The 57,671-nt window shown below is 58.6% G+C and carries 49 protein-coding genes (2 of these 49 only partly in view); 10 read left to right on the forward strand and 39 right to left on the reverse strand.

Annotated elements, in window-relative coordinates:
- Positions 1 to 540 carry the 3' portion of a dienelactone hydrolase family protein gene (locus AOC04_RS04505; protein ID WP_060691341.1) on the forward strand. The gene continues 189 nt to the left of window position 1, outside the view, so the window shows 540 of its 729 coding nt (coding positions 190-729); the start codon falls outside the window, past its left edge; the stop codon is at positions 538 to 540.
- Positions 541 to 799: 259 nt separating this feature from the next.
- Here AOC04_RS04505 and trhP read toward each other — a convergent pair whose 3' ends face one another.
- The 9 genes from trhP to AOC04_RS04550 form a co-directional block, all read right to left on the reverse strand.
- Entirely contained in the window at positions 800 to 2,140 is a 1,341-nt protein-coding gene (gene trhP / locus AOC04_RS04510; protein WP_060691342.1) for a prephenate-dependent tRNA uridine(34) hydroxylase TrhP, read from the reverse strand.
- A 77-nt stretch (positions 2,141 to 2,217) separates the two neighbouring features.
- A complete protein-coding gene (locus AOC04_RS04515) occupies positions 2,218 to 3,087 on the reverse strand; it encodes an aldose 1-epimerase (protein ID WP_060691343.1) in 870 nt (289 codons plus the stop codon).
- A 22-nt stretch (positions 3,088 to 3,109) separates the two neighbouring features.
- The gene (locus AOC04_RS04520) at positions 3,110 to 4,021 is read right to left on the reverse strand and encodes an EamA family transporter (protein WP_060691344.1); all 912 of its coding nucleotides are present in this window, start codon (positions 4,019 to 4,021) and stop codon (positions 3,110 to 3,112) included.
- Between the two features lie 98 nt (positions 4,022 to 4,119).
- Positions 4,120 to 5,400: a TRAP transporter large permease gene (locus AOC04_RS04525; protein WP_060691345.1), complete on the reverse strand. Its 1,281-nt coding sequence runs from the start codon at positions 5,398 to 5,400 to the stop codon at positions 4,120 to 4,122.
- On the reverse strand, positions 5,401 to 5,928 hold the full coding sequence (locus tag AOC04_RS04530; RefSeq protein WP_060691346.1) for a TRAP transporter small permease: 528 nt from the start codon (positions 5,926 to 5,928) through the stop codon (positions 5,401 to 5,403). It abuts the gene before it with no gap.
- A 61-nt stretch (positions 5,929 to 5,989) separates the two neighbouring features.
- Entirely contained in the window at positions 5,990 to 6,973 is a 984-nt protein-coding gene (locus tag AOC04_RS04535; protein ID WP_060691347.1) for a TRAP transporter substrate-binding protein, read from the reverse strand.
- A gap of 62 nt (positions 6,974 to 7,035) precedes the next feature.
- Positions 7,036 to 7,923: a glucurono-1,5-lactonase gene (locus AOC04_RS04540; RefSeq protein ID WP_060691348.1), complete on the reverse strand. Its 888-nt coding sequence runs from the start codon at positions 7,921 to 7,923 to the stop codon at positions 7,036 to 7,038.
- Positions 7,924 to 7,969: 46 nt separating this feature from the next.
- Entirely contained in the window at positions 7,970 to 8,797 is an 828-nt protein-coding gene (locus AOC04_RS04545; protein WP_060691349.1) for an NAD-dependent epimerase/dehydratase family protein, read from the reverse strand.
- 249 nt (positions 8,798 to 9,046) lie between these two features.
- Entirely contained in the window at positions 9,047 to 10,300 is a 1,254-nt protein-coding gene (locus tag AOC04_RS04550) for an OprD family porin (protein ID WP_060691350.1), read from the reverse strand.
- Between the two features lie 708 nt (positions 10,301 to 11,008).
- Between AOC04_RS04550 and AOC04_RS04555 the strand changes: the two genes are divergently transcribed.
- Positions 11,009 to 12,091, forward strand: a complete 1,083-nt coding sequence (locus tag AOC04_RS04555) for an AI-2E family transporter (protein WP_060691351.1) — start codon at positions 11,009 to 11,011, stop codon at positions 12,089 to 12,091.
- On the opposite strand, the gene AOC04_RS04560 is transcribed toward AOC04_RS04555, so the two are convergent.
- The 24 genes from AOC04_RS04560 to AOC04_RS04675 form a co-directional block, all read right to left on the reverse strand.
- On the reverse strand, positions 12,088 to 14,205 hold the full coding sequence (locus tag AOC04_RS04560) for a TonB-dependent receptor family protein (RefSeq protein ID WP_060691352.1): 2,118 nt from the start codon (positions 14,203 to 14,205) through the stop codon (positions 12,088 to 12,090). The two genes, AOC04_RS04555 and AOC04_RS04560, sit on opposite strands and share 4 nt — an antisense overlap.
- 219 nt (positions 14,206 to 14,424) lie before the next feature.
- The gene (nuoN, locus tag AOC04_RS04565; protein ID WP_060691353.1) at positions 14,425 to 15,894 is read right to left on the reverse strand and encodes an NADH-quinone oxidoreductase subunit NuoN; all 1,470 of its coding nucleotides are present in this window, start codon (positions 15,892 to 15,894) and stop codon (positions 14,425 to 14,427) included.
- A gap of 7 nt (positions 15,895 to 15,901) precedes the next feature.
- Entirely contained in the window at positions 15,902 to 17,434 is a 1,533-nt protein-coding gene (gene nuoM / locus AOC04_RS04570) for an NADH-quinone oxidoreductase subunit M (RefSeq protein ID WP_060691354.1), read from the reverse strand.
- Between the two features lie 38 nt (positions 17,435 to 17,472).
- Positions 17,473 to 19,326, reverse strand: coding sequence for an NADH-quinone oxidoreductase subunit L (gene nuoL, locus AOC04_RS04575; protein WP_060691355.1), 1,854 nt, complete (start codon positions 19,324 to 19,326; stop codon positions 17,473 to 17,475).
- Positions 19,323 to 19,631 carry an NADH-quinone oxidoreductase subunit NuoK gene (gene nuoK, locus AOC04_RS04580; RefSeq protein WP_003446970.1) on the reverse strand — a complete coding sequence of 103 codons (309 nt, stop codon included), beginning with the start codon at positions 19,629 to 19,631 and terminating at the stop codon, positions 19,323 to 19,325. Before nuoK ends, nuoL begins: the two co-directional genes overlap by 4 nt.
- Before the next feature lies 1 nt (position 19,632).
- On the reverse strand, positions 19,633 to 20,136 hold the full coding sequence (gene nuoJ, locus AOC04_RS04585; protein ID WP_060691356.1) for an NADH-quinone oxidoreductase subunit J: 504 nt from the start codon (positions 20,134 to 20,136) through the stop codon (positions 19,633 to 19,635).
- 9 nt (positions 20,137 to 20,145) lie between these two features.
- On the reverse strand, positions 20,146 to 20,694 hold the full coding sequence (gene nuoI / locus AOC04_RS04590) for an NADH-quinone oxidoreductase subunit NuoI (protein WP_003446975.1): 549 nt from the start codon (positions 20,692 to 20,694) through the stop codon (positions 20,146 to 20,148).
- Positions 20,695 to 20,706: 12 nt separating this feature from the next.
- On the reverse strand, positions 20,707 to 21,714 hold the full coding sequence (nuoH, locus tag AOC04_RS04595; protein ID WP_060691357.1) for an NADH-quinone oxidoreductase subunit NuoH: 1,008 nt from the start codon (positions 21,712 to 21,714) through the stop codon (positions 20,707 to 20,709).
- Positions 21,711 to 24,425: an NADH-quinone oxidoreductase subunit NuoG gene (gene nuoG / locus AOC04_RS04600; RefSeq protein ID WP_060691358.1), complete on the reverse strand. Its 2,715-nt coding sequence runs from the start codon at positions 24,423 to 24,425 to the stop codon at positions 21,711 to 21,713. Before nuoG ends, nuoH begins: the two co-directional genes overlap by 4 nt.
- Positions 24,426 to 24,557: 132 nt before the next feature.
- A complete protein-coding gene (gene nuoF / locus AOC04_RS04605) occupies positions 24,558 to 25,913 on the reverse strand; it encodes an NADH-quinone oxidoreductase subunit NuoF (protein ID WP_060691359.1) in 1,356 nt (451 codons plus the stop codon).
- Entirely contained in the window at positions 25,910 to 26,407 is a 498-nt protein-coding gene (nuoE, locus tag AOC04_RS04610) for an NADH-quinone oxidoreductase subunit NuoE (RefSeq protein ID WP_010656198.1), read from the reverse strand. Before nuoE ends, nuoF begins: the two co-directional genes overlap by 4 nt.
- A gap of 2 nt (positions 26,408 to 26,409) precedes the next feature.
- Entirely contained in the window at positions 26,410 to 28,194 is a 1,785-nt protein-coding gene (gene nuoC / locus AOC04_RS04615) for an NADH-quinone oxidoreductase subunit C/D (RefSeq protein ID WP_003446985.1), read from the reverse strand.
- Between the two features lie 72 nt (positions 28,195 to 28,266).
- Positions 28,267 to 28,941, reverse strand: coding sequence for a NuoB/complex I 20 kDa subunit family protein (locus AOC04_RS04620; RefSeq protein ID WP_060691360.1), 675 nt, complete (start codon positions 28,939 to 28,941; stop codon positions 28,267 to 28,269).
- 10 nt (positions 28,942 to 28,951) lie between these two features.
- Positions 28,952 to 29,365, reverse strand: a complete 414-nt coding sequence (locus tag AOC04_RS04625; protein WP_003446990.1) for an NADH-quinone oxidoreductase subunit A — start codon at positions 29,363 to 29,365, stop codon at positions 28,952 to 28,954.
- Between the two features lie 630 nt (positions 29,366 to 29,995).
- The gene (gene aceA, locus AOC04_RS04630) at positions 29,996 to 31,321 is read right to left on the reverse strand and encodes an isocitrate lyase (RefSeq protein WP_060691361.1); all 1,326 of its coding nucleotides are present in this window, start codon (positions 31,319 to 31,321) and stop codon (positions 29,996 to 29,998) included.
- Positions 31,322 to 31,569: 248 nt separating this feature from the next.
- A complete protein-coding gene (locus tag AOC04_RS04635; RefSeq protein ID WP_060691362.1) occupies positions 31,570 to 32,298 on the reverse strand; it encodes a secretin N-terminal domain-containing protein in 729 nt (242 codons plus the stop codon).
- Positions 32,299 to 32,447: 149 nt separating this feature from the next.
- Positions 32,448 to 32,870, reverse strand: a complete 423-nt coding sequence (locus tag AOC04_RS04640; protein ID WP_060691363.1) for a GNAT family N-acetyltransferase — start codon at positions 32,868 to 32,870, stop codon at positions 32,448 to 32,450.
- Complete coding sequence (locus AOC04_RS04645) at positions 32,863 to 34,029, reverse strand: ribosomal protein uL16 3-hydroxylase (protein WP_060691364.1); 1,167 nt, start codon at positions 34,027 to 34,029, stop codon at positions 32,863 to 32,865. Before AOC04_RS04645 ends, AOC04_RS04640 begins: the two co-directional genes overlap by 8 nt.
- Positions 34,030 to 34,112: 83 nt before the next feature.
- Positions 34,113 to 35,483, reverse strand: coding sequence for an adenylosuccinate lyase (gene purB, locus AOC04_RS04650; RefSeq protein WP_060691365.1), 1,371 nt, complete (start codon positions 35,481 to 35,483; stop codon positions 34,113 to 34,115).
- Positions 35,484 to 35,611: 128 nt separating this feature from the next.
- Positions 35,612 to 36,235 carry a high frequency lysogenization protein HflD gene (gene hflD, locus AOC04_RS04655; protein WP_060691366.1) on the reverse strand — a complete coding sequence of 208 codons (624 nt, stop codon included), beginning with the start codon at positions 36,233 to 36,235 and terminating at the stop codon, positions 35,612 to 35,614.
- Positions 36,232 to 37,365: a tRNA 2-thiouridine(34) synthase MnmA gene (gene mnmA, locus AOC04_RS04660; RefSeq protein WP_060691367.1), complete on the reverse strand. Its 1,134-nt coding sequence runs from the start codon at positions 37,363 to 37,365 to the stop codon at positions 36,232 to 36,234. Before mnmA ends, hflD begins: the two co-directional genes overlap by 4 nt.
- A gap of 59 nt (positions 37,366 to 37,424) precedes the next feature.
- Entirely contained in the window at positions 37,425 to 37,871 is a 447-nt protein-coding gene (locus tag AOC04_RS04665) for an NUDIX hydrolase (protein WP_060691368.1), read from the reverse strand.
- 234 nt (positions 37,872 to 38,105) lie between these two features.
- On the reverse strand, positions 38,106 to 40,328 hold the full coding sequence (locus AOC04_RS04670; protein WP_060691369.1) for an NADP-dependent isocitrate dehydrogenase: 2,223 nt from the start codon (positions 40,326 to 40,328) through the stop codon (positions 38,106 to 38,108).
- A gap of 474 nt (positions 40,329 to 40,802) precedes the next feature.
- On the reverse strand, positions 40,803 to 41,081 hold the full coding sequence (locus AOC04_RS04675) for a cold shock domain-containing protein (protein ID WP_060691370.1): 279 nt from the start codon (positions 41,079 to 41,081) through the stop codon (positions 40,803 to 40,805).
- Between the two features lie 225 nt (positions 41,082 to 41,306).
- On the opposite strand from AOC04_RS04675, the gene clpS reads away from it, so the two are divergent.
- On the forward strand, positions 41,307 to 41,669 hold the full coding sequence (clpS, locus tag AOC04_RS04680; protein ID WP_003447027.1) for an ATP-dependent Clp protease adapter ClpS: 363 nt from the start codon (positions 41,307 to 41,309) through the stop codon (positions 41,667 to 41,669).
- Between the two features lie 29 nt (positions 41,670 to 41,698).
- The gene (clpA, locus tag AOC04_RS04685; protein WP_060691371.1) at positions 41,699 to 43,969 is read left to right on the forward strand and encodes an ATP-dependent Clp protease ATP-binding subunit ClpA; all 2,271 of its coding nucleotides are present in this window, start codon (positions 41,699 to 41,701) and stop codon (positions 43,967 to 43,969) included.
- A gap of 159 nt (positions 43,970 to 44,128) precedes the next feature.
- Here the strand turns inward: clpA and infA are convergent, their stop codons facing one another.
- The 3 genes from infA to aat all read right to left on the reverse strand — a co-directional run bounded on the left by infA (position 44,129) and on the right by aat (position 45,996).
- Positions 44,129 to 44,347: a translation initiation factor IF-1 gene (gene infA / locus AOC04_RS04690; RefSeq protein ID WP_002553999.1), complete on the reverse strand. Its 219-nt coding sequence runs from the start codon at positions 44,345 to 44,347 to the stop codon at positions 44,129 to 44,131.
- A 98-nt stretch (positions 44,348 to 44,445) separates the two neighbouring features.
- Positions 44,446 to 45,153 carry an arginyltransferase gene (locus AOC04_RS04695; protein ID WP_060691372.1) on the reverse strand — a complete coding sequence of 236 codons (708 nt, stop codon included), beginning with the start codon at positions 45,151 to 45,153 and terminating at the stop codon, positions 44,446 to 44,448.
- A 162-nt stretch (positions 45,154 to 45,315) separates the two neighbouring features.
- The gene (gene aat, locus AOC04_RS04700; protein WP_060691373.1) at positions 45,316 to 45,996 is read right to left on the reverse strand and encodes a leucyl/phenylalanyl-tRNA--protein transferase; all 681 of its coding nucleotides are present in this window, start codon (positions 45,994 to 45,996) and stop codon (positions 45,316 to 45,318) included.
- A gap of 373 nt (positions 45,997 to 46,369) precedes the next feature.
- On the opposite strand from aat, the gene ftsK reads away from it, so the two are divergent.
- Genes ftsK through cysG form a run of 6 tightly spaced genes read left to right on the forward strand, consistent with a single transcriptional unit; the run spans position 46,370 to position 53,908 of the window.
- Complete coding sequence (ftsK, locus tag AOC04_RS04705; protein WP_397457208.1) at positions 46,370 to 48,814, forward strand: DNA translocase FtsK; 2,445 nt, start codon at positions 46,370 to 46,372, stop codon at positions 48,812 to 48,814.
- Between the two features lie 51 nt (positions 48,815 to 48,865).
- A complete protein-coding gene (lolA, locus tag AOC04_RS04710; RefSeq protein WP_060691375.1) occupies positions 48,866 to 49,489 on the forward strand; it encodes an outer membrane lipoprotein periplasmic chaperone LolA in 624 nt (207 codons plus the stop codon).
- A 30-nt stretch (positions 49,490 to 49,519) separates the two neighbouring features.
- Positions 49,520 to 50,845, forward strand: coding sequence for a replication-associated recombination protein A (locus AOC04_RS04715; protein ID WP_060691376.1), 1,326 nt, complete (start codon positions 49,520 to 49,522; stop codon positions 50,843 to 50,845).
- Positions 50,842 to 51,216, forward strand: a complete 375-nt coding sequence (gene crcB, locus AOC04_RS04720) for a fluoride efflux transporter CrcB (RefSeq protein WP_060691377.1) — start codon at positions 50,842 to 50,844, stop codon at positions 51,214 to 51,216. The genes AOC04_RS04715 and crcB overlap by 4 nt, the downstream gene beginning before the upstream one ends.
- A 16-nt stretch (positions 51,217 to 51,232) precedes the next feature.
- A complete protein-coding gene (gene serS / locus AOC04_RS04725; protein ID WP_060691378.1) occupies positions 51,233 to 52,513 on the forward strand; it encodes a serine--tRNA ligase in 1,281 nt (426 codons plus the stop codon).
- On the forward strand, positions 52,514 to 53,908 hold the full coding sequence (gene cysG, locus AOC04_RS04730; protein ID WP_060691379.1) for a siroheme synthase CysG: 1,395 nt from the start codon (positions 52,514 to 52,516) through the stop codon (positions 53,906 to 53,908).
- Between the two features lie 88 nt (positions 53,909 to 53,996).
- Here the strand turns inward: cysG and AOC04_RS04735 are convergent, their stop codons facing one another.
- The 3 genes from AOC04_RS04735 to AOC04_RS04745 all read right to left on the reverse strand — a co-directional run.
- Positions 53,997 to 55,184, reverse strand: coding sequence for an osmoprotectant NAGGN system M42 family peptidase (locus AOC04_RS04735; protein WP_060691380.1), 1,188 nt, complete (start codon positions 55,182 to 55,184; stop codon positions 53,997 to 53,999).
- A gap of 73 nt (positions 55,185 to 55,257) precedes the next feature.
- Complete coding sequence (gene ngg / locus AOC04_RS04740) at positions 55,258 to 57,003, reverse strand: N-acetylglutaminylglutamine synthetase (protein WP_060691381.1); 1,746 nt, start codon at positions 57,001 to 57,003, stop codon at positions 55,258 to 55,260.
- 3 nt (positions 57,004 to 57,006) lie between these two features.
- Positions 57,007 to 57,671, reverse strand: partial view of an N-acetylglutaminylglutamine amidotransferase gene (locus AOC04_RS04745; RefSeq protein ID WP_060691382.1) — the 3' end only. Its footprint extends 1,108 nt past the window's final position; the window shows 665 of its 1,773 coding nt (coding positions 1,109-1,773); its start codon lies beyond the right edge, outside the window; it ends in the stop codon at positions 57,007 to 57,009.

The following is a 57,671-nucleotide window of genomic DNA, read 5'->3' on the forward strand; positions in this document are numbered from 1 at the left end:
ATCGCCGACCTGTACGGCCAGGCCATTCGCCCGGCCAACGGTGACGAGGCGGGTGCTGCGATGATGCCGCTCAAGAACGACCGCGCCCTGTTGCGCAAGCGTATGTGGGCGGCCTATGACGTGCTGAAAAACCAGGGCCTGGCCGTGGTCGACAGCAGCAAGCTGGCGACGTTTGGCTTCTGTTTCGGTGGCTGCTGCTCGCTGGAACTGGCGCGTGGTGGTGCACCGTTGAAAGCTGCCATTTCCTTCCACGGATCCCTTGATACACCGAATCCGATCGATGCCAAGAGCATCACCGGATCAGTGCTGGTGCTGCATGGCGCGTCCGACCCGCTGGTGCCCCATGAACAATTGCCGGCTTTCGAAGCCGAGATGAACGCGGCCGGCATCGACTGGCAACTGACCAGCTATGGCGGCGCCGTGCACTCCTTCACAGACCCCCATGCCAACGTGCCGGGCAAAATGATGTACGACGCCAAAACCGCGCATCGGGCCTTCACCGCCATGCACAACCTGCTGGATGAAGTATTCAGGGACTGACACCACACTGTGTGTGCTGCCTTGATGGTGCGTTAACATTGTGGGAGCCAGCTTGCTGGCGATGGCTTCGGCTCAATCCTGCAGATACAGCCGGTTGCCTGCATCGCTGGCAAGCCAGCTCCCATAAGGGTGTATGTGTCAGGTCCTGGCCCTGTGGGAGCCAGCTTGCTGGCGATGGTTTCGGTTCAATCCTGCAGATACAGCCGGTTGCCTGCATCGCTGGCAAGCCAGCCCCCACAAGTTTGTAAGTCAGGTGGGGCTATGCCGTGCGCTCGATGGTTTCGCTTACTGTCAAATCCCGCATCAGCAGCGCGTAGTTCAGATCCACCTGGTCCGGTATTGGCAAGTACACGGTGTGGCCGTCCCCCGGCGCTACCTGAACCGGTAGCCCGGCGCTGTTGTGCAACCGGTCAAGATCAAAGTGATAGTTGCCACGGGGCGTCATCAACTCCAGATGATCACCCAAGGCAAAGCGGTTTTTGACTTTAACTTCAGCCAGCCCGTTGCGCCGCTCGCCGGTCATCTCCCCCACAAACTGCTGACGATGGGACAGCGAGCTGCCATGCAGGTAGTTCTGGTACTCGTCGTGCACATGGCGGCGCAAAAAGCCTTCGGTGTAACCGCGCTGCGCCAGTGACTCCAGATCGGTCATCAGGCTGTGGTCAAAATCACGGCCCGCCACCGCATCATCAATCGCCTTGCGATACACCTGGGTCGCCCGCGCGCAGTAAAAATGCGATTTGGTGCGGCCTTCGATCTTCAGCGAATGCACCCCCATGGCGGCCAGGCGCGCAACGTGTTGCACCGCCCGCAAATCCTTGGAGTTCATGATGTAGGTGCCGTGTTCGTCTTCGAAGGCCGACATCGGCTCATCCGGGCGACTGGCTTCGTGCAACACGAACACTTCATCCCTGGGCGCCCCCACCCCGAGCGTTGGCTCAACGATATTGACCACATTGCCCAGCTCGTTTTCCGTTGCCGGGGTTGCCGCGTACTTCCAGCGACAGGCATTGGTGCAACTGCCCTGATTGGCGTCACGCTTGTTCATATAGCCCGACAGCAGGCACCTGCCGGAGTAGGCCATGCACAGTGCGCCATGTACGAAAATTTCCAGCTCCATGGCGGGTACTTTTTGGCGGATTTCCTCGATTTCTTCCAGTGACAGTTCCCGCGACAGAATGATCCGGCTCAAACCCTGCAGTTGCCAGAATTCGACACTGGCCCAGTTCACGGTATTGGCTTGTACCGACAAATGAATCGGCATCTGCGGGAAGTGTTGGCGTACCAGCATGATCAAGCCCGGGTCGGACATGATCAGCGCATCCGGGCCCATGGCAATCACCGGCTCAAGGTCTTTGAGAAAGGTGCGTAGCTTGGCATTGTGCGGGGCGATGTTGACCACCACGTAAAAGCGCTTGCCCTGAGCCTGGGCCTCGGCGATACCGATGGCCAGGTTGTCGTGGTCGAATTCGTTGTTGCGCACCCGCAGGCTATAACGTGGCTGGCCGGCGTACACCGCGTCGGCGCCATAGGCGAAGGCATAGCGCATGTTTTTCAGGGTGCCGGCAGGGGCGAGGAGTTCGGGCGGTGCAAGTGGCATGGTCAGATCATTCGCAAAAAGGCGCGATGGTAGACGAGCCCACAGCCCGAACTATTGATCTGGATCTACAAAGCGCATCACAGCGGCCGGTAACTCATGCTCAAAGCCAGCCCGGCCGATTGCCCCCGGTGCAACAGCTTCAGTCCCGGGCGGCCTGGCAGGTGGTGGGCGTTGACCGGATGACTGACCGGTTCGAAGCAAAAGAAATCCTCTGCTTCAGGGCAATACACCAGGCAATACGGGGCCCCCGTGGCCCGGCACTCCAGCTCGTAGCCCAGGTCCGGCTGGCTGATCAGCCCATGGCCATCCCAGCCGGTAAAACAGTTGTCGAGTCGTGTCTCAGGCAGGCGGGCAAGCTGATTGAAATCCCGGTCCGCCGCCAAAGCGGCAAGGTGCGTGGTCAGCCCGTTGCTATCGCACAGCCAGACTTGTGCAGTGCGGGCCTGCAAGCGGGTGCGGGGCGTGCGGGGCAAATAGGGATGCAGCCCCAGGCCATGCCAGGCGGCGCGTTCGTCCTGATGGGTCACGCTCAGCTCGATGCGCAGTTGACCTTCACTCAGGCGGTAATGCAGCTGTGCGCGGTAGGCGAAGGGCACAGTGCTCTCGAGTTGCACGCAGGCATGCTGCGCCGTGTGCTCAATCACGCGCCAGGGTTGTTGCCAGCCGCTGCCGTGGATGGGCAAGGCTTCGGTGGGGCTGTTGGGCTGCAGCACAAACCAGTGCTGCGGGCCGTCAAAGCCGCCCGCACCGATGCGGTTCGACCAGGGCACCAGCGGATAGCACGCCAGGCGTCCCGGCAAGCCGCTGTTCAATGCCGTGTCGGCACTGGGGCGCAACAGCGGCTGGCCACTGGCGATGACGCTCCAGTTGACAATGCTGGCCCCGATCATCGGCGCCAGTGTCAGCCGGGTCAGGCGGTCTTCAAGGATCAACGTTTCGGGCTGCATGGCCGCTACCTCAACTGAGCAATCACGCGGCACGCCGCCACGTCAGCATCACAATACCGGCGACTACGATCAAGCCACCGATCACCTGACTGCTGCTGAGCAACTGGTCCAGAATCAGCCAGCCAAACAGCAGGCTGGCCACCGGTTCAACGTTCATGACCGGGGCATTGCGGGCCATGTCCAGGCGGGTCAGGCAAATAAACAGCAGGCAGAACCCTAGTCCATAAAGTGCCACCAGGCAGGCGAGGGCGGTCCAGCCGGTTGACGAACCGGGCAGAGAAACGCCTCCCGGCAATACACCGCTGACTCCGGCGACTGCCGCGACGCTGAATACAATCAGCATCGTCAGCATGCTGCGCACCGTACCGCGAACGCTCGACAGCTTGTGGTCAGTGATCCACAGCGCGCAGGCAAAGACAGAAGCTGCGGCGAACCCGAAGGCAATGCCTTCCAGCCATTGTGTTTCGGTTGTGCCTTGATTCGACAGGCGCTCGGGGACGTCCAGGGCAAATGCCAGCCCGAACATGATCACGCCCATCAATACCGCTGCCCGCCGGGTCGGGGCCGAACCGCCCAGGGCCCAGGTCAGCAGCACCAGCAGGATCGGCGCCACGTTGGCGATCAACAATGCCAGGGCCACGGGGATTCGGGCCACGGCTGAATAGATAAAGAAGCTTTGCGCCGCGATCAGTACCCCCAACAGCAATTGCCAGCGCCAGTGGGCGGGGGTTAACCGGGGGCGTTCACGTTGCCACAGCACCAGGCTGGTCAACACCAGCAGGGTCACGCCGGCGCGGCACAGAATCGCCAGCAACAGACCGGTGTCGTGGTCAAAGGCAATCCGCGCGGCGATGTGGTTGCCGGCAAATGCGCAGGCCAGCAAGACCAGCAGCAACACCGCGACATGACGGGGAAACAAAGCAGGAGCAGACATGAGCAACCAGCCTCCTTGGCTGGAAATTAAACCGAGAATCTGTAGGAGCGAGCTTTTAAACAGCTCGCGAGCAAGCGCGCTCCTACAGCGGGGGAGGGTTACAGCACCATGCTTGGCAGCCACAACGAGATAGCCGGAACGTATGTCACCAGCATCAGCACCAGCAGCAGCGCGGCATAGAACGGCAGCAGGGCTTTGACGGTGTTTTCGATCGTGACCTTGCCCACGGCGGCACCGACGAACAGGACCGCACCCACCGGTGGCGTAATCAGCCCGATCCCCAGATTCACCAGCATGATCATGCCGAAGTGCACCGGGTCGACACCGATCCCGATAATCACCGGCAACAGAATCGGGGTCAGGATCAGAATCAGCGGCGCCATGTCCATCACCGTGCCCAACAGCAGCAACATGACGTTGATGCACATCAGAATCACGTAGCGGTTATCCGACAGCGTCAGGAACGCTGTGGTGATCTTCATCGGGATCTCCATCAGCGTCAGGATGTAGCCGAAGCTGGCAGCGAAACCGATCAGGATCATCACGATGGAAATAGTGCGCACCGCCCGGTGCATCAGCTTGGGCAGGTCACGCCATTTGTAGTCGCGATAAATGAACATGGTGACGAAGAACGACCAGAGCACGGCGATGGCCGCCGACTCGGTGGCGGTGAAAATGCCCGACAGAATGCCGCCGAGGATGATGACCATGGCCATCAGGCCCCAGAGCGCATCGCCGGCAATTTTCAGCGCCTGGCGCAGCGGAATCACTTCACCCTTGGGGTAGTTGCGCTTGCGCGCGAAAATCATGCACAGGCCCATCATGACGGCGCTGAGCAGCAGCCCCGGAAAGATCCCGGCCATAAACAGCGAGGCAATCGACACCGTGCCACCCGCGGCCAGCGAGTACAGCACTGAGTTGTGACTCGGTGGTGTGAGCAAGGCCTGTACCGAACCGCTGACGGTGACCGCCGTGGAGAACTCACGGGGGTAACCGGCACGTTCCATTTCCGGAATCAGCACTGAGCCCACCGAGGCGGTGTCGGCCACCGAAGAGCCGGAAATCGCCCCGAAGAAGGTCGAAGCCACGATATTGACCAGGGACAGGCCGCCGCGCACGAACCCTACCAGCACCCCGGCGAACGCCACCAGCCTGCGCGACATGCCGCCTTCGGCCATGATCGCACCCGCCAGAACGAAGAACGGAATCGCCAGCAGGGAGAATTTGTTCACGCCGCCGGCAACCTGAATCATCAGTGCATCAAACGGAATATCGATCCACCACGCACCAATCAGCGCCGAAAGGCCCAGGGCGTAAGCCACCGGCATACCGATGAGAATCAGTGCAATGAAGCTGCCCAACAATACAAAAGCATCCATTTAGACGGCCTCTTCGCTGGCTTCTACAATGTCGAACCGCACGGCACGGCGGTGGCTCTGGTCACCCAGAAAGAGTTTTTCCAGGACAAAAACCAGGGTCACCAGACCGCCAATGGGGATCGGCAAATAGGAAATTCCGACCCGCAAGGACGGCATCTCGCCCAGGAACTGATTCCAGGTAGTGGCGCACAGCTTGAAGCCCTTGACGGCCATGAACAGACAAACCACCACCATCAGAACCTGCACCAGCAAGGCCGCCTGTTTGCGCACCATTGGCGGCATCCGCTCGACCGCCATCGACACCGCCATGTGTGCGCCGGCGCGGTAACTGGCGGCCGCGCCGAAGAAGGTAAAAACCACCATCAGCAAGATGGCGACCGGCTCTGGCCAGCTGGAGCCTGAGCCCAGTACGTAGCGGGCAAAAATGCCCCAGGGAATGATCAGGGTCATGGTCAGCACCGACAAGCCGGCGATCCCGATACAGACCCGATACAGCATGTCGTTCAAGCGCAGTACGGTATTTTTCATGGGGCTCACCACTGCGGCGCTGACGGGGCAGGCCCCGTCAGCGCGGCATTATCGGACAGGCTTATTGGACCGCTTCAATACGCGAGATCAGGTCTTTGTAGTCCGCCCCGTATTTGTCACGAACGGGCTGAGTGGCGTCGTAAAAGGCTTTTTTCTGTTCCGGGCTGAGGGTGATGAACTCCACGCCGGATGCCTTGAGCTTTGTTTCAGCGTCGGAAGATTTTTTGTCCCACAGAATGCGCTCTTCCATTTGTGCTTCACGGGCGACCTTCTGCACCAGCGCCTGTTGCTCGGGGCTGAGCTTGAGCCAGGTGGTTTTGGCAATCACGATCGGCTCGGGCAGGATCAGGTGATCAGTCCAGGTGAAGTACTTGGCGTTCTGGTAGTGGTTATGTTCGAGGAAGGTCGGGGTGTTGTTTTCTGCACCGTCGATCACGCCGGTCTGCAGGGCGCTGAAGATCTCGCCGGTGGCCATGGCAATGCCGTTGCCGCCCATATCGTTGATGGTGTCGATAAATACCGGGTTGCCCTGGACCCGGATTTTCATGCCCTTGAGGTCTGCGATCTGGCGCACAGGTTTTTTGGTATAGAGGTTGCGGGTGCCGCCATCCATCCACGCCAGGGCGACCATGTTGAAGTCGGAGTGGGTGATCTTGTCGAGCATCTCCTGGCCGATTTCACCGTCGATGATTTTGCGCATGTGTGCCTGGTCGCGGAACACAAAGGGCAGGTTGAAGGCATTGGTCTCGGGCACCACCGGCCCGAGGATGCCGAGGCTGACGCGGGTCATCTGCACCGCGCCGGACTGCAACTGCTCGACCACTTCTTTCTCGGAACCCAGTACGCCGCCGGCAAACATTTTGAAGCTGATATCGCCGTTACTTTGATCCTGGAGCTTCTTGCCCATGTCCTGTTCGGCCACTACCGGCGGATAGCCCGCCGGGTGGACTTCGGCGAATTTGATTTTGATTTCGGCCTGGGCCACGCCTGAGAGGCAGAAAGCCAGCGGCAGAGCAGCAATGAGCAAGGTGCGTTTGAAATCCATGGGTCACTCCAAATATTGTTTTTTTTATATCAAGGTGTCGGATCAGCAATGTCGGTAAACCGTCAGTTGTTGAAGGCGGGCTCAACCAGGCCCTTGATCCCCGGCCTGAGGGCGAACACGCCGCCCGCCAGGGGTTGGTCGCTGATATCGCCCGCCGGACGAATCGAGGTGACGAACAGGGTGTCCATGTCTGCACCTCCGAAGGCGCACATGGCAGGCTTTTTCACCGGTACGGCTAGGGACCGGTCGAGTTTGCCTGCAGGGGTAAAACGGTGGATCAGGCCGGCATCATTGCCGCAGATCCAGTAGCAGCCATCGGCATCGACGGCGGCGCCATCGGGGCGTCCCGGATACGCTTGCATGTCCACGAACAGGCGGCGGTTGTACGGGGTGGCGCTGTCGATGGCGTAATCGAAGGCCCAGATTTTTTGCACGTCGGGATGTGAGTCCGAGAGGTACATGGTTTTGCCGTCGGGGCTGAAAGCCAGGCCATTGGGGACGATAAAACCATCAAGCTGCGCCTTGAGCGGTTCGGCCTGGCCTGCGTTATAGCGGTACATCGCCCCGCACTGCGCGCCTGCTGCCATGTCCAGCAGCATGGTTCCGGCCCAGAAACGCCCCTGGCGGTCACAGCGGCCATCGTTAAAGCGCATGCCTGGCCGGGCATGTTCAACCCTGGCCAGCAGGCGGCTATCGAGGCTGCCGTCGGCCCGGGGCTTGAGGGTGAACAGGCCGCTCTCCATGCCTGCAATCCAGCTGCCGTCGCCGCTGCGGGCGATGCAGGCAAGCATCTGCGGGGCTTCCCAGCTCTGGCTCTGACCATCGTTCAGGCTCCAGCGGTGCAAGCGTGCGGCCGGAATATCCACCCAGTACAGCGCTTGTTCTGCTGCGCTCCAGACCGGGCTTTCGCCTGTGGCGTTGCGTGCGTCGAGAATCAGTTCGGCAGTCATGCGGCTATCCCTGTCGGTCATGTTCTTATCAGGTGCGGGCGTGTACTTATTCGTCGCCGAACGGACCGGCAGCGACGAAGGCGCCGCCCTGGTAAATCATGCTCGGGTCATTGGCAGCCGGCATTGGCTGGGCTTGAACCTTGTCGCGAAACACGTCGGAACTGTCCTTGGGCGCAAACCCCAGATGGGCCGCATAGCGGTTGTCCCACCACAGGTTCGGATTGTTTGACGCGCCGTAGACCACGGTGTGGCCGACATCCGGTGTGTACAGAGAGCGTTCGAGCAACTGGGTGAGATCGGCAAAACTCAGCCAGGTGCTCAGCATCCGGCGGTTTTGCGGTTCGGGGAATGATGAGCCGATGCGGATGCTGACGGTTTCTATGCCGTAGCGATCGAAGTAGAACGTGGCCATGTCTTCGCCATAGGACTTGGACAGGCCGTAATAGCCATCGGGGCGGCGCGGGGAGCGGGCATCGAGGGTCTGGTCCTGCTTGTAAAAACCGATCACATGGTTGGAACTGGCGAAAATCACGCGTTTGACGCCGTGGCGTCGGGCCGCTTCATAAATATGGAAAACCCCGGAGATATTGGGCCCGAGGATTTCTTCGAACGGGCGCTCAACCGAGACTCCGCCGAAATGCAGGATGGCATCTACGCCTTCAACCAGTTGGTGAACAGCGTGTTTGTCGGTGAGATCGCACAGCTGTATTTCTTCGCTGGCGTCGACAGCGGGTGCCATCAGGGCGATATCAGACAGTCGTAAAACCCTGGCATACGGCTTCAGGCTTTCACGCAGTACCTTCCCCAGACCGCCGGCCGCGCCGGTAAGAAGAAGGCGATTGAAGGGATTTTGGACAGTGTGCGAGGTTGCCATCAAGAGACCCTTTTTTATTATTGGTGTCATCTGTTGTCGTATGACATGGTCCGGATTATTCGCAGCCCTTGAGGGTGTTGTCAATCCAATGAGTGTCAAAACATGATGGAGCGCTATCACTTTGGCATCATGACAGCGGAATTGGGGGAGCTGGCTGCCAGCGATTCAGGCAATGCTGATGGTGTGTGCTGGCCCGCAGACCCATCGCGGGCAAGCCCGCTCCCACAGGGGGCGGGCTTGCATGGCGCGTTACAGCAGCGACAACGGGTAGCTGATGAAGATACGGTTTTCATCGAACTCGTGACTGCTGTAGTCGCGACGCATGGTCGAGTTGCGCCAGCGCATGTTGAGGTCTTTGAAGGTGCCGCTTTGAACGGTGTAGGCCAGTTCCGATTCGCGGCCCCATTCCTTGCCGTCAGTGATGGTGCCGGTGTGGATGTTATCGCCGCTCAGGTAGCGGTTCATCATCATCAGGCCGGGGACGCCGAACACTGCGAAATCAAGGTCGTGACGCACCTGCCAGGAGCGCTCCTTGGCCAGGTCGTAGCTGGAGTTGTAACTGTCGTTGGCCAGGGTGCCGCCGCTGGTGCCATTGACACGCAGCCAGCCGTCATCACCGCTGACTTTCTGCAGGCCCAGATACAAGGTGTTGCCTTTGTATTTGGCCGAGAGCAGGGCGTAAGCGGTTTTGTTGTCCAGGTTGCCGGCCAGCTTGTTGCCGTCTTCCTTGCCCCGGAAATAGCCGAGGTTGGCGCCCAGGGTCACCTCACCAATGGGTTGGGTGTGCAGGACGTTAAGGAATTGCTGCTGGTAAATGTCTTCCAGTTGCGCGTACCACAGGCCGACCTGGGTGCGCTTTTCGTTGAAGCTGTAATCGCCGCCTGCAAAGTTGAAGCGGTCGGAGGTGAACGCGCCTTTTCCGTTAAGCGACATCTCTTCCATGCTCGCATCGTTGCGCGGGCTGTTGGCGCGGAACTGGCCGCCATACAGGTTCAGGCCGGTGAACTCTTTGGAGGTGATCTGGCCGCCACGGAAGGTTTGCGGCAGAGAGCGTCCATCGTCCGAGCGCAAAATAGGCAGTACCGGCATCCACTCACCGATTTTCAGTTCGGTGTTGGAGATCCTGGCTTTGGCTGCAACGCCCAGGCGGCCGAAGTTGTCGGCCGGTTCGCCATCGCTATGGGTAGGCAGCAACTGTGTGCCCACTGTGCCTTTGCCGCCATCGAGTTTCTGCGAGTACAGGCCCAGGACATCAACCCCAAAACCGACGGTACCCTGGGTAAACCCGGATTTGACGTCGAGGATGAAGTTTTGCGTCCACTCTTCAGCCTTGCTTTGCGGGTAGTCAGGGTTGGTGTAATTGCGGTTGATGTAGGCATTTCGCAGGGTGAGGGTGGCTTTGGTGTCATCGACAAAGCCTTCGGCCATGCCTGTCAGCGGTAATGCCAGGCCCATGCTGCCAAGTCCGACCAAAACCAGTGACCGGGTGTGTTGATGTTTCATTATTGTTGCGCTCCCATTTTCTTAGACATAGCAGATCCCGGTGACCGTCAGAAGAGCAGTCAGTGATTCAAAGGACATGCGGGGGGCCCTGAAGTCAGGGCGGCGACTCAAGTCGCTGATGCGAAAGAGTCATTTGCTTGCGCGCTAGCCTTCAGCAAATTCTGTAGGTGATCGTTGCGTGGAGGACCGCGAAAGAAATACAACCAGTACGCGACCGGCGCGAATTAACGGCGCGGCAGAGCGGGGAGCTGACACGAGGGTGCTCATACGAAAGATTCCTTGATTATTCTTATTTTTGTTATCTGTTGTCGTACAACGTCTATCTGATTATTTACAGCTTGTGGCAAATTTGTCAATGCAGGTCCAGCCAAACAATTAAAAGTACAGAAGCAGGCGTTTAGAGCCGTGCGGGCAATACGCTCGGCAGGAGACCGTATTATCCGACGGCGCATGATACAGATCTGACTCCCTTGAATCTGAGAAAAATGCGCCCGGTATCTTGCGCGGCGGGCGGCGCGATAACCCGCTCGCTGGCCATGGCGCTTGAAACTCTGTAGGAGCGAGCTTTTTCAAGACGTCACGCACAGCTCGCGAGCAAGCTCTTACCGACATACCGTCTTTATCCCGTAATGGGCGCCCGCGCCTGTATATTTGCCGTCTAAACTGCGGCTACCCACTGCACTCGCGCCTTACTGACACGGATGGCACATGAACGAAACCAGTCTTCAACGTAAAACCCTGCTCTTGCTGCTGGCCCTGGTCACCATCGCGTTCATCTGGATTCTGCTGCCGTTTTATGGGGCGATTTTCTGGGCTGTGGCCTTGGGCATACTGTTTGCTCCCTTGCAGCGCAAGTTCGTGCTCAAGTTGAGTGGACGCCGAAATCTCGCAACGTTTTCCACACTGGGTGTGTGCACGGTTATCGCGATTTTGCCGGTGATCATTACTACCGTGTTGCTGGTGCAAGAAGTGGCCATGCTCTACAAGGATGTCGAGAGCGGCAAAATCAATGTCGCCAGGTACGTCATGCAGTTCAAGGACATCCTGCCCCCAACGGTCCAGGACTGGCTCGACCGGTTAGGGGTTGGCAATATCGATGGCCTGAGCGAGAAAATCTCCAAAGGCGCCCTGGAAGGGAGTCAGTTTTTTGCCACTCAGGTGTTCAGTTTCGGCCAGAGCACTTTTGAGCTGGTGGTGAGCTTTTTCATCATGCTCTACCTGTTGTATTTCTTTATCCGTGACGGTCAGCAAATGGTGCGCATGATCCGCAATGCGGTACCGATGGCCGAGCAGCACAAGCGTTTGTTGCAGATCAAGTTACGCCGTGTGGTCAGGGCCTCGGTCAAGGGCAACCTGGCGGTGGCCGTGACCCAGGGGGCCCTGGGCGGGTTGATCTTCTGGTTGCTCGGGATCCACAGCTCGCTGTTCTGGGCCGTACTGATGATGTTCCTGTCACTGCTGCCGGCGGTAGGCGCAGGCATTGTCTGGGCACCGGTGGCGATCTACTTCCTGGTCACGGGGATGATCTGGGAAGGGGTGGTGCTGGCGCTATACGGGGTGTTCGTGATCGGGATGGTGGACAACGTGCTGCGCCCGATCATGGTCGGCAAGGACACCAAAATGCCGGACTTCCTGATTTTGATTTCGACCCTGGGCGGCATGGCGATCTTCGGCCTCAATGGCTTTGTGATCGGGCCATTGATTGCCGCCCTGTTCTTGTCCAGCTGGGGCCTGTTCAGTGGCACCCACCGCAAAGTGCGACTGCCTGCCGATATCCCTCGCAACGATTAACGAAAATTCCAGGAAACCCCGACGTAGGCGCCCATGCCTTCGCCGGGCGTGGAGCGCGCTGCATCCAGCCCTTTGTCGTCATAGCCCGCAGTTACAGTGGCGGCATAGCGCTCGCCGGTCAAGTTGCGCAGGTCGAGCCAGGTTTGCCAGTCCTGCTTGGGTGAGGCATAGCCCAGGGTTGCACCCCAGAGCATGTAGGAGGATGCGTAGTAGGAGTTGGCATAATCCACCGCCATGCGTGAGGCCACCTGGGTGTTCAGCCCGGCATAGAAGCCCTGAGGGTGGTCGTAGCGTATTTCAGCCTGATAGTAGTGCTGCGGGATACCCGGTAGCCGGTTGTCACCAAAACGCCGGTCATCGCGAAAGTGGAAGTCGCTGAAGGTGTAAGCCTGACGCAGCGAGACTTTGCCCACCGCCTGGCGTTCCCACAGCAGGCTGTTGAGCCCGGCCTCGAAGCCCTGGTGCACCGTCGGGCTGGCGTTGGCCTCGCCGACAATGGCCACTTGGCCTGCGGTCGCTGCCCGGGTCTCGACACTCAGCAGTTCATGGCGGATTGCCGAGTAGTACCAGGCCAAATCCCATTGCCCGAGACAGGACTCGCCCCGGGTACCCAGCTCAAGGGTGGTGGCCGTCTGGTTGTTCAGCGCTACCGGCGTGCTTTGCTGACCGGTAGCCGGGCCGCTGCCGGCCGGGAAGCGATAAGGCGAACCCCAGATCATCGACCAGGGGTGAGGCGGCTCCACTGAACGGCTGAGGTTGCCGTAGACCTGCAGGTTCGGATTGAACTCATAGCGCAGGCCGACCCGGGGCGCGTAATCCCAGTCGTGCTGGCTGACCTTGGCGCCGCTGTCGGGGTAACTGACGTCACTTTCGCGGCGGGTGTAAATCAGTGCCATGCCGGTGGTCAGCCACAGGTCAGGAATCAGCTCCAGATCGTTGCTGGCGTGCAGTACCGTGTCAGAGCCCTGGTAGCTGAAGTCACGAATTTTCGTCCCCGGGGCATAACCGGCAGTATTGCCGATCGGGATGCGCACGTATTCCGAGGCGCCGCTGTTGGGCAGGTGTTTGGTGTTGCGCAAGCCCACGGTGGTGTTGCTTTGGAGGCCGAACAAGGTGTCGCGGCGCTTATAGTTAAGGGTGCCGCTGACATCGGTGTAGGCGACTTTCAGCCGGTTCGGGCCTTCGTGCAGGTCCATTGGGTAGTCGTGATAAACCAGGCCGATCTCCAGTTGGGAATCGTCATCCAGGTACATCGTGGTTTTGTTCCCCAGCCAGGTGCTGCCGGGTTGGGGGCGGGTGTAATCACCGTTTACATATACCGGATTGGTCGAGCGTGGATGATGCTTGATCTGGTCTTTGGTAACGCGGCCGGCCAGTTGGTTATCAGTCTCGCGATAGCGCAGGTAAAAGCGGGTGTCGAGCTGCGGGCTGAAGCGATAACCGACGTTGGCCGCGATACCTTTACTGCTGCCGCGGGTGTGATCCTGATAGCCATCGGTGTCGGAATCGGTCAGTGCCACGTAGTAATCGAGGTCCCCCAGCACTTGCCCGGAACTGATCTGACGTTTCTGATAACCATAACTGCCTGCCTCATAGCGCACTTGCAGGGGGGCGGCGTCATAGCCGGTGTGGGTCACGTAATTGATCGAGCCACCCAGGGCCAGTGCGCCGGCCTCAAAGCCATTGGCTCCGCGCAACACTTCAGCCCGGCTCAGCCACAAGGGTTCGAACAGTTCGTAAGGCGTGCCGCCGGGGCCGGTCAAAGGCAGACCGTCGAACATCACATATAGGCCCGACCCGTGGGCTCCGGGGGCGCGATTGATGCCGGAGCCGCGCACTGAGACCTTGGCCCCGTCGTTACCCGATGATTGCGCGTAGACACCGGGTTGATAGGCCAGCACATCGGTGTTGCTGGCGGTGCGACCATTCTCGACGCGGGTCAGGTCGACCACATTGCTGGCGCCGGGCACGTCATGCAATCGGGCCTGGGCGGCTTCCAGCTCGCTGCTTTCCTCGCTGCGGACCTGAACCTCGCCCAACTCCAGTGACTCGGCATAAGCGGGTGCTGCGCAGACGAGCGCCAGGGGCAGTAATGAGCAAAGGGCGGATCGCATGTACAGGAATCTCGGTCGATGGACGGGCGGCGCGCCAGCCTATACAAGCCGAGAATGCCTCGCAACTGCCAAGGGGGATCTACGGCCACTTGCTTGCATGTGGCGTGTTGAAGCGCTCGCGAGCAAGCTCGCTCCTACAGGGGAGGGTGATTGACCGGGCAAAAAAATACCCCGTAAAAGCCGGGCTTTTACGGGGTATGGGGTACAACGGTTCAAGGCTTAGCCAATAAGGCCCAGCGTTGCGTGTTGTACCAGTTCGAGCATTGGCTGCGGGTATACACCCAGGAAGAAGACCAGTGCCGAAATGGCCAGCAGCATGACGCCACCCGCCTTTTGCTCCCAGTTCAGCGGAGCATCGTGGCGATGCAGTTTTGGCTCGACCAGATACAGGGTCACCATCACGCGCAGGTAGTAGAACACGCCGATGGCACTGCCCATAACCAGGGACCCGACCAGCCACCATTGGTGTGCTTCAACGCCGGTAGCAACGATGTAGAACTTGCCGATAAAGCCGGCCGTCAACGGGATGCCCGCCAGCGACAGCATCATCACGGTCATCACCGCAGTCAGGTACGGACGGCGCCAGAACAGGCCGCGGTACTCGTACAGTGCGTCCGCATCACGGCCCTTGTATGGCGAGGACATCAGGGTAATTACACCGAATGCACCCAGGCTGGTCAGCACGTAGGTGATCAGGTACACGCCGATGGCTTCCATGGCCATGCCTTTGCTCGCCACCAGGGCGATCAGCAGATAACCAAAGTGTGCGATGGAGGAGTAACCCAGCAGACGCTTGAGGTTGTTCTGGGTCAGGGCCAGCAGGTTACCGAACAGGATCGAGGCAATCGCGATCACGCTCAGTACGTCGCTCATCACGCCGGTCGAGGCCGAAGGCGTGATCTGGAACAAACGCACCATCACTGCAAACACGGCCACTTTGGAGGCGGTAGCCAGGAAGGCAGCGACCGGAGCCGGAGCACCTTCGTAGACGTCTGGAGTCCAGAGGTGAAACGGTACCAGCGACAGTTTGAACGCCAGACCGACCAGCATCATGCCCAGACCCAGCTGGGCCAGCGGCGCAGGTACGCCGGAGGCTGCCAGGGCGTGACCGATACCGCTGAAGCTCAGGCTGCCGGCTTCGGCGTAAAGCAAGGCCATACCGAACAACAGGAACGCAGAGCCGGCAGCCGACAGCACCATGTACTTGATGCCGGCTTCAAGTGAGCGCTTGTTGAAGAAGGCATATGCCACCAGGCCGTATACCGGTACCGAGAGCAACTCCAGGCCGATAAACAAGCCAGCCAGGTGTTGCGCGCTGACCAGAACAATACCGCCAGTGGCTGCCAGCAGGATCAGCAGATACAGCTCTTCGCGGTTGCCCGGGTAGCCAGTGCCGCCTTCGCCCAGATAGGCATGGGCGAGGGTGACGCAAGCCAGGGTGGCGGCCAGAATCAGCCCGATGTAGAGATAGGCAAAGTTGTCCATCATCAACAGCGGGGTGACAGCCAGCGGAGCCACTTTCAACGCAGGGAAGATCGACAGCAAGGCCAGGTTAAGACCGGCCACCGAAAGCAGGAAGGTCTGTGAATGGTTGCGCCGCCATGCGATTGCCAGCATCACCACAACAACGGTGAGACTGGTAATCAGCAGCGGCGCAAGCGCGATAAAGTGTTGGATCGTGAATTCCATAGCGCTCTTACCGGGCCGAAGCGAGTTGAGTGAAGGCGGTGCCGATCCACTGCTGCACGCCATGCATGGTCGCAGCCGAGGTATCGAGGAACGGTTGTGGGTATACGCCGATGAACACCAGCAATACCGCCAGACCGAGCACCATGATCAGTTCACGTGCATCCATGCCGGCCAGTACTGCGTCCGACTTGGAAGGGCCGAAATAGGCGCGGTGAATCATGATCAGCGAGTAGACCGAACCAAACACCAGACCGGTTGTGGCAATGGCCGTGACCCATGGGAAGCTGGCAAACGAGCCAATCAGGATCAGGAATTCACCGACGAAGTTACCGGTGCCCGGCAAGCCCAGAGAAGCGGCTGCAAAGAACAGGCTAATGGCCGGCAAGTACGCGATCTTGGACCACAAGCCACCCATTTCACGCATGTCGCGAGTGTGCAGGCGCTCGTACAGCTGGCCGCTGAGAATAAACAGCGCGGCTGCCGAAACGCCGTGGGCCAGCATCTGGATGACTGCACCTTGCAATGCCAGCTGGCTGCCGGAGTAGATCCCGATCAGTACGAAGCCCATGTGCGAAACGCTGGAGAACGCGATCAGACGCTTGATGTCGGTCTGTGCGAAGGCCAGGAACGCGCCGTAGAAAATCCCGATCAGACCCAGGGTCATGGCAATCGGCGCAAACTCGGCCGAAGCATTCGGGAACAGCGGCAGGGCGAAGCGCAGCAGACCATAGGCAGCGGTCTTGAGCAGGATGCCCGCCAGGTCCACAGAACCGGCAGTCGGCGCTTGTGCGTGAGCGTCAGGCAACCAGGAGTGGAACGGTACAACCGGCAGCTTCACGGCAAAGGCAATGAAGAAGCCGAGCATCAGGATGTACTCGGTGGTGAGCGACATCTTGGTTTTCAGCAACTCGGCATAGCTGAAGGTAATCACGCCGGTGTTGTTGAAGTTGACCAGCACCAGACCCAGGATCGCCACCAGCATGATCAGGCCGGAAGCCTGAGTGAAGATGAAGAACTTGGTGGCGGCGTAGATACGGGTTTTCTTGCCGTCTGAAGAGCTGTGACCCCAGAGCGCGATGAGGAAGTACATCGGCACCAGCATCATTTCCCAGAAGAAGAAGAACATGAACAGGTCGATGGCGAGGAACACGCCAACCACACCGCCCAGGATCCACATCAGGTTCAGGTGGAAGAAGCCCACATGACGCTGAATCTCTTTCCAGGAGCACAGAACGGACAGCACGCCGAGCAAGCCGGTGAGCAGGATCATCAGCAGCGACAGGCCGTCCAGCGCCAGGTGCACGCTGATACCGAAGCGTGCGATCCAGATGTGCTGGAACTCCAGGGCCCAGGTCGGATCGGCGCCGGGCGCCGGTGCAAATGAATAGTTACCCTGGGACCACAGCCAAAGGCCGAGTGCAAGCTCAAGGGACATGGTCAGCAACGCAATCCAGCGTGGCAGGGTAGGGCCGAAGCGCTCGCCCAGCCAGCACAGCAGGCCGCCGATAAAGGGGATCAGGATTAGCCAAGGCAGAATCATGACGGGCTCAATTCCTTTCGCAATGTCGAAGGTTCATATCAGACCGCTACCAAAACGATGGCGCCCATGACCAGTACAGCACCGGCGGCCATAGAAGCAGCGTACCAACGCAGTTGTCCGGTTTCGCTACGGCTCAGGGCGTTATGCCCGGCTTTGGCCATCTTCGGGATCAAACCAATGGTCTGGTCCAGAGGATCTTTGCGCAGCAAGCGGCAGATCAACAGGTAAGGTTTGACGAACAGTTTGTCGTACAGCCAGTCGAAGCCCCACGCGGCGAACCACCAGGCCGTGAGGAAGCGGCCAATGGCGCTGTTGGCAACGTAGGTGACGAAGCGGCGCTTGCCCAGGTACAGCAAGCCGGCCAGCAGGATACCGGCCAGGGCGATGGCGCCCGAAGCGATTTCCAGGCTGTGCTTGGCTTCGCCGCCGGCATGGCCGACGCTTTGTGGCAGAACGCCTGCCAGTGGCGGGGTGATCATGGCGCCGATAAAGGTCGACAGCACGATCAGTACGCCCAGAGGCAGCCAGTACGAAACGCCGTGCCCTGCGTGGGCTTCAGTCTTGGCTTCACCGTGGAACGTGATGAAGATCAGGCGGAAGGTATACAGCGAGGTCATGAAAGCACCGACCAGGCCGGCATACAGCAGTTCGTTGTTACCGCTGGCGAAGGCTTCCCAAAGAATTTCGTCCTTGGAGTAGAAGCCGGCCGTCAGCAGTGGCAAGGCAGAAAGTGCCGCGCCGCCGACGATGAAGCTGGCGTAGGCCAGTGGCAGTTTTTTCCACAGACCGCCCATTTTGAAGATGTTCTGCTCGTGGTGGCAGGCAACGATGACTGCACCGGAAGCAAGGAACAGCAGGGCCTTGAAGAAGGCGTGGGTCATCAGGTGGAAGATCGCACCGTCCCATGCACCAACGCCCAGCGCCAGGAACATGTAGCCGATCTGGCTCATGGTCGAGTAGGCGAGGATTCGTTTGATGTCGGTCTGTACCAGCGCTGCGAAACCGGCCAGTACCAGTGTCACGCCGCCGACGATACCGACCAGGTGCAGGATGTCCGGAGCGAGGGTGAACAGACCGTGGGTACGGGCAATCAGATAAACGCCTGCGGTCACCATGGTGGCGGCGTGGATCAGAGCCGAAACCGGTGTAGGACCGGCCATCGCATCCGCCAGCCAGGTTTGCAGTGGCAGTTGTGCCGATTTACCGACAGCGCCGCCCAGCAACATCAAGGTCGCCAATACGATCCAGAAGTCACCGGCCTGGAACTTCAGAGGGGCTGCAACCAGCAGTTCCTGAATGTTCAGCGTACCCAGTTGCTGGAACAGGATGAACAGGCCGATGGCCATGAACACGTCGCCGATGCGGGTCACGATAAAGGCTTTGAGTGCGGCGTTACCGTTGTTGCGGTTGCTGTAGTAGAAACCGATCAACAGGTACGAACACAGGCCTACACCTTCCCAGCCGAAGTACAGGAACAACAGGTTATCGCCCAGGATCAGGAACAGCATGCTGGCGATAAACAGGTTGGTGTACGCGAAGAAGCGCGAGTAGCCCTCTTCACCGCGCATGTACCAGGAGGCGAACAGGTGGATCAGGAAGCCTACGCCGACCACCACGCCGAGCATGGTCACCGACAGGCCGTCCAGATAGAGGGCGAAGTTGGGCTTGAAGCCCTCCACCGACATCCACTGCCACAGCACTTGTGTGTAGTGACCGCCTTCAGGCGGTGCAACGTTGAATTGCCAGATCACATAGGCGGCCACGATGGCCGAGAGGCCAATGGAGCCGACGCCGATCAGGGCCGAGAGGTTTTCGCTGAAGCGTCCACGGGAGAACGACAGCAGCAAAAAGCCGATCAGGGGGAATACGAAAGTCAGAAAGAGAAGGTTCATCCGCGCATCTCACTGGCAGCATCGATATCAAGCGTGTGAAAGCGGCGATACAGCTGCAGCAGGATCGCCAGGCCAATACTGGCCTCAGCGGCTGCCAGGGTAATCACCAGGATGAACATCACTTGTCCATCCGGCTGTGCCCAGCGTGCACCGGCCACGATGAACGCCAGTGCAGCGGCGTTCATCATGATTTCCAGACTCATCAATACGAAGAGAATGTTACGACGTACCATCAGGCCAACCAGACCGAGGCAGAACAGGACACCGGCAACGGCCAGACCATGTTCGAGAGGTATTCCTGGCATGTTATTGCTCCTTCGCCTCGTTGCGGCCCAAGTGGAACGCCGTCACCGCTGCTGCAAGCAACAGCATCGACGCGAGTTCGACTACCAGCAGATACGGACCGAACAGGCTGATGCCCACGGCTTTTGCATCGATGGTGGTTTGACCGATTGCAGCACCGCTCTGATGGGCGAACAGCACGTAAAGCAGTTCGGCCAGCAGCAGGGCGGACAAAATGGTCGGTCCGATCCATATATTGGGCTTGAGCCAGATGCGTTCCTGCTGAACCGAGGCCGGGCCCTGGTTGAGCATCATCACTACAAACACGAACAGCACCATGATGGCACCGGCGTAGGCGATCACTTCAAGCACACCGGCAAACGGCGCGCCGAGGCTGAAGAACGTCATTGCCACGGCAATCAGCGAAATAATCAGGTAGAGCAGGGCGTGCACAGGGTTGGTGTTGGTGATCACACGTAACGTGGACACTACAGCGATACCCGATGCGAAATAGAAAGCGAATTCCATCGTTCTTCCTTAAGGCAGCAAGCTCTTCACGTTGATCGGCTCGGCTTCGTTCTGGGCAGCGCCTTTCGGCTTGCCTTCAACGGCCATACCCGCAACACGATAGAAGTTGTAATCAGGGTTCTTGCCGGGACCGGAGATCAGCAGATCTTCTTTCTCGTACACCAGATCCTGACGTTTGAACTCGGCCATCTCGAAATCCGGAGTCAGCTGGATCGCGGTGGTCGGGCAGGCTTCCTCACACAGGCCGCAAAAAATGCAGCGTGAGAAGTTGATGCGGAAAAACTCCGGGTACCAACGGCCATCTTCGGTTTCGGCTTTTTGCAGCGAAATGCAGCCCACCGGGCACGCTACGGCGCACAGGTTGCAGGCCACACAGCGCTCTTCGCCGTCCGGGTCGCGGGTCAGGACGATCCGCCCGCGATAGCGCGGTGGCAGATAGACCGCTTCTTCCGGGTATTGCAGCGTGTCACGCTTGCGGAAGGCATGGCCAAACACCATCACCAGGCTGCGAAGCTGGGTGTAGGTGCCATGCACGATGTCAAACAGATACTTGAACATGGGTCTCTATCCTCACTGAACCGCGCCGGCGGGCGTGTTCAACAACACGACTGCGGCGGTCACCAGCAAATTGATCAGGGTCAGCGGCAGGCAGAACTTCCAGCTGAAATCCATCACCTGGTCATACCGCGGGCGCGGAATGGAAGCGCGCAGCAGGATGAAAATCATGATGAAAAACGCGGTCTTCAGGGCGAACCAGATAAACGGAATCTGCGGCAGGATGCCGAAAGGCCCGTGCCAGCCACCGAAGAACAAAGTCACCAGCAACGCCGAGATCAATACGATCCCGATGTATTCACCGACGAAGAACATGCCCCATTTCATGCCGGCATATTCAATGTGGTAACCATCGGCCAGCTCCTGCTCGGCTTCAGGCTGGTCGAAGGGGTGACGGTGAGTCACGGCGACGCCAGCGATAAAGAAGGTCAGGAAACCGAAGATCTGCGGAATGATGAACCACAGGTTCTGCGCTTGATATTCAACGATGTCGCGCATGTTGAACGAGCCAACCTGCACCACGATGCCCATCAGCGCCAGGCCCATGAACACTTCGTAGGACACGGTCTGGGCCGAGGCACGCAAGGCGCCCAGCAAGGCGAACTTGTTGTTGCTGGACCAGCCGGCGAACAACACTGCGTACACCGACAGACCGGCCATGGCGAAGAAGAACAGGATGCCGATGTTCAGGTCCGCCACGCCCCAGGTCGGGGTGATCGGGATGATCGCAAAGGCGATCAGCAAGGCGCTCATGGCCACAACCGGTGCCAGGGTGAAAATCACCTTGTCGGCAAACGGCGGCGTCCAGTCTTCCTTGAAGAACATCTTGATCATGTCGGCAGCAATCTGAAACGCGCCGAACGGGCCAACGCGGTTCGGACCGTAGCGGTCCTGCCACAGGGCGAGCAAACGACGCTCGACCCAGCTCAACAGAGCGCCGCAGACCACCACGGCAAGCAGGATGACCACTGCTTTGAGTACCGAGATAATCACGTCGATCACTTCAGGCGTAAACCAGGTCATTGGGCTGCCTCCTGCAAACCGTCAACGGTAAGACCAAAGATCGCAGGCGGGATACCGGCAAGCCCTGCAGGCAATGCCACCAGACCTGAACCCAGTTCTTCATTGATACGCAGCGGCAGACGCAGGGTCACACCGGCAACGTTCAGACTGAGCAGCGCGCCGTCATTGACACCCAGACGGTCGGCTTCGGACTTGGCCAGCGCGATGTAAGCCGCCGGAATGCGTTCTTGAACCGGCGCGGCCTTGGAAGAGTTCTCTTCGCTGCCCAGCAGGTGGTAGAACGGCACTACTTGCCAGGTGCCGCGTGCCGGGTTGAAAGCCCCCGGAATGCTGGCGAACCAGTTCAGCAAATCACCGTTGCTTTCGATCAGGCGGGTGCCCGGGTCGCCAGCACGGATATGACCGCCGACTTCGTCCTGGAACTTGTTCCATGCTTGTGGCGAGTTCCAGCCCGGCGACCAGGCGAACGGCACCTGCTGGCGCGGCTCGACGGAGCCCGAGTAACCTTCCATCGAGAAGGCGAACGCGGTGTCCGGGTCTTGCGGGGTGCGAGGCTCATGCACGCTGATGTTGGCGCGCATGGCGGTACGGCCGCTGTAACGCAGCGGTTCGCGGGCCAGTTTCATACCTTTGATACGGAACGCAGCAGAAGGTGCGGCATCAACGATACGCGCCAACGCTGGAGTGCTGGCCGCAGTGGCTTGCGTCACGTGGTCCAGCAGAGTCCAGTCAACCGGCTTGTTCAGCAGGGTGCTGCGCAGGGCGTGCAACCAGCGCCAGCCTTCGTGAACCAGAATGCTGGCGTCCAGGTAAGTCGGGTCGAACACCTGGAAGAAGCGCTGGGCGCGGCCTTCCTGGCTGACCAGCGTACCGTCGCCCTCAGCAAAGCTGGCGGCTGGCAGAATCAGGTCGGCACGGTCAGTGGTCGCTGTCTTCTGATGATCGGCAACGATCACCACTTTGGCGGCGTCCAGCGCAGCGTTGACCTTGACGGCATCAACCCGGGTAAACAGGTCGTTTTCCAGCACCACGATGGCGTCGGCTTTGCCGTCGATCACGGTTTGCAGTGCGGCGTCTACCGATTCGCCACCGAGCATGGCCAGGCCAAGGCTGTTGGCTTCCGGAACGATCAGGCTGATGGAACCGGCCTTTTCGCGCAGGTGCAAGGCTTTGGCGATGTTGCCCGCGGCTTCGATCAGGGCTTTGGAGCCCAGGGAAGTACCGGCAATGATCAGTGGGCGTTTGGCTGCAAGCAGGGCGCTGGCGATGCGGTGTGCCAGTTCCAGGGCTTCTGCATCGAGGCCGGCAACAGCTGGCGCGCTGGCGTCGATGGCGTGCGCCACGGCGAAACCGATACGGGCCAGGTCATCCGGTGCTGCGTGTACGCATTCTTCAGCCACGTCGTCGAGCTTGGTTTCAGCCAGGCTGGCGATGAACAGCGGGTACAGGGCGTGTTGGCCAATGTTTTTAACTGCAGCATCGAGCCATGGCTGTACGCGCATGCCATCGGCCATTGCTTCGGCCTTGCCCTTGACCGATTGACGCAGCGACAGCGCCATACGGGCGGCGGTCTGGGTCAGGTCTTCACCGAGGACGAAAATGGCGTCGTGATCTTCGATCTCACGCATGTTCGGCACAGGCAACGGGCTGTCTTTCAGAACTTGCAGCACCAGACGGATGCGCTCCAGCTCACCGGCTTCGATGCCGGAGTAGAAGTGCTCGGCGCCGACCAGTTCGCGCAACGCATAGTTGCTTTCGAGACTGGCACGTGGCGAACCGATACCGACGATGTTGCGACCGCGCAGCAGGTCGGCTGCCTTGTCCAGTGCAGCGTCGAGGCTCAGTTTGCTGCCGTCGGCCAGCAATGGCTGACGCGGGCGGTCTGTGCGGTTGACGTAGCCATAGCCAAAACGGCCACGGTCACACAGGAAGTACTGGTTGACCGAACCGTTGAAGCGGTTTTCGATGCGGCGCAGCTCGCCATAACGCTCGCCCGGGCTGATGTTGCAGCCGCTGGAGCAACCGTGGCAGATGCTGGGTGAAAACTGCATGTCCCACTTGCGGTTGTAGCGCTCGGAGTGGGTTTTGTCAGTGAACACGCCGGTCGGGCAGACTTCGGTGAGGTTGCCCGAGAACTCGCTTTCGAGCACGCCGTCTTCGACGCGACCGAAGTACACGTTGTCGTGGGCACCAAATACGCCGAGGTCGGTGCCGCCTGCGTAGTCTTTGTAGAAGCGCACGCAGCGATAGCAGGCGATGCAGCGGTTCATTTCGTGGGAAATGAACGGGCCCAGTTGCTGGTTCTGGTGAGTCCGCTTGGTGAAGCGATAGCGGCGCTCGTTGTGGCCGGTCATCACGGTCATGTCTTGCAGGTGACAGTGGCCGCCTTCTTCGCACACAGGGCAGTCGTGCGGGTGGTTGGTCATCAGCCATTCAACAACGCTGGCGCGAAACACTTTCGCCTCTTCGTCGTCGATGGAGATCCAGCTACCGTCGGTGGCCGGGGTCATGCATGACATGACGATACGACCACGCTTGTCGTTCTCGTCGGTGTACTGCTTGACGGCGCATTGGCGGCAAGCGCCAACACTGCCCAGGGCAGGGTGCCAGCAGAAATACGGGATATCGAGGCCTAGCGACAGACACGCCTGTAACAGGTTGTCTGCCCCATCGACTTCGAGATCTTTGCCGTCTACGTGGATAGTGGCCATGGTTCAAAGGTCTTCGTTGGCCCGGTGTCAGCGGGCGTGGCTAATGGAATCTTGTTATGCGTTCGAAGCAACTCAGCCTTACGGCGTTATCGAACGATCAGAGAGCGGCACGGACCGCTCTCCTTCAGAGCGTTACGCGCCGATTACAATCGGGCGTGCCAGAGGTGGAACCCCGGGTTTTGCTTGCGCAATACCGGCTTCGAACTCTGGACGGAAGTACTTGATCGCGCTGCCCAATGGCTCCACGGCACCCGGTGCGTGTGCACAGAACGTCTTGCCAGGGCCGAGGAAACCGACCAGACCCAGCAAGGTCTCGATATCGCCGGGCTGACCTTCGCCGTTTTCGATGGCCATCAGCAGCTTGACGCTCCATGGCAGGCCATCACGGCAAGGGGTGCAGAAACCGCAGGATTCGCGCGAGAAGAACTGTTCCATGTTGCGCAGCAGGGACACCATGTTGACACTGTCGTCGACGGCCATGGCCAGACCGGTACCCATACGGGTGCCGACCTTGGCGATGCCACCGGCGTACATTTGTGCGTCCAGGTGCTCCGGCAGCAGGAAGCCCGTACCGGCGCCGCCTGGCTGCCAGCACTTGAGCTTGAAGCCATCGCGCATGCCGCCGGCGTAGTCTTCGAACAGCTCGCGTGCGGTCACGCCAAACGGCAGCTCCCACAGGCCGGGGTTCTTGACCTTGCCTGAGAAGCCCATGAGCTTGGTGCCCATGTCTTCGCTGCCTTCGCGGGCAATGGCTTTGTACCAGTCAACACCGTTGCCAATGATGGCCGGGACGTTGCACAGGGTTTCAACGTTGTTCACGCAGGTCGGCTTGCCCCATACGCCCACGGCTGCCGGGAACGGCGGCTTGGAGCGCGGGTTGGCGCGACGGCCTTCGAGGGAGTTGATCAGTGCGGTTTCTTCACCGCAGATGTAACGCCCGGCGCCGGTGTGAACGAACAGTTCGAAGTCAAACCCCGAGCCCAGGATGTTCTTGCCCAGCAGGCCCGCTGCCTTGGCTTCTTCGACGGCACGGTTAAGGTGCTTGGCGGCGGTGGTATATTCGCCACGCAGGAAGATATAGCCACGGTAGGTTTTCAGTGCGCGGGCACTGATTAGCATGCCTTCGATCAGCAGATGGGGCAGTTGCTCCATCAGCATGCGGTCTTTCCAGGTGTTGGGTTCCATTTCATCGGCGTTACACAGCAGGTAACGGATGTTCATGGATTCGTCTTTGGGCATCAGCCCCCACTTCACGCCCGTGGGGAAACCGGCGCCGCCGCGGCCCTTGAGGCCGGCGTCTTTCACGGTCTGGACGATGTCGTCCGTGGCCATGTCGGCGAATGCCTTGCGGGCTGCCGCGTAACCGTCCTTGGCCTGGTACTCGTCAAGCCATACCGGCTCGCCGTCGTCACGCAGACGCCAGGTCAGAGGGTGGGTTTCCGGCGACCGCGCGATGCGGTTGGCAGGTCCGAAAGAAGTCAGGGTCATGGGTAGCCCTCCAACAACGTGGCGACGCCAGCAGGCTGTACGTCACCGAATGTGTCGTCGTCGATCATCAACGCCGGCGCCTTGTCGCAGTTGCCCAGGCAGCACACCGGCAGCAGCGTGAAACGGCCGTCTGCAGTGGTCTGGCCCAGGCCGATGCCCAGCTTGCTCTGGATTTCGCTGACCACGGACTCGTGGCCACCGATGTAGCAGACCATGCTGTCGCATACGCGAATGATGTGACGGCCCACTGGCTGACGGAAGATCTGGCTGTAGAACGTGGCCACGCCTTCAACGTCGCTGGCAGGTATGCCTAGCATTTCACCGATGGCGTAAAGCGCGCCATCAGGCACCCAGCCACGTTCCTTCTGAACGATCTTCAGGGCTTCGATCGACGCCGCGCGCGGGTCTTCGTAGTGATGCAACTCGTGCTCGATGGCCGAGCGCTCGGTTTCGCTCAGGGCGAAACGGTCTGTCTGGATAAGCGTGCTGTTCATGCTTAGCGGTCCACGTCGGCCATAACGAAATCGATACTACCCAGGTACGCAATCAAGTCCGCGACCATTTCGCCTTTGATCACCGAAGGGATCTGCTGCAGGTGCGGGAAGCTTGGGGTGCGAATCCGGGTGCGGTAGCTCATGGTGCCGCCGTCGCTCGTCAGGTAATAACTGTTGATGCCCTTGGTCGCTTCGATCATCTGGAAGGATTCGTTGGCCGGCATTACCGGGCCCCACGAAACTTGCAGGAAGTGCGTAATCAAGGTCTCGATGTGTTGCAACGTGCGCTCTTTAGGCGGCGGCGTGGTCAGCGGGTGATCCGCCTTGTACGGGCCGGCCGGCATGTTGCGCATGCACTGCTCGATGATTTTCAGGCTCTGGCGCATCTCTTCGACACGCACGATGCAGCGGTCGTAGGCATCGCCATTGGCCGCCAGCGGTACTTCAAACTCGAAGTTCTCGTAGCCGGAGTACGGACGCGCTTTACGCAGGTCGAAATCGCAGCCGGTGGAACGCAGGCCGGCACCGGTGACGCCCCATTCCAGGGCTTCTTTGGTGTTGTAGGCGGCAACGCCGATGGTACGGCCACGCAGGATGCTGTTGTCCAGAGCGGCTTTCTGGTACTCGTCCAGACGCTTGGGCATCCAGTCGATGAATTCCTTGACCAGGCGTTCCCAGCCGTTCGGCAGGTCGTGGGCAACGCCGCCGATGCGGTACCAGGCCGGGTGCAAACGGAAGCCGGTGATGGCTTCGATCACCTTGTAAGCGCGCTGACGGTCGGTGAACGTGAAGAACACCGGGGTCATTGCGCCCACGTCCTGGATGTAAGTCCCCAGGAACAGCAGGTGGCTGGTGATCCGGAAGAACTCGGCCATCATGATGCGGATGGTGTCTACCCGGTCCGGAACCTTGATACCCGCCAGTTTCTCGACCGAGAGTACGTACGGCAGGTTGTTCATCACGCCGCCGAGGTAGTCGATACGGTCGGTGTACGGGATGAAGCTGTGCCAGGACTGACGCTCGGCCATTTTCTCGGCACCACGGTGGTGGTAGCCGACGTCCGGCACGCAGTCGACAATCTCTTCACCGTCCAGCTGCAGAATGATGCGGAAGGCACCGTGAGCAGAAGGGTGGTTGGGACCGAGGTTGAGGAACATGTAGTCCTCGTTTTCCCCGGAACGCTTCATGCCCCAGTCTTCGGGTTTGAAACGGGCGGCTTCTTCTTCCAGCTGAACCTTGGCCAGCGTCAGGCTGTACGGATCGAACTCAGTGGCACGGGCCGGGAAGTCCTTGCGCAGCGGGTGACCTTCCCAGGTCGGCGGCATCATGATGCGCGACAGGTGCGGGTGACCTTTGAAGTCGATACCGAACATGTCCCAGACTTCACGCTCGTACCAGTTGGCGTTCGGCCAGATACCGGTGATGGTCGGCACGCTCAGGTCACTTTCGGACAGCGCCACCTTGATCATGACGTCGCTGTTACGTTCAAGCGACATCAGGTGATAGAAGACGGTGAAGTCTGCGCCCGATGGCAGGCCCTGGCGCTTGGTGCGCAGACGTTCGTCCACACCGTGCAAGTCGTAGAGCATGACGTAGGGTTTTGGCAGGTTGCGCAGGAAGGTCAGTACTTCAACCAGTTTCGCGCGGGTAACCCAAAGCACCGGCATGCCGGTGCGCGTGGCCTGGGCAGTGAACGCCTCAGGGCCAAAACGGGTGTTCAGTTCGACAACCACATCTTGGTCGTCAGCCTTATAAGGCGGGATGTACAGAGCGGAGCCTGTAGTCATGGTTTTTTATCGCTTTCGGTCAACGTAAAGAATGAAGCCAGTGTCTCGTTCTATTAAAGAAGCAGAGCTGGATCAGACTTCGTCGGGGCTGCGCAGGTTGGTGACCTGAATACGCTGTTCGCGGCGCTGTTCCTTTTGTGACGGCATCTCGGCGCGATAAACGCCTTGTTCGCCGACAACCCAGGAAAGTGGGCGACGCTCCTGGCCAATCGACTCTTGCAAGAGCATCAAGCCCTGCAGAAAAGCCTCTGGGCGGGGTGGGCAGCCAGGCACGTAAACGTCCACGGGCAGGAACTTGTCGACCCCTTGAACCACGGAGTAGATGTCGTACATGCCGCCGGAGTTGGCGCAAGAACCCATGGAAATAACCCATTTAGGCTCAAGCATTTGCTCATAGAGACGCTGGATGATCGGCGCCATCTTGATGAAGCAGGTACCGGCAATAACCATGAAATCCGCCTGACGCGGCGATGCCCGGATAACTTCGGCGCCAAAGCGCGCGATGTCGTGGGGCGCCGTGAAGGCGGTGGTCATCTCCACGTAGCAGCAGGACAGACCGAAGTTGTACGGCCACAGGGAGTTCTTACGTCCCCAATTGACCGTATTGTTCAGTACGTCCTCAAGCTTGCCCATGAAGATGTTTTTGTGGACTTGATCTTCTAACGGATCGGAAACGGTTTCCCGTTCGCCGATCGGGTACTGCTCGTTAGGAGCATCCGGGTCGATCCTGGTGAGTTCGTATTGCATCGCCAAAGCCTCATTGTTTCAGCTTGGCCTGCCGCTTACGACGAGCTTCCGGTGCCCAATCAAGAGCACCCACCCGAAATAGGTAGACAAGGCCTGCCAACAGAATTGCTATGAAAACGAGAGCTTCGACGAATCCGGTCCAGCCGCTTTCGCGAACAGACACAGACCAGGCAAAGAGAAAGAGGGCTTCGATATCGAAGATCACGAACAGCATCGCGACCAGATAGAATTTGGCTGAGAGCCGCAAGCGGGCGCCACCGGTAGGTAGCATGCCCGACTCGAACGGTTCGTTTTTGCTGCGACCCCAGGCTTTTGACCCGAGGAGGCTGGAGACGCCGAGCATGAAGGCACAAAGGCCGACAACACCGAGAAGGAAAATGGCAAAGCCCCAGTTGTGGGCTATGAGTCCTGTCGCTTCGGGCATGCTGGTAATCCTTAACAGAGAGCAAGGGTCTCTGAGCTTAAAAAAGAAATAAAGCAGTGACGATATGTCGCAGCGCTATTGATGGCCGGGATTTTATGGCTAAACACCCGGCAAGTAAATTTTCTAAGATGAATTAATTCAATCCTTTAGTGGTAGAGACAGTCACGAAGCCTGTCCAGCCCACGTAGCACGGGCATTACAGCGTGTTTTGTCGAATATGTTTTGTCGGCAAAGTAATCAATAAAATCCACTCTAAATGATAATTGATATCGTTTGAGTGCGTATCTGTCGGGCCTCCGCTGCAGGGGTGTGTGGAAGTTGGCTTATATATGTATGGGATGCAAGTTTTGGACTTGGCTTTTTACCTGATTCTTGTTTTCGGGTATGGACCTGGATCAGTTTTTTGTCGATTCAAAAGAAGACGGTACGTGGGCTGGTTGAGGGAGCTGGCTTGTCAGCGATCCTGTCGTGCTGGACGGAACAATTGAGGCTATCGCTGGCAGCCAGCTCCTGCCTAAAAAGGGGTCGCAAAAAAAAACGCCCCGAACCGGTCGGGGCGTCATGTTCAAGGCATCGCGTATTTTTCTCTGCAGGTCAGGCAATGTCTCTGTTTCTGTGTGTGGTGCTCAATCAGTGGAACTGTTCTTCTTCAGTCGAGCCGGTCAGGGCGGTTACGGAAGAAGAGCCGCCTTGAATCACGGTGGTCATATCATCGAAGTAGCCGGTGCCCACTTCCTGCTGATGCGCCACAAAGGTGTAGCCTTTTGCGGCGTCTGCGAACTCCTGTTCCTGCAGTTTCACGTAGGCGGTCATGTCGTTGCGGGCGTAGTCGTGCGCCAGGTTGAACATGCTGTGCCACATGTTGTGGATGCCGGCCAGGGTAATGAACTGGTGCTTGTAGCCCATTGCCGACAATTCACGCTGGAACTTGGCGATGGTCGCGTCGTCCAGGTTTTTCTTCCAGTTGAAGGAAGGTGAGCAGTTGTACGACAGCAGTTGGTCCGGGTATTCCTTTTTGATCGCTTCAGCAAAGCGGCGCGCTTCGTCCAGGTCCGGTTTGGCGGTTTCGCACCAGATCAGGTCGGCATATGGAGCATAGGCCAGGCCGCGAGCAATAGCCTGGTCCAGGCCTGCACGTACTTTGTAGAAGCCTTCCTTGGTCCGCTCGCCGGTCACGAATGGCTGGTCGTACGGGTCGCAATCAGAGGTCAGCAGATCAGCCGCATTGGCGTCGGTGCGGGCCAGAATGATGGTCGGGGTGCCCGCGACGTCTGCAGCCAGACGAGCAGCGGTCAGCTTTTGTACGGCTTCCTGGGTGGGCACCAGTACCTTGCCACCCATGTGACCGCATTTTTTAACCGAGGCCAGCTGATCTTCGAAGTGAACGCCGGCGGCGCCTGCTTCGATCATGCTCTTCATCAGTTCGTAGGCGTTCAGAACGCCGCCGAAACCGGCTTCAGCGTCGGCAACGATCGGTGCGAAGTAGTCGATGTAACCCTGGTCGCCCGGGTTCTTGCCAGCTTTCCACTGGATCTGGTCGGCGCGGCGGAACGAGTTGTTGATGCGCTTGACCACGGTGGGTACTGAGTCCACCGGGTACAGAGACTGATCGGGGTACATGGATTCAGCAGAGTTGTTGTCTGCTGCCACTTGCCAGCCCGACAGGTAAATAGCCTGGATGCCGGCTTTAACCTGTTGTACTGCTTGGCCCCCGGTCAGGGCGCCCATGCAGTTGACGAAATCTTTCTCGGGACGGAAGGACGGGTGTGCGCCCTGTGTCACCAGTTTCCACAGCTTGTCAGCGCCCAGTTTTGCAAAGGTGTGCTCGGGTTGAACCGAGCCGCGCAGGCGGACCACGTCAGCAGCGGAGTAATCGCGAGTCACGCCTTTCCAGCGTGGGTTTTCGGCCCAGTCTTTTTCAAGGGCTGCAATTTGCTGTTCGCGTGTCAGTGCCATGGAGATAAACCTCGTCGCATAGGTCTGGGTTGAAAAGTAATTGCTCCACCAGGCACACAACAATGTTGTTAAGCGTGAATGGCTACTCGCTATCGGCCGTGCAGGCCCAGAGCCATTTGGGGGCCTCTGAGTAGCGGGAGCGGGGCCATCATGCCTCTGCATTTTTACGTCGTCAAATGTTTTGTAGTGCTTTTTTAAAGACACTACATATTTACTGAAAAACGACTTGCCGGTCAGTTTTGGGCCTTTTAGTCGAGAGCATCTACTTTGACCCGCAAGGTCATGTCATCCCGGTTTTGAGTAGAGTAGTTGCGGGTTCCGGCTTGCTGTCCGGCCTGGCTCTGGCCGTTGATGCCGGCCAGTGTGATCCACTGGCCCAAGGGGCCGCTGACCTGTGTGTCGGTATTTTGAATGTTCACTACATCCGGCTGTTCCTGGCTCATGCGGTCGCGATGACTGCTGATGGCCAGGTGTACCGTTTCACCTGTTACGTTCGCCGTTACGTACATCCCGCGGGTCACGTCCCGGTAATCCGTTTGTGTGAGGACCCGGCCATAGGCGTCTGTCCGCAGGCTGGTGAGGGGCACGCTCTGTCCGGTCTGAATCAGCGCGGGCACGCCTTCGGTGGCCTGGATTTGCTGAATTCCGCCGTCGCGGCTGGCGGTACTGATCACGCGGGTATTGGCGTCGGGAGCCGGGAGGTTGGTGTCGCTGGTATCGACGGTGATCAGTAAGCGCCTGGCCGGTTTGTCGAGTTGCGATAGCAGATTTTCGAGGTTTTGAATTTTTTGTGCCGGTGCTTCGACGATCAATTGATTGCCGTAAGCGCTGACCTTGCCGTTTTTACCGATAAAGTTTTGTGCAATGGGTAGCAGGTCGGCGCTGGTGCGGTTCTGCAGAGTAATGACCTGGGTATCGGCCTGAGCGCTGATGCTGGAGAGCAATATCAGGCTGGTGATGATGGCGCGTAGGGACATATCCGTTATCTCCGCAATGCTGAAAAGGCATGTGGGGAGTGTGCCAGATAGCAAAACGCCCTGCGATCCGAAGATGGCGGGGCGTTACGCGGGATCTTTTGTGGAAGCGGACTCGCCCGCTCCCACAGGGTATGTGCCAGCCGTGACAGTCAGCTCGCACGCACCATATCAACATGTGGAATACCTGCTTCCAGGAACTCCTCGCTGACGATCTTGAAGCCCAGCCGCTCGTAGAATGGCGTGGCGTGTACCTGTGCACTGAGCATTTGTTGCTTCAGTCCGCGCTTTTCAGCTTCGTTGATGGTCGCCTGCATCAGCGCATCGCCGACTTTCAGGCCGCGCCAGTCCTTAAGCACCGAAACCCGGCCGATATGGCCGTCTGGCAAGAGCCTGGCGGTACCAATCGGAAAGTCGCCCTCATAGGCCAGAAAATGCACTGCGTCGGCATCGTCTGCGTCCCACTCCAGTTCGGGCGGGACATGTTGCTCGGCAATAAACACCGCTTCACGAATGCGTCGAAGTTCGGCGTTGTCCTTTTGCCAGCTGGCGACACGTACGTGAATCCTATTCATCGGCGAACCCCAGGCTTCCTTGTTTAACCAGCTCGCAGAGCAGGTTGCGTCCGTCTTCATCGGCCAGCCATGGGCCGAGGTTGTCACTGTGCAGTGCATCGGCGGCACAGATCATTTTCAGCAGTTCACGCAGCTTGCCCGGCAGCAGGCGGCTTTGGCCGCTGGCGAACAGCAGCAGGTCTTCATCGACTTCGGACCAGGCCAGGCGGGCGCTCGGGTTGCGGATCAGGACAGCGCCCTGTTCCAGGCTGCCCAGCAGGTCTTCTTCTTCGAGCTCTGGCCCGGTCACGAGTTCCGGGTAGCGCGGCTCGGTCATGAATTGGCCGAACCAGGTCAGCAGCATGCGCTCATCGCTCATGTGCTCGGTCAGCAAGCCTTTGAGGCGGTCCAGTGCATCGTGCTGGATCTGGTGCGGGTCGCTGACCGGTTGCGCGTCGGCGTCGGTGTAGCGCTCTTCGTCCGGCAGGTACTGGCTGAGGAAGTCGGTGAAATGGGTCAGCACTTCAGCTGCGCTTGGGGCGCGGAAACCTACCGAGTAGGTCAGGCAGTCATCTACGGCCACGCCGCAGTGCGCCAGGCGCGGTGGCAGGTACAGCATGTCGCCCGGCTCCAGGGTCCACTCGTCGGTGGCCTGGAAGTCGGCCAGGATGCGCAGGTCGGCGTGTTCCAGCAGCTTGCTGTCGGAATCGCACATCTGGCCGATCTGCCAGTGGCGCTTGCCGTGGCCTTGCAGCAAAAACACGTCGTAGTTATCGAAATGCGGACCAACGCTGCCACCCGGGGCGGCATAACTGATCATCACGTCGTCGATACGCCAGCTTGGCAGGAAGCGGAAGTTTTCCAGCAGCTCGCCGACTTCAGGCACGAACTGATCGACCGCTTGTACCAGCAAGGTCCACTCACGCTCCGGCAGTTTGCCGAACTCGTCTTCGGCGAACGGGCCGCGGCGCAATTCCCACGGGCGCTCGCCGTGTTCGATGACCAGGCGTGATTCGACTTCTTCTTCAAGTGCCAGACCGGCCAGTTCGTCGGCGTCGATCGGGCTTTCGAAGTCAGGAATGGCCTGACGGATCAGCAACGGTTTCTTCTGCCAGTAGTCGCGCAGGAATTCGCGTGCAGTGATGCCGCCCAGAAGTTGAAGAGGAATATCAGGATTCATGTGTAACCTATTGAAAAATTGCGCTTTGTAATCGGGAATAAAAACGCCCGGCACGGCCGGGCGTTAGTAGGTCGTTGCAGCGGTCAGATGCGCTTGGCCTGCTCGATGGCGTTACCAATGTAATTGGCTGGCGTCAGCAATTTCAGCTCGGCTTTAGCCGCTTGCGGCATTTCAAGGCCGTCGATGAAAGTTTGCAGTGCTTGCGGGCTGATGCCCTTGCCGCGGGTCAGCTCTTTGAGCTTCTCGTACGGGTTTTCAATGTTGTAGCGACGCATTACGGTCTGGATCGGTTCGGCCAGGACTTCCCAGCAGGCGTCCAGGTCGGCAGCGATCTTCTGAGCGTTAAGCTCAAGCTTGCTGATGCCTTTGAGGCTGGCTTCGTACGCGATAACGCTGTGCGCAAAGCCTACGCCGAGGTTGCGCAGTACGGTGGAGTCAGTCAGGTCGCGCTGCCAGCGGGAAATTGGCAATTTGCTGGCCAGGTGCTGGAACAGGGCGTTGGCGATACCCAGGTTGCCTTCGGAGTTTTCGAAGTCGATCGGGTTGACCTTGTGCGGCATCGTCGAGGAGCCGATTTCGCCGGCGATGGTGCGCTGCTTGAAGTAGCCCAGGGAGATGTAGCCCCAGATATCGCGATCGAAGTCGATCAGGATGGTGTTGAAGCGCGCGATGGCGTCGAACAGCTCGGCGATATAGTCGTGCGGCTCGATCTGTGTGGTGTACGGGTTGAACCCCAGGCCCAGCTCGTCTTCGATGAAGGCGCGGGCATTGGCTTCCCAGTCGATCTGCGGGTAGGCCGACAGGTGGGCGTTGTAGTTGCCCACGGCGCCGTTGATTTTGCCCAGCAGCGGGACTGCAGCAACCTGAGCGATTTGACGCTCCAGGCGGTAAACCACGTTGGCCAGCTCTTTGCCCAGGGTGGTCGGCGAAGCCGGTTGGCCGTGGGTGCGCGACAGCATCGGCACGTCAGCGAACTTGATTGCCAGTTCGCGGATGGCTTCTGCGGTCTGGCGCATCAGCGGCAGCATCACGTCATCACGGCCTTCGCGCAGCATCAGTGCGTGGGACAGGTTGTTGATGTCCTCGCTGGTGCAGGCAAAGTGGATGAACTCACTGACGTTGGCCAGTTCAGGCAGTTTGGCGGCCTGTTCCTTGAGCAGGTACTCAATGGCTTTGACGTCGTGGTTGGTGGTGCGCTCGATCTCTTTGACGCGCTCGGCGTGTTCCAGAGAGAAGTTTTCGGCCAGTTCATTCAGAACGGCGTTGGCTTCGGCGGAGAAAGCCGGGACTTCAGGAATGGCGGCGTGAGCAGCCAGGCGCTGGAGCCAGCGGACTTCAACCAGAACGCGGGCACGGATCAAGCCGTATTCGCTGAAAATCGGGCGCAGGGCCTGGGTTTTGCCGGCGTAGCGGCCGTCAACAGGGGAAACCGCAGTGAGCGAAGAAAGCTGCATGGGGTGTTCTCGGACAGTCGGGCAACGAAATGGGGCGCGTATCATACATGAAAAAAACGGCCGGTCCGTTGCCAACTGACCGGCGTCATACGCATATCGACGTTACAAAGTGTGCCTGCTGGCGTGTATCAGTTTCCGCGCAGCATCGGGTAAAGCTCTTTGAGCAGCTTGCGGCGGCTGATTACCAGCTGCCAGCGATGGCCACCCAATTGACGCCAAAGTCGTGCTGAGCGGATACCGGCCAGCAGCAGGGCGCGAATTTTTGAGGCGTTGCTCGGTTGTTGCAGGTTGCGCATGTCACCGTGGACCTGGATGCGCTGCCGAAGAGTGCTCAAGGTGTCCTGGTACAGCGCGCCACAGGCGGCTACCACGTTTTCATGGGCCGGACCGAAGTGCTCGACCTGTGAATGGATCTGCGGCAAACGCTTGCCGATCAGTTCCAGCATGTCTTCGCGCTTGGCCAGCTGGCGCTCAAGGCCGAGCATCGACAGGGCGTAGCGCAAGGGCTCGCGCTGTAGAGTATTGGGGTCGCGCTCAAGAGCGCCGATCAGGGCCCGGTAGCCTTCGCGCAGGTTGATGTCGTCACCGCCATAGACTTCGAGCGTGTCTTTGGGGTCGCGAATCAGCAGGCTGCCAAGCATGCAGCTCAAGTCGGCTTCGCTGACCTGGCCGGTCTTGGCGATCTTGTCTACCAGTACAGCAGCGAGGAATACACCGCCCAGGGCTATCAGTTGCTCCTGAGTGGGGTTCATGCGCGGCTGTCCTTGCTGGTCCAGGGCTCAGCGACTTCAATAACGCCGCCGCCCAGACAGACTTCGCCATCGTAAAACACCACGGACTGGCCAGGGGTGACGGCGCGTTGCGGATCATCGAACGTGGCGCGGTAGCCGTTGGCAGTCTTTTCCAGCGTGCAAGGCTGGTCGCTCTGGCGATAGCGGACCTTGGCCGTCAGGCGCAGCGGGGTGCTCAGGTCGATCGGATTGACCCAGTAGATTTCCGATGCAAGCAGGGCGCGGGAAAACAGCCATGGGTGATCGTTGCCCTGGCCGACGATCAGTTCGTTGTGCTCGAGGTCTTTGATCAGCACGTACCACGGCTCGTCGCTGGCGTCTTTGAGGCCGCCGATGCCCAGGCCCTGACGCTGGCCGATGGTGTGGTACATCAGGCCGTGGTGACGGCCTATGACTTCACCTTCGGTGTTTTTGATCTCGCCCGGTTGGGCTGGCAGGTACTGCTTGAGGAAATCGCTGAAGCGGCGCTCGCCGATGAAGCAGATCCCGGTGGAGTCTTTTTTCTTAGCGGTGGCCAGGTCGTGCTTTTCAGCAATTTTGCGCACTTCCGGTTTTTCCAGTTCGCCGACCGGGAACAGGGTCTTGGCGATTTGCTCACCGCCGACGGCGTGCAGGAAATAGCTTTGGTCCTTGTTCGTGTCCAGGCCCTTGAGCAGCTCGGTGCGGCCGTCAATATCGCGGCGGCGCACATAGTGGCCGGTGGCGATCAGATCGGCACCCAGCATCAGGGCGTAGTCGAGGAACGCCTTGAACTTGATTTCACGGTTGCACAGGATGTCGGGGTTCGGCGTGCGTCCGGCCTTGTATTCGGCCAGAAAATGTTCGAACACGTTGTCCCAGTACTCGGCGGCAAAGTTGGCGGTGTGCAGCTTGATGCCGATTTTGTCGCACACGGCCTGGGCGTCTGCCAGGTCATCCATGGCGGTGCAATAATCCGTTCCGTCGTCTTCCTCCCAGTTCTTCATGAACAGGCCTTCCACCTGGTAGCCCTGCTCGATGAGCAGAACGGCGGAAACGGAAGAATCGACACCGCCGGACATGCCGACAATGACGCGCTGCTTTTCGGGGGCGACTAAGGCTGGATCACGCATAAGGTTTCAATGAGTGTCTTGAAAAAGGACGCGATTCTAGCAGGCCCGAGCGCTCAAGGCTAAACCGAAGGGCGGATTAACGTCAGGTCGAACAGTTTACCGCTCAGATAATCGTCGATGCACTGCAGGCTCAGCTCGCTGCGCCAGCGATGACGTTGCTCGATGAGCTCGTCACGGGTCATCCAGAGCGGGCCGATGATGCCGGTGTCCAACTGGTAGTCGGGGTGGTGTTTAATGGCTTTGCCGGCAAAGCACACGCGCTGGTAGGTCACGCCGTTGCTGGGGGCGGTGTACAGATAAATGCCGATCACGCCGGTAAGTTCGACGTCGTAGCCGGTTTCTTCGAGGGTTTCGCGGATCGCGGCGTCGATCAGGCTTTCGTCCGGGTCGAGATGGCCGGCCGGTTGATTGAGCACGGCGCGCTCGCCTTTGAGCTCTTCAACCATAAGAAAGCGGCCATTGTCCTCAACGACAGTGGCGACGGTGATGTGGGGTTTCCATTCCATGAGGTATCTCGCTAGTAAGGCGTGGCTGATTTTCGTAGCAGCTGCCGAAGGCTGCGTCCGTTTGCAGAGCAATCGTCAAACCTGAGTGTGCGGTGTAACTGACAAATTGCGGGCATCGATTCTACGCCGACTGCGCCGCCGGACGCAGCCTTCGGCAGCTGCTACGAGACAGTCAGGCCCAAAAACACAAACCCCGGCGTCGTGGGCCGGGGTTTGTGTTGTTGCCTGTTGCTCTTACGCTGAGGCGATGATCGCATTCAGTGTTGGGCTAGGGCGCATTACTTTGCTCACCTTGTCGGCGTCGGCGTGGTAGTAACCACCGATGTCGACCGGCTTGCCCTGTACGGCGTTGAGTTCGGCAACAATTTTTGCCTCGTTCTCGGCCAGGGCTTTTGCCACAGGGGCAAACTGCGCTTGCAGTTCTTTGTCTTCAGTCTGGGCGGCCAGGGCTTGAGCCCAGTACAGCGCCAGGTAGAAGTGGCTGCCGCGGTTGTCGATGTTGCCGACTTTGCGCGATGGCGATTTGTTGTTGTCGAGGAACTGGCCGGTGGCCTGGTCCAGGGTCTTGGCCAGCACCAACGCTTTCGGGTTGTTGTAGGTCGTGCCCAGGTGTTCGAGGGAGGCTGCCAGAGCCAGGAACTCACCCAGCGAGTCCCAGCGCAGGAAGTTTTCTTCCAGCAGTTGTTGCACGTGCTTGGGTGCCGAACCGCCTGCGCCGGTTTCAAACAGACCGCCGCCATTCATCAACGGAACGATCGAAAGCATTTTGGCGCTGGTGCCCAGTTCCATGATCGGGAACAGGTCAGTCAGGTAGTCGCGCAGTACGTTGCCGGTCACCGAGATGGTGTCCAGACCCGCACGGGTGCGTTCCAGGGTGAAGTTCATGGCATCGACCGGCGCCATGATGCGAATGTCCAGGCCGCTGGTGTCGTGATCCTTCAGGTAAGTTTCTACCTTTTTGATCATCTCGGCGTCATGGCTACGCTTAGGGTCCAGCCAGAACACGGCAGGTGTGTTGCTGGCACGGGCACGGTTGACGGCCAGTTTGACCCAGTCGCGGATCGGCGCGTCCTTGGCCTGGCACATGCGCCAGATATCGCCTTCTTCAACCTTCTGCTCCATCAGCACGTTGCCGTTGCTGTCGGTTACGCGAACAATGCCATCGGCCTTGATCTGGAAGGTTTTGTCGTGGGAACCGTACTCTTCGGCTTTCTGTGCCATCAGGCCAACGTTCGGAACGCTGCCCATGGTGGTCGGATCGAAGGCGCCGTGCTTCTGGCAGTCTTCGATGGTCGCCTGGTAGATAGTGGCGTAGCAGCGATCAGGGATCACGGCTTTGGTGTCTTGCAACTGACCTTGCGTGTTCCACATTTTGCCGGAATCACGAATCATGGCCGGCATCGAGGCGTCGACGATAACGTCACTCGGTACGTGCAGGTTGGTGATGCCTTTGTCGGAGTTGACCATCGCCAGCGCAGGGCGGTTGGCGTAGACAGCTTCGATGTCGGCTTCGATTTCAGCTTGCTTCTCGGCCGGCAGGGCCTTGATGCGGGTGTACAGGTCGCCGATACCGTTGTTCAGGTTGAAACCGATTTCTTTCAGGATGTCTGCGTGTTTTTCCAGCGCATCCTTATAGAACTCAGCCACGATCTGACCGAACATGATCGGGTCGGAAACCTTCATCATGGTGGCTTTCAAGTGAACCGAGAACAGTACGCCCTTTTTCTTGGCGTCTTCGATTTCGGCCGCGATGAACTCGCGCAATGCCTTTTTGCTCATGACGGAGCAATCGATGATCTCGCCGGCCTGGACGGAGGTTTTCTCTTTCAGGACAGTGGTAGTGCCGTCTTGAGCGATCAATTCGATCTTGACGCTACCCGGGGCTTCGATCAGGGCGGCTTTTTCGCTGCCGTAGAAGTCGCCTTCGCTCATATGAGCTACGTGGGATTTGGAGTCTGCGCTCCAGGCGCCCATTTTATGCGGGTGCTTGCGGGCGTAGTTTTTGACCGACAGCGGTGCGCGGCGGTCGGAGTTGCCTTCGCGCAGTACCGGGTTTACGGCGCTGCCCATGACTTTGCTGTAACGCGCTTTTACTTCTTTCTCAGCGTCAGTGGTCACGGTTTCCGGGTAGTCCGGAATGTCAAAGCCCTGCGCTTGCAGTTCTTTGATCGCGGCCTGCAATTGCGGGACCGAGGCGCTGATGTTAGGCAGCTTGATGATGTTGGCTTCAGGTGTAACGGCCAGGGCGCCCAGTTCGGCGAGGTGGTCTGCTACAGCCTTGGCACCCAATTGCTCGGGGAAGCTGGCGAGGATACGGCCCGCCAGAGAGATGTCGCGCGTCTCAACGGCGATATCAGCGCTAGCGGTAAAGGCTTCGATGATAGGCAGCAGTGAATAGGTGGCGAGCGCCGGAGCTTCGTCGGTGAAGGTGTAGATGATCTTCGAACGGTTGGGCATTTCGGATTAACTCTCTTCTTTGCTGAGCGTGCTCAGATACTCGAGATGCGCAGGGTAGGCGCTTTCGTTCACAGTGAACAATGAGCCGAAAGTCGAGGTTCTTCGCGGTGATGTGAATGCATCAGTAGAGCGTCAAGCGGTCGAGCCGGGGTAACGACTCAGCCTTTCTAGGCCTGAAAGACTCATTCCAGTAGGTGTATCTGAGTGACTCCGTGGTCACCGGCGCAGTATACATAGGTCACTAATGTTCCTGCGAGGGCCGCGCAATATCGACGGTCATCCATTGGTCTAAGAATGGGTCGCCCGCTATGCGGGTATCCTGGGCTTTGGCCTTTGTTTTCGGGGCTGACATGGCGGGTACCCATAAGTGGAGTTGTGCATGGGATACGGCGAGATCAAGGCGCCATAAAAAAACCGTCCGGTTCGAGTGAATGAGCCGGACGGTTTTTTATGGGGGTGGTTTATGCGGGCGGGTCAGACCTGCAGGCTGTTCACCTCTGACTCGGTGATAGGCGATGGCGCAATGGCTTTTGCATCGGTAATCGCTACGGCATGCAGGCCCTTTGGACCTTGAGTAATCTCGAAGCTTACGGGCTGGCCGGCCTTGAGTGTTTTATAGCCGTCCATCTGGATGGCGGAAAAGTGGGCAAAGAAGTCGATTTCTTTTCCGTCGTCGTCTTTGCCTTCCTTGGCCTCTGTATTGATAAAGCCGAAGCCCTTGGCATTGTTGAACCACTTGACCTTGCCTTGCATACTCATATCCCTCTGCTGCAAACGACTCCATCACTGGAGTATCATCCAGTTCACTCGCACATTAACCATCAAATATGGTTGACTGCGCGGACCTTTACTCCCCACTGTGGGTTGCATTGGTTGTAACACCGTTTTACCGATAGTCAAGGTCACGCGGCGGCGCTGTTGAAATTTGACACGTTTGCCTCCATCACTGTAATCGCTCAACAACGAACCTTTCTTTCCATGCATGCAATCAGCCAGACTCGACTAACATTCAATCAGGATCAGCCCGATTTTGATGGCGAAGACTCCGCTGGCTTGGCTGTGCAAGAGGCTAAGCCTGCGCTCCAGGCGCCGCCTATGTACAAGGTGGTTTTGTTCAACGATGACTACACACCCATGGATTTCGTTGTAGAAATTCTTGAGGTGTTCTTTAACTTGAATCGCGAATTGGCGACCAAGGTCATGCTGGCCGTCCATACAGAAGGACGGGCTGTGTGCGGCATCTATACCCGCGACATTGCCGAGACCAAGGCGGCGCAGGTAAACCAGTACGCACGCGAAAGCCAGCATCCGCTACTCTGTGAAATCGAGAAGGACGGTTAACGCCGACCACTTGGGTATGAGGTGAAGCCATGTTAAATCGCGAGCTCGAAGTCACCCTCAATCTGGCCTTCAAGGAAGCGCGCTCCAAGCGTCATGAGTTCATGACGGTTGAGCACCTCCTTCTTGCGCTCCTGGATAATGAGGCGGCCGCAACCGTTCTACGCGCCTGTGGCGCAAACCTCGACAAACTCAAGCATGACCTGCAAGAGTTTATTGATTCCACTACTCCCCTGATCCCTGTGCATGACGAAGATCGCGAAACCCAGCCAACTCTGGGCTTTCAGCGCGTCTTGCAGCGTGCCGTATTCCACGTTCAAAGTTCTGGCAAGCGTGAAGTCACCGGTGCCAATGTACTGGTAGCGATTTTCAGCGAACAAGAAAGCCAGGCCGTGTTTCTGCTCAAGCAGCAGAGCGTTGCGCGTATTGATGTCGTCAACTTTATTGCCCATGGCATTTCCAAAGTGCCGGGGCAGGGCGATCACTCCGACGGCGATCATGAAATGCAGGACGAAGAGGGTGGCGAGTCGTCGTCCTCAAGCAATCCGCTGGATGCCTATGCCAGTAACTTGAACGAGCTGGCTCGTCAGGGTCGCATCGATCCTCTGGTGGGGCGCGAAATGGAGGTTGAGCGTGTTGCTCAGATCCTGGCGCGTCGCCGCAAAAACAACCCGTTGCTGGTCGGTGAGGCCGGTGTGGGCAAAACCGCAATTGCCGAAGGCCTGGCCAAGCGCATTGTCGACAATCAAGTGCCTGATCTGCTGGCTAACAGCATCGTCTACTCCCTTGATCTCGGTGCCTTGCTGGCAGGTACCAAGTACCGTGGCGATTTCGAGAAGCGTTTCAAGGCGCTGCTCGGCGAGCTGAAAAAACGCCCGCATGCGATTTTGTTCATCGATGAGATCCATACCATTATTGGTGCCGGAGCTGCTTCCGGTGGCGTGATGGACGCCTCCAATCTGCTTAAGCCGCTATTGTCCTCGGGTGATATCCGCTGCATCGGTTCGACGACGTTCCAGGAATTTCGCGGGATCTTCGAAAAAGACCGTGCCCTGGCGCGCCGCTTCCAGAAAGTCGATGTGTCCGAACCTTCGGTTGAAGACACCATTGGTATCCTGCGTGGCCTCAAGGGGCGTTTTGAGCAGCATCACGGTATCGAATACAGTGATGAGGCCTTGCGCGCCGCCGCTGAACTGGCTTCACGCTACATCAATGACCGGCACATGCCGGACAAGGCCATTGATGTCATCGACGAAGCGGGTGCCTATCAACGCTTGCAGCCAATCGAGAAGCGCGTCAAGCGTATCGAGGTGGCACAGGTCGAAGATATCGTTGCGAAAATCGCACGTATTCCTCCAAAGCATGTGTCCAGCTCGGACAAAGAGCTGCTGCGTAATCTGGAGCGGGACCTGAGAATGACCGTGTTCGGTCAGGACGCAGCGATTGATTCGTTGTCGACGGCGATCAAGCTTTCCCGTGCCGGTCTCAAGTCCCCCGACAAACCTGTTGGCTCGTTCCTGTTTGCAGGGCCGACCGGGGTCGGTAAAACCGAAGCTGCACGCCAGCTGGCCAAGGCTTTGGGGATCGAACTGGTGCGTTTCGACATGTCCGAGTACATGGAGCGCCACACCGTATCGCGTTTGATCGGTGCACCTCCGGGCTACGTGGGCTTCGACCAGGGCGGCTTGCTCACGGAAGCCATTACCAAGCAGCCGCATTGCGTGCTGCTGCTCGATGAGATCGAGAAGGCTCACCCAGAGGTCTTTAACCTGCTGTTGCAGGTCATGGATCACGGTACGCTGACCGATAACAACGGGCGCAAGGCCGACTTTCGCAACGTGATCGTAATCATGACCACCAATGCGGGCGCCGAGACAGCTTCGCGGGCTTCAATCGGTTTCACGATTCAGGACCATGCGTCCGATGCAATGGAAGCGATCAAGAAGAGCTTCACTCCGGAGTTCCGTAACCGCCTGGACACCATCATTCAATTTGGTCGCCTCAGCCATGAGGTTATCAAGCATGTGGTGGACAAGTTCCTTACCGAACTGCAGGCGCAACTGGACGACAAGCACGTGCAGCTGGTGGTGTCGGACGAGGCGCGAGGCTGGTTGGCAGCTGGCGGCTACGATGCGCTGATGGGGGCACGCCCGATGGCGCGTTTGATCCAGGACAAGATCAAGCGTCCATTGGCTGAAGAGATTCTCTTTGGTGAGTTGGCCGAGCATGGCGGTGTGGTACACATCGACCTGAAAGACGGCGAGCTGACCTTTGAGTTTGAAACTGCGGTCGAAATGGCTTGATCTGAAGTTGCTGCATAAAAAAAGCGCCGAGAGGCGCTTTTTTTTATGCGTGGACTGTTTGTGGGGGCTGCATCGCGAGGCAAGCTCGTTCCTGCGGGGGGGGGCAAATCGCGGACACACAAAAACGCCCGGCGAACCGGGCGTTTTGTATTGACTTGATTAACGAGCGCGGTAAGTGATACGCCCTTTGCTCAAGTCATAGGGCGTCAGCTCGACGCGCACTTTGTCACCGGTAAGAATACGAATGTAATTCTTGCGCATCTTGCCGGAAATATGCGCGGTTACGACGTGCCCATTTTCCAACTCCACGCGAAACATGGTGTTGGGCAGGGTGTCGACGACAGTGCCTTCCATTTCGAAGCTGTCTTCTTTCGACATGCAGTAAAGCCCTCGGTGTCCAATGAATGGCCCGGTGCAACTGCGCCAGGCAAAAGCGGCGTGCATTGTGCCCGAAAAATGGGGTTTAAGCCAAGGGTTCAGTTAACAGTGCTCCATCTCTGATTTATCAGCAGCTCAATTGGCCGATATTCAGTCTTGTAATTCATCTTTTTGCAGTTCTTGATCCAGTACCCCAGATACAGCGCGTCAAGCCCCAGACGCCGGGCTTCGCCGATCTGCCAGAGAATCCCGTAACGCCCCAGACTGCGGCGCTCTTCGGCCGGATCGTAGAAGGTGTAGACCGCCGATAAACCATTGGGCAGCACGTCTGTCACGGCGACCGCCAGCAAGCGTCCGTCCAGGCGAAACTCATAGAATTTGGAGAACGGCAGGTCGCGCACCAAAAAAGTCGAAAACTGATCGCGGCTCGGTGGATACATGTCGCCATCGGCATGTCGCTGCTCAATGTAGCGCTGGTAAAGAGCAAAATTCTCTTCGCTGAAAACGGGGTTTACGGCTTGTACCTGCAAGTCGGCATTGCGCTTGAAAATACGTTTTTGCTGACGGTTGGGCATAAACCGGGCGACGGGAATGCGCGCCGGCGTACACGCATCGCATTTCAGGCAATGCGGGCGATAGAGATGATCACCACTGCGCCGAAAGCCCATCTCGGACAAGTCGGCATAGACCTGCACATCCATCGGCTGGCTGGGATCGAGGAACAGCGTGGTGGCTTGTTCGTCGGGCAGGTAGCTGCAAACGTGAGGTTGAGTGGCATAAAACTTCAAACGCGCCAGCTCGGTCATGATGGGCCCTCGGGAAATCTTTTGAATTAAGTGTAAGCCAGTGGGCAAAACCCGCCTGAAAACACATCGGGTAATCGCTGTGACTTCTGCAGGGGCTCTCGGTCTCTGGGCTGGAGCAATGACCGGTCTTCGGGTCATTACACCCTCCTGCCTCGACAGCGACTACACAACCCATTGTGCTGCAGTGGGCTGGTCCAGGTGATCGCGCAAGTACTCGGCAAACTGCTGGCGCGGGATTGAGCGCGCGCCCAGGCTTTCCAGATGGCCGGTGGGCATCTGGCAATCAATCAGTACGAAGCCCCAGGCCTGGAGGTGCCTGACCAGCGTCGCAAAGCCGAATTTTGAAGCGTTATCGGCACGACTGAACATGGACTCGCCAAAAAAAAGCTGGCCCATTGCTAGTCCGTACAGGCCGCCGACCAGTTCACCGTTATCCCAAATTTCAACCGAATGGGCGAAGCCACGGGCGTGAAGCTCGATGTAAGCATTTTGCATTTCATCGGTAATCCAAGTCCCGTCCGCATAGCTTCGTGGTGCGGCACACGCCTGAATGACACTGGCGAAGTCGCGATCAAAGCTGACTTGATAGCGTTGCTGGCGCAAAAGTTTGCCGAGGCTGCGCGATACATGCAGTTCCTCGGGTAGCAGGACGGTGCGGGGATCTGGCGACCACCAGAGAATGGGTTGGCCTTCGGAAAACCACGGGAAGCAGCCGTGGCGGTAAGCCTGGATCAGGCGGTCGGCCGATAGATCGCCGCCAGCGGCCAAAAGCCCGTTGGGCTCGCGCATGGCTTTGTTCAGTGGGGGGAATGTCAGGGTGTCGCGTTTTAACCAGGTCAGCATGGCAATCCGTCTTGCAGAAGAAGGGGAGGGCGGCTGCAACTCTGTCGCGCAAATGCGGTCTCAGTCGATCTGCCAGTTAAATGTAAGCTGTGTTTTGACGCTGGTATAAGTCTTTGTCACAAAAGGCAATACATGCTCAAATTGGCGCCTTCGGACCTGTCGCGGAATGATTTTACCCGTGTCTGGAGCCAGCGTGGCATCAGCGGCTTAAACCCGTACAATGGCCCGCCTGTTTGAGCTGATCTAGACTGCACGGATGTCGCTGCAAGCAACTGCGGGTAATAGTACAAGGCTATGTACAGCGCTAGTCCAGTTTCATGTCGGAACTTGTCATCTGCTCAAGCCGGGCAGGACTTTGCAGTCAATTCAGTCAATTAATAGTTGGGCGCGCCACAGGCGCAGGAAAAGACCCGTTTTGAAGAAATCCACAGCAGCACCCAAAGCAGTTCCTCTCTGGCGTCAGCAATTGCACTACCGGCTCAAGGAAGGTGCACTGATCGCTATTGGCGCCCTATGCCTGTTTTTGATGATGGCCCTGCTGACCTACGGCAAGGACGATCCTGGCTGGAGCCATAACAGCCGTGTCGTCGATGTGCAGAACTTCGGCGGACCGGCAGGTTCCTACAGCGCTGACATCCTGTTTATGGTGCTCGGATACTTTGCCTACATCTTCCCTTTGCTGCTGGCGATCAAGGCCTTTCAGATCTTCCGTGAGCGCCATCAGCCCTGGCAGTGGAGCGGCCTGCTGTTCTCCTGGCGCCTGGTCGGCCTGATATTTCTGGTGCTCTCTGGCGCTGCCCTGGCCCATATTCACTTCCACTCGGCCTCGGGTCTGCCGGCCGGCGCGGGTGGCGCGCTGGGCGAAAGCCTTGGTGATCTGGCCAAAAACGCTCTGAACATCCAGGGCAGCACCTTGCTGCTGATTGCATTGTTCCTGTTCGGCCTGACGGTGTTCACTGATCTGTCCTGGTTCAAGGTCATGGACGTGACCGGCAAAATCACCCTCGATCTGTTTGAGTTGATCCAGGGGGCCGCCAATCGCTGGTGGTCGGACCGCAACGAGCGCAAACAGCTTGTCGCCCAATTGCGTGAAGTCGATACCCGGGTCAATGAAGTGGTCGCCCCTAGCGTCTCCGACAAACGTGAGCAGGCCAAAGCCAAGGAGCGCTTGATCGAGCGCGAGCAGGCTTTGACCAAACACATGTCCGAGCGTGAAAAGCACGTGCCGGCAGTTATCGCACCGGCGCCGGCCAAAGCACCAGAGCCGAGCAAACGGGTACAAAAAGAGAAGCAGGCTCCGTTGTTTGTCGACAGCGCGGTTGAAGGCACATTGCCACCCATCTCAATTCTTGACCCGGCCGAGAAGAAACAACTCAATTACTCCCCTGAATCCCTTGCAGCTGTTGGCCATCTGCTTGAAATCAAACTCAAGGAGTTCGGGGTCGAGGTGTCGGTGGATTCGATCCACCCGGGGCCGGTGATTACCCGTTACGAAATTCAGCCGGCGGCCGGGGTCAAGGTCAGCCGTATTGCCAACCTGGCCAAAGACTTGGCGCGCTCGCTGGCCGTGACCAGTGTTCGGGTGGTTGAAGTCATTCCGGGCAAAACCACAGTGGGCATCGAGATCCCCAACGAAGACCGCCAGATCGTGCGGTTCTCTGAAGTGCTGTCGACCCCCGAATTTGATGACGCCAAGTCGCCTGTCACTCTGGCCTTGGGTCATGACATCGGTGGCAAGCCGGTCATTACCGACCTGGCGAAGATGCCGCACTTGCTGGTTGCCGGTACGACCGGTTCCGGTAAGTCCGTAGGTGTGAACGCCATGATTTTGTCGATTTTGTTCAAGTCAGGCCCGGAAGACGCCAAGCTGATCATGATCGACCCGAAAATGCTTGAACTGTCGATCTATGAAGGCATTCCGCATTTGTTGTGTCCGGTGGTAACGGACATGAAAGATGCCGCTAACGCCCTGCGCTGGAGCGTTGCCGAGATGGAGCGGCGCTACAAGTTGATGGCCAAGATGGGTGTACGAAACCTCGCGGGCTTCAACCAGAAAATCAAGGATGCCCAGGCTGCCGGCGAACCGCTGACCGATCCGCTGTACAAGCGTGAAAGCATCCATGACGAAGCGCCGCTGCTGGTCAAATTGCCCACCATCGTAGTGGTGGTCGACGAGTTTGCCGACATGATGATGATCGTCGGCAAGAAGGTTGAAGAACTCATTGCCCGGATCGCCCAGAAAGCCCGTGCTGCGGGCATCCACCTGATCCTCGCCACTCAGCGCCCGTCGGTGGATGTGATCACCGGTCTGATCAAGGCCAACATTCCGACCCGTATGGCGTTCCAGGTGTCGAGCAAGATCGATTCGCGCACCATCATCGATCAGGGGGGGGCCGAGCAACTGCTGGGCCATGGTGACATGCTCTACATGCCGCCCGGCACCAGCCTGCCGATTCGTGTACACGGCGCGTTCGTGTCTGACGAAGAAGTGCACCGGGTGGTTGAAGCCTGGAAACTGCGTGGCAGCCCTGATTACAACGATGACATCCTGGCCGGCGTTGAAGAGCCGGGTAGCGGCTTTGATGGCGGCAGCAGCGAGGGCAGTGACGACGCTGAAACCGATGCGTTGTATGACGAGGCGGTTCAGTTTGTACTCGAAAGCCGTCGTGCCTCGATATCTGCAGTGCAGCGCAAGCTGAAAATTGGTTATAACCGGGCCGCTCGTATGATCGAGTCCATGGAAATGGCCGGGGTTGTAACCTCAATGAATACCAATGGCTCGCGCGAAGTGTTGGCGCCGGCCCCAATGCGCGATTGATTTGCCTCTAGGCATTCGCGAGCAGCGTTCAACTAATCAATGAGGATTTCCATGCGTTTTGTCAGCATGCTTTTGCTGCCTGTATTGGCCTTTACTGCATTTTCGGCCAGTGCTGCCCAGCCCGATGTTCAGAGTTTGACCAACCTTCTGGAAAAGTCGAAAACCCTGACTGCCAATTTTTCACAGTTGACCCTTGATGGTGGCGGTACTCAGTTGCAGGAGACCGCAGGCGAAATGGCCTTGCAACGTCCTGGGCTGTTCTACTGGCACACCAATGCGCCACAAGAACAGACCATGGTTTCCGATGGCCAGAAAGTCACCTTGTGGGACCCAGATCTTGAGCAGGCTACGATCAAAAAGCTTGATCAGCGCCTGACTCAGACTCCGGCCTTGCTGTTGTCGGGTGATGTGTCGAAAATCAGCGAAAGTTTCGATATCACTTCAAAGCAGGCAGGTGGGGTGATCGACTTCACGCTCAAACCGAAAACCAAAGACACCCTGTTTGACTCACTGAACCTGTCGTTCCGTAACGGCGTGATCAACAACATGCGTCTGGTCGACAGCGTGGGTCAGCGCACTGACATCCTGTTCAGTGGTGTAAAGGCCAACGAGCCGATCCCGGCTGCAAAATTCAAGTTCGATATCCCCAAAGGGGCTGATGTCATCCAGGAATAATCCTGGATCAAGAGGTTTCAAACGCTGCCCATGGATTTGTTTCGAAGTGCTCCCATCGCTCAACCCCTGGCTGCCCGCCTGCGCGCGGCCAATCTGGACGAGTACGTCGGTCAGGAACACCTGCTGGCGCGCGGCAAGCCCCTGCGTGAAGCGCTGGAGCAGGGCGCACTGCATTCGATGATTTTCTGGGGCCCGCCGGGCGTGGGGAAAACCACCCTGGCGCGACTGCTGGCCGAAGTTTCGGATGCGCATTTTGAAACGGTTTCGGCAGTTCTGGCAGGGGTGAAAGAAATCCGCCAGGCGGTTGAAATCGCAAAGCAGCAAGCCGGCCAGTACGGGCGTCGGACCATCCTGTTTGTCGACGAAGTGCATCGCTTCAACAAGTCGCAGCAGGATGCGTTTTTACCCTACGTCGAAGATGGCACCTTGATTTTCATTGGTGCCACCACTGAAAACCCTTCCTTTGAATTGAACAATGCATTGCTGTCGCGGGCGCGGGTGTACGTACTCAAAAGTCTCGATGAAGCGGCCATGCTCAAGCTGGTGCAGCGCGCATTGACGGAAGACAAGGGCCTGGGCAAGCGCGGTCTGACCCTTGCCGATGAAGGTTTCCAGACTTTGCTGCGTGCCGCCGACGGCGATGGCCGGCGCTTGCTCAACCTGCTCGAGAACGCCTCGGATCTGGCTGAAGACAACAGCGAAATCGGTACCGATTTGCTGCACAGCCTCCTGGGCGACAGCCAGCGTCGCTTTGACAAGGGCGGCGAGGCTTTTTACGACCAGATCTCGGCCTTGCATAAATCGGTACGCGGCTCCAATCCGGATGCCTCGTTGTACTGGTTTGCGCGAATGATCGATGGCGGCTGCGATCCGCTGTATATCGCCCGACGCGTTGTACGCATGGCCAGTGAAGATATCGGTAACGCCGATCCGCGGGCCTTGAGCCTGTGTCTGGCAGCCTGGGACGTGCAAGAACGCCTGGGCAGCCCGGAAGGCGAGCTGGCCGTGGCGCAGGCCATCACTTATCTGGCTTGCGCGCCCAAGAGCAACGCGGTGTACATGGCCTTCAAGGCCGCACGGCGCGCTGTTGCCGAAGACGGTTCGCGTGAAGTGCCGCTGCATTTGCGCAATGCGCCGACCAAACTGATGAAACAACTGGGTTATGGCGACGAATATCGTTACGCCCATGATGAGCCTGATGCCTATGCCGCCGGCGAAGACTACTTTCCAGACGAGCTGGAGCCATTGCAGCTCTATCAACCGGTCCCGCGCGGGCTGGAGCTTAAAATAGGCGAAAAACTCAAACACCTGGCAGCGCTTGATCAAGCGAGCCCAAAACAGCGGAGAAAACCTTGATTCCACTGATCGCTGCCGTGTCTGTGGGGGGCATCGCTGGCACTTTGTTGCGTTTCGCTACGGGTAACTGGATCAATGCCAATTGGCCCAGGCACTTCTATACCGCGACATTGGCCGTTAATATCGTGGGCTGCCTTCTGATTGGCGTCCTGTACGGACTTTTTCTGATACGCCCCGAAGTGCCGATTGAAGTCCGAGCCGGACTGATAGTGGGTTTTCTGGGCGGTTTGACCACTTTTTCATCCTTTTCACTGGACACGGTGCGCCTGCTTGAAAGCGGGCAAGTGCCATTGGCACTGGGTTATGCAGCCCTCAGCGTGTTCGGCGGGCTGCTCGCAACCTGGGCTGGCCTGTCCCTGACCAAACTTTGATAAACGAGAAACCGACATGCTCGATTCCAAACTGTTACGTACCAACCTGCAGGACGTAGCGGATCGCCTGGCATCCCGTGGCTACAAGCTGGACGTGGCGCGCATCGACGCGCTGGAAGCCAAGCGTAAAGAAGTCCAGACCCTGACCGAGAAGCTCCAGGCCGAGCGTAATGCCATCTCCAAAAGCATTGGCCAGGCCAAGGCTCGCGGCGAAGATATCGCACCGCTGATGGCCAGTGTTGAAACCATGGGCAGCGATCTGGCCAGTGGCAAGGTTGAGCTGGATGCGATTCAGACCGAGCTGGATTCGATTCTGTTGAGTCTGCCGAACCTGCCGGACGCTTCCGTACCGGTGGGTGCCGATGAAGACGATAACGTCGAAATCCGCCGCTGGGGCACGCCGACGACCTTTGATTTTGAAATCAAGGACCATGTCGCTCTCGGCGAGCAATACGGCTGGCTGGATTTTGAAACCGCCGCCAAATTGTCCGGCGCCCGCTTTGCCTTGTTGCGCGGGCCCATCGCTCGCCTGCACCGCGCACTGGCGCAGTTCATGATCAACCTGCACACCGGCGAACATGGCTACGAAGAGGCATACACGCCTTACCTGGTTCAGGCGCCTGCACTGCAAGGCACCGGCCAGTTGCCGAAGTTCGAAGAAGAGTTGTTCAAGATCAGCCGCGAAGGTGAAGCTGATTTTTATCTGATCCCGACCGCAGAAGTGACGTTGACCAACATCGTTGCCGGCGAAATCGTCGAGCACAAATCCCTGCCGATCAAGTTTGTGGCGCACACGCCGTGCTTCCGCAGCGAGGCTGGAGCATCGGGTCGCGATACCCGCGGCATGATTCGTCAGCACCAGTTCGACAAGGTAGAGATGGTCCAGATCGTTGAGCCTTCCACTTCCATGCAGGCGCTGGAAGGTCTGGTCGCCAACGCTGAAAAAGTGTTGCAGCTGCTTGAACTGCCATACCGCACGCTGGCGTTGTGCACCGGCGACATGGGCTTCAGCGCAGTCAAGACCTACGATCTGGAAGTGTGGATCCCGAGCCAGGACAAGTACCGCGAGATTTCGTCGTGCTCCAACTGTGGCGATTTCCAGGCCCGCCGCATGCAAGCGCGTTTCCGTAGCCCGGAAACCGGCAAGCCTGAACTGGTTCACACCCTTAACGGTTCCGGTCTGGCTGTAGGCCGTACCCTGGTTGCCGTGCTGGAAAACTACCAGCAGGCAGACGGCTCGATCCGTGTGCCGGAAGTACTCAAGCCATACATGGGCGGCATTGAGGTCATCGGTTAAATGGAGTTTCTGCCGCTGTTTCATAACCTGCGTGGCAGCCGTGTATTGGTGGTCGGTGGCGGGGAGATTGCCTTGCGCAAATCCCGGCTGCTGGCCGATGCCGGTGCGCTACTGCGGGTTGTCGCACCCCAGATAGAACCCCAGCTGTGCGAATTGATAAACAGCAGCGGCGGCGAGCAGGTGCTGCGCGGCTATGTTGAGGCAGACCTTGAAGGGTGTGTCCTGATCATTGCTGCCACCGACGATGAACCGCTCAATGCGCAAGTCTCCGCTGATGCCCATCGTCGCTGTGTGCCGGTCAATGTGGTGGATGCGCCTGCCTTGTGCAGCGTGATTTTCCCGGCGATCGTTGATCGTTCTCCGCTAGTGATTGCTGTTTCCAGTGGTGGCGACGCGCCAGTTCTGGCGCGCTTGATTCGCGCCAAGATTGAAACCTGGATTCCTTCTACATACGGTCAACTGGCCGGTCTTGCGGCGCGTTTTCGCGCGCAGGTCAAAGGCCTGTTCCCTGATGTGCAACAGCGTCGCGGGTTCTGGGAAGACGTATTTCAGGGTCCGATTGCTGATCGGCAACTGGCCGGGCAGGGCGCTGAAGCCGAACGTTTGCTGCTGGCCAAGATCAACGGCGAAGCAACGGTCACTACCGGTGAGGTTTACCTGGTGGGTGCCGGGCCGGGTGATCCGGACCTGCTGACCTTTCGTGCCCTGCGGCTGATGCAGCAAGCGGATGTGGTGCTGTACGACCGTTTGGTGGCACCGGCGATTCTTGAGCTGTGTCGTCGCGATGCCGAGCGAATTTATGTAGGCAAGCGGCGCGCCGACCATGCGGTACCGCAAGACCAGATCAACCGGCAACTGGTGGATTTGGCCAGGCAAGGCAAGCGTGTCGTCCGGCTCAAGGGGGGTGATCCGTTTATCTTTGGTCGTGGTGGTGAAGAGATCGAAGAGTTGGCGGCCCATGGCATTGCGTTCCAGGTGGTGCCGGGGATCACGGCAGCCAGCGGTTGTTCGGCCTACGCCGGGATACCGTTGACCCATCGCGACTACGCGCAGTCTGTGCGTTTTGTGACGGGGCATCTGAAGGATGGCACCAGCAATTTGCCCTGGAGTGACCTGGTCGCCCCGGCGCAAACCCTGGTGTTTTATATGGGGCTGGTCGGCTTGCCGATCATCTGCGAACAACTGATCGCCCATGGTCGCTCGCCTGACACCCCGGCTGCGCTGATCCAGCAAGGCACCACGTCCAATCAGCGGGTGTTTACCGGCACCCTGAGTGACTTGCCCAAGCTGGTCGCCGATCACGAAGTTCACGCACCCACGCTGGTGATTGTGGGCGAAGTGGTGTTGCTGCGTAAGAAGCTTGCATGGTTCGAAGGCGCACAATCTCAGGTATAAACGCCAATTTCCTGTAGGAGCGAGCTTGCCTCGCGAGCTGTCCAGCTCAGTCACATACAGCTCGCTCCTACAGGTGGTCTGCGTTTACTCAGCTGCGGTTATCTCCCACCAGGCTCTCTACTGACGGTACCCGGGTATCGCTTTCCATTTGTGCATCATGCTCAATCTGGTGACTGAAGCGATCCAGGGAGCCTTGCGCAGGTTGCGCATCACTGGCAAATACCGGCGGGCTCAGGATATAAGCGCCGAGCAAACGGCTTAACGCCGCCAGGCTGTCGATATGGGTACGCTCATATCCGTGGGTCGCGTCACAGCCAAATGCCAGCAAGGCGCAACGAATGTCATGTCCGGCGGTCACCGCTGAATGGGCATCGCTGAAGTAGTAGCGGAACATATCGCGGCGCACTGGCAGCTCATTCTCTGCGGCCAGCCCCAGCAAGTGCCGTGACAAGTGGTAGTCGTACGGCCCTCCCGAATCCTGCATGGCCACACTCACGGCGTGTTCGCTGGAGTGCTGACCCGGTGCCACCGGGGCAATGTCGATTCCGACGAACTCACTTACATCCCATGGCAAAGCCGCTGCCGCACCGCTGCCGGTTTCTTCGGTAATGGTGAACAGTGGATGACAGTCAATCAGCGGCTGTACGCCGCTGTCCACAATCGCTTTCAAGGCCGCGAGCAGCGCCGCAACTCCCGCCTTGTCGTCCAGATGCCGGGCACTGATATGGCCGCTCTCGGTGAATTCCGGCAAAGGGTCAAACGCTACGTAGTCGCCAATGTTGACGCCCAGGGAGTCACAGTCCGCCCGGGTTGCGCAGTAAGCATCCAGCCGTAACTCAATGTGGTCCCAACTGATCGGTAGTTCATCCACCCCTGTATTAAAGGCATGGCCTGAAGCCATAAGCGGCAGGACACTGCCGCGAATCACGCCATTGTCGGTAAACAGACTGACGCGGCTGCCTTCGGCAAAGCGGCTGGACCAGCAACCTACGGGCGCCAGCACCAACCGGCCGTTGTCCTTGATGGCCCGTACGCTGGCCCCGATGGTGTCCAGGTGCGCGGAGACGGCGCGATCCGGGCTGTTTTTCTGGCCTTTGAGGGTCGCGCGCAAGGTGCCGCGGCGGGTCAGTTCGAAAGGAATGCCCAGTTCGTCCAGGCGTTCGGCTACATAGCGCACGATGGTGTCGGTAAAACCGGTAGGGCTGGGAATGGCGAGCATTTCCAGAAGTACCCGTTGCAGGTAGTCGAGATCGGGTTCAGGGATGGTGTGATTCATAAAGACTCCTGAGGTGAGGCCTGACGCGTTGCAAGCATGCGCCAGGCTCCGGGTGACGTTCAGCGGCGGCGGGTCAGGGGGCCGGCTGACTGTGTGGGAATAACAAATCAATGAAGCGTTCGGCGGTCGGTTGAGGCTCATGATTGGCCAGTCCGGCCCGTTCATTGGCTTCGATAAATACGTACTCGGGTTGATCGGCGGCCAGCACCATCAAGTCCAGGCCGACCACCGGAATATCCAGCGCTCGCGCTGCGCGGATCGCCGCGTCAGCCAGCACCGGGTGCAGGATGTCGGTCACGTCTTCAAGGCAGCCACCGGTATGCAGGTTGGCCGTTCGGCGCACGTTCAATACTTGGGCCGTCGGCAAAATGCTGTCGTATTCGAAGCCGGCCGCTTGTACCGCGCGCAGGGTTTCGCCATCCATGGGAATGCGGCTTTCACCCTGGGTAGCCGCCTGGCGACGGCGGCTTTGCGCTTCAATCAGCTGGTCAACGCGGTGCAGTCCATCACCAATCACTTGTGCGGGTCGGCGGATGGCGGCGGCGACCACTTCAAAGCCAATCACCACAATGCGCAGATCAAGTCCTTCATGGAAGCTTTCGAGCAACACCCGATTATCAAAGGCACGTGCCGTTTCGATGGCCTGCTGCACCTGTTCGATGGTTTGCAGATCCACCGCAACGCCATTGCCCTGTTCGCCATCCACAGGTTTGACCACCACACGGGAGTGCCGCTCCAGAAACGCCAGATTGTCATCGGCGTCGCTCGCCAGCTGCTGGCTCGGCACGTTCAGCCCTGACTGGCTCAAGACTTTGTGGGTCATGCATTTGTCCTGACACAGGCTCATGCTGATAGCGCTGGTCAGATCACTGAGTGATTCGCGGCAACGGATCCGCCGGCCGCCGTGGCTGAGGGTAAAAAACCCGGCTTCAGCGTCATCAATTTGAACATCGATCCCGCGTTTGTAGGCTTCTTCAACCAGGATCCGCGCGTAGGGGTTGAGGCCGGCTTCGGGCCCCGGCCCCAGAAACAGTGGCTGGTTGATGCCGTTTTTGCGTTTGATGGTAAAGGTCGACAGGTTGCGAAAACCCAGCTTGCTGTACAGGCTTTTGGCCTGGGCGTTGTCATGCAGCACGGACAGGTCGAGATAGCTCAGGCCCCGGCTCATAAAGTGCTCGATCAAGTGGCGCACCAGCACTTCACCCACACCGGGGCGTGAACACTGTGGATCGACGGCCAGGCACCACAGGCTGCTGCCATTTTCAGGGTCATGAAACGCCGTGTGGTGGTTCAAACCCATCACGCTGCCGATCACCGAACCCGTGGCTTCATCTTCGGCTATCCAGTACACCGGCCCGCCCTCGTGGCGTGCGGTAAGCAGTTGCGGGTCGACGGGCAGCATATTGCGCGCCTGATACAGCGTGTTGACCGCATTCCAGTCAGCCTCACTTTGCACTCGGCGGATGCGGAACCCGCGGAACACCCGGGTGGCAGGACGGTAGTCGGTAAACCACAGGCGCAGGGTGTCTGAGGGGTCGAGAAACAGCTGCTGCGGCGATTGCGCCAAGACTTGCTGGGGCGCTGCTACATAGAGGGCTATATCGCGCTCGCCGGTTTGCTCGTTCAGTAGCTCATTGGCCAGGCTGGCCGGATCGGGAAATGTATGCCCGATCAGCAGTCGACCCCAGCCGCAATGAATGGCCACGGGGCTTGCGCCCGGTTCACTGCCATCTTCGGCAAAACGGGCCTGCAGGCGTTCATAAGACGGCGCCTGGCCGCGTAACAAGCGCTGGCTGTAAGCCGTAGCGAGGGGTTTCATTGATTAGATTCCTTGTTCGCTCAACCACAGGTTCAAAGCAGCAAGCTGCCACAGCTTGGAACCATTGAGAGGAGTCAGTTGACCTTGCGGGTTGGTCAGTAGCTGATCAAGCATGGCCGGTTGAAACAGCCCGCGATCCTGGCTCGGGTCCAGCAGCAGGTCGCGTACCCAATTAAGGGTATTGCCTTGCAGATGCTTGAGGCCGGGCACCGGAAAGTAACCCTTTTTACGGTCGATCACTTCACTGGGGATCACCAGTCGTGCGGCTTCCTTGAGTACCTGCTTGCCGCCATCGGGCAGTTTGAACCGGGCCGGAATCCGCGCTGACAGTTCGGCCAGCCGGTAATCGAGAAATGGCGTGCGGGCTTCAAGGCCCCAGGCCATGGTCATGTTGTCGACCCGTTTGACCGGGTCGTCCACCAGCATCACGGTGCTGTCCAGGCGCAAGGCCTTGTCTACCCCGGCGTCGGCGCCCGGTTGGGCAAAATGCTCGCGGACATAGTCGCCGGCGGCGTCATTGGCGGTCAGCCACTGCGGTTGCACTGTGGCTTTGTATTCGTCATAGCTGCGATCAAAGAAGGCCTCGCGGTAGGCAGCATAGGGATCGCTGGCGCCGTCGACTTGCGGGTACCAGTGATAACCGGCAAACAGCTCGTCAGCGCCCTGGC

It is taken from the genome of Pseudomonas versuta, from assembly GCF_001294575.1.
GTDB classification, from domain to species: domain Bacteria; phylum Pseudomonadota; class Gammaproteobacteria; order Pseudomonadales; family Pseudomonadaceae; genus Aquipseudomonas; species Aquipseudomonas versuta.

Bases quoted from the DNA above. Each gene is read 5' to 3' on its own strand.
- trhP (WP_060691342.1), bottom strand. From the start codon at position 2,140: ATGCCACTTGCACCGCCCGAACTCCTCGCCCCTGCCGGCACCCTGAAA.
- AOC04_RS04515 (WP_060691343.1), bottom strand. From the start codon at position 3,087: ATGCAGCCCGAAACGTTGATCCTTGAAGACCGCCTGACCCGGCTGACA.
- AOC04_RS04520 (WP_060691344.1), bottom strand. From the start codon at position 4,021: ATGTCTGCTCCTGCTTTGTTTCCCCGTCATGTCGCGGTGTTGCTGCTG.
- AOC04_RS04525 (WP_060691345.1), bottom strand. From the start codon at position 5,400: ATGGATGCTTTTGTATTGTTGGGCAGCTTCATTGCACTGATTCTCATC.
- AOC04_RS04530 (WP_060691346.1), bottom strand. From the start codon at position 5,928: ATGAAAAATACCGTACTGCGCTTGAACGACATGCTGTATCGGGTCTGT.
- AOC04_RS04535 (WP_060691347.1), bottom strand. From the start codon at position 6,973: ATGGATTTCAAACGCACCTTGCTCATTGCTGCTCTGCCGCTGGCTTTC.
- AOC04_RS04540 (WP_060691348.1), bottom strand. From the start codon at position 7,923: ATGACTGCCGAACTGATTCTCGACGCACGCAACGCCACAGGCGAAAGC.
- AOC04_RS04545 (WP_060691349.1), bottom strand. From the start codon at position 8,797: ATGGCAACCTCGCACACTGTCCAAAATCCCTTCAATCGCCTTCTTCTT.
- AOC04_RS04550 (WP_060691350.1), bottom strand. From the start codon at position 10,300: ATGAAACATCAACACACCCGGTCACTGGTTTTGGTCGGACTTGGCAGC.
- AOC04_RS04555 (WP_060691351.1), top strand. From the start codon at position 11,009: ATGAACGAAACCAGTCTTCAACGTAAAACCCTGCTCTTGCTGCTGGCC.
- AOC04_RS04560 (WP_060691352.1), bottom strand. From the start codon at position 14,205: ATGCGATCCGCCCTTTGCTCATTACTGCCCCTGGCGCTCGTCTGCGCA.
- nuoN (WP_060691353.1), bottom strand. From the start codon at position 15,894: ATGGAATTCACGATCCAACACTTTATCGCGCTTGCGCCGCTGCTGATT.
- nuoM (WP_060691354.1), bottom strand. From the start codon at position 17,434: ATGATTCTGCCTTGGCTAATCCTGATCCCCTTTATCGGCGGCCTGCTG.
- nuoL (WP_060691355.1), bottom strand. From the start codon at position 19,326: ATGAACCTTCTCTTTCTGACTTTCGTATTCCCCCTGATCGGCTTTTTG.
- nuoK (WP_003446970.1), bottom strand. From the start codon at position 19,631: ATGCCAGGAATACCTCTCGAACATGGTCTGGCCGTTGCCGGTGTCCTG.
- nuoJ (WP_060691356.1), bottom strand. From the start codon at position 20,136: ATGGAATTCGCTTTCTATTTCGCATCGGGTATCGCTGTAGTGTCCACG.
- nuoI (WP_003446975.1), bottom strand. From the start codon at position 20,694: ATGTTCAAGTATCTGTTTGACATCGTGCATGGCACCTACACCCAGCTT.
- nuoH (WP_060691357.1), bottom strand. From the start codon at position 21,714: ATGACCTGGTTTACGCCTGAAGTGATCGACGTGATTATCTCGGTACTC.
- nuoG (WP_060691358.1), bottom strand. From the start codon at position 24,425: ATGGCCACTATCCACGTAGACGGCAAAGATCTCGAAGTCGATGGGGCA.
- nuoF (WP_060691359.1), bottom strand. From the start codon at position 25,913: ATGACCCTGACTTCTTTCGGACCTGCCAACCGCATCGCGCGGTCGCCG.
- nuoE (WP_010656198.1), bottom strand. From the start codon at position 26,407: ATGAACAGCACGCTTATCCAGACAGACCGTTTCGCCCTGAGCGAAACC.
- nuoC (WP_003446985.1), bottom strand. From the start codon at position 28,194: ATGACTACAGGCTCCGCTCTGTACATCCCGCCTTATAAGGCTGACGAC.
- AOC04_RS04620 (WP_060691360.1), bottom strand. From the start codon at position 28,941: ATGCAATACGAACTCACCAGGATCGACCCGGATGCTCCTAACGAGCAG.
- AOC04_RS04625 (WP_003446990.1), bottom strand. From the start codon at position 29,365: ATGCCCGAAGCGACAGGACTCATAGCCCACAACTGGGGCTTTGCCATT.
- aceA (WP_060691361.1), bottom strand. From the start codon at position 31,321: ATGGCACTGACACGCGAACAGCAAATTGCAGCCCTTGAAAAAGACTGG.
- AOC04_RS04635 (WP_060691362.1), bottom strand. From the start codon at position 32,298: ATGTCCCTACGCGCCATCATCACCAGCCTGATATTGCTCTCCAGCATC.
- AOC04_RS04640 (WP_060691363.1), bottom strand. From the start codon at position 32,870: ATGAATAGGATTCACGTACGTGTCGCCAGCTGGCAAAAGGACAACGCC.
- AOC04_RS04645 (WP_060691364.1), bottom strand. From the start codon at position 34,029: ATGAATCCTGATATTCCTCTTCAACTTCTGGGCGGCATCACTGCACGC.
- purB (WP_060691365.1), bottom strand. From the start codon at position 35,483: ATGCAGCTTTCTTCGCTCACTGCGGTTTCCCCTGTTGACGGCCGCTAC.
- hflD (WP_060691366.1), bottom strand. From the start codon at position 36,235: ATGAACCCCACTCAGGAGCAACTGATAGCCCTGGGCGGTGTATTCCTC.
- mnmA (WP_060691367.1), bottom strand. From the start codon at position 37,365: ATGCGTGATCCAGCCTTAGTCGCCCCCGAAAAGCAGCGCGTCATTGTC.
- AOC04_RS04665 (WP_060691368.1), bottom strand. From the start codon at position 37,871: ATGGAATGGAAACCCCACATCACCGTCGCCACTGTCGTTGAGGACAAT.
- AOC04_RS04670 (WP_060691369.1), bottom strand. From the start codon at position 40,328: ATGCCCAACCGTTCGAAGATCATCTACACCTTCACCGACGAAGCTCCG.
- AOC04_RS04675 (WP_060691370.1), bottom strand. From the start codon at position 41,081: ATGCAAGGCAAGGTCAAGTGGTTCAACAATGCCAAGGGCTTCGGCTTT.
- clpS (WP_003447027.1), top strand. From the start codon at position 41,307: ATGCATGCAATCAGCCAGACTCGACTAACATTCAATCAGGATCAGCCC.
- clpA (WP_060691371.1), top strand. From the start codon at position 41,699: ATGTTAAATCGCGAGCTCGAAGTCACCCTCAATCTGGCCTTCAAGGAA.
- infA (WP_002553999.1), bottom strand. From the start codon at position 44,347: ATGTCGAAAGAAGACAGCTTCGAAATGGAAGGCACTGTCGTCGACACC.
- AOC04_RS04695 (WP_060691372.1), bottom strand. From the start codon at position 45,153: ATGACCGAGCTGGCGCGTTTGAAGTTTTATGCCACTCAACCTCACGTT.
- aat (WP_060691373.1), bottom strand. From the start codon at position 45,996: ATGCTGACCTGGTTAAAACGCGACACCCTGACATTCCCCCCACTGAAC.
- lolA (WP_060691375.1), top strand. From the start codon at position 48,866: ATGCGTTTTGTCAGCATGCTTTTGCTGCCTGTATTGGCCTTTACTGCA.
- AOC04_RS04715 (WP_060691376.1), top strand. From the start codon at position 49,520: ATGGATTTGTTTCGAAGTGCTCCCATCGCTCAACCCCTGGCTGCCCGC.
- serS (WP_060691378.1), top strand. From the start codon at position 51,233: ATGCTCGATTCCAAACTGTTACGTACCAACCTGCAGGACGTAGCGGAT.
- cysG (WP_060691379.1), top strand. From the start codon at position 52,514: ATGGAGTTTCTGCCGCTGTTTCATAACCTGCGTGGCAGCCGTGTATTG.
- AOC04_RS04735 (WP_060691380.1), bottom strand. From the start codon at position 55,184: ATGAATCACACCATCCCTGAACCCGATCTCGACTACCTGCAACGGGTA.
- ngg (WP_060691381.1), bottom strand. From the start codon at position 57,003: ATGAAACCCCTCGCTACGGCTTACAGCCAGCGCTTGTTACGCGGCCAG.